The organism is Brevundimonas vesicularis, from assembly GCF_014204545.1.
In the GTDB taxonomy this organism is placed as follows: Bacteria; Pseudomonadota; Alphaproteobacteria; order Caulobacterales; family Caulobacteraceae; genus Brevundimonas; species Brevundimonas vesicularis_B.
Window position 1 is genome coordinate 110,359 of the sequence record NZ_JACHLJ010000003.1, and the last position, 55,788, is coordinate 166,146.

The 55,788-nt window shown below is 64.8% G+C and carries 56 protein-coding genes (1 of these 56 only partly in view); 19 read left to right on the forward strand and 37 right to left on the reverse strand.

Annotated elements, in window-relative coordinates; all coding sequences use genetic code 11:
- Positions 1-355, reverse strand: the 5' portion of a protein-coding gene (locus HNP47_RS12365; protein ID WP_184279836.1) for a DUF393 domain-containing protein. Its footprint begins 2 nt before the window's first position; 355 of the gene's 357 nt are visible here — the first part of the coding sequence; the start codon lies at positions 353-355; the stop codon is cut by the window's left edge — 1 of its three bases falls inside, at position 1.
- A 95-nt stretch (positions 356-450) separates the two neighbouring features.
- Here HNP47_RS12365 and HNP47_RS12370 point away from each other — a divergent pair, with 95 nt between their 5' ends.
- Both HNP47_RS12370 and HNP47_RS12375 read left to right on the forward strand, forming a co-directional pair.
- Positions 451-915 (forward strand): DUF3429 domain-containing protein, encoded by a 465-nt coding sequence (locus HNP47_RS12370; RefSeq protein WP_184279837.1) that lies wholly within the window; start codon positions 451-453, stop codon positions 913-915.
- A gap of 292 nt (positions 916-1,207) precedes the next feature.
- On the forward strand, positions 1,208-2,500 hold the full coding sequence (locus HNP47_RS12375) for a site-specific integrase (protein ID WP_035306125.1): 1,293 nt from the start codon (positions 1,208-1,210) through the stop codon (positions 2,498-2,500).
- Between the two features lie 128 nt (positions 2,501-2,628).
- Here the strand turns inward: HNP47_RS12375 and HNP47_RS12380 are convergent, their stop codons facing one another.
- The gene (locus tag HNP47_RS12380) at positions 2,629-3,447 is read right to left on the reverse strand and encodes a hypothetical protein (protein WP_052004755.1); all 819 of its coding nucleotides are present in this window, start codon (positions 3,445-3,447) and stop codon (positions 2,629-2,631) included.
- A 24-nt stretch (positions 3,448-3,471) separates the two neighbouring features.
- Entirely contained in the window at positions 3,472-4,344 is an 873-nt protein-coding gene (locus HNP47_RS12385) for a DUF2726 domain-containing protein (RefSeq protein ID WP_052004753.1), read from the reverse strand.
- 190 nt (positions 4,345-4,534) lie between these two features.
- Here HNP47_RS12385 and HNP47_RS12390 point away from each other — a divergent pair, with 190 nt between their 5' ends.
- The 7 genes from HNP47_RS12390 to HNP47_RS12420 all read left to right on the forward strand — a co-directional run bounded on the left by HNP47_RS12390 (position 4,535) and on the right by HNP47_RS12420 (position 10,438).
- Positions 4,535-4,861: a hypothetical protein gene (locus tag HNP47_RS12390; protein WP_035306123.1), complete on the forward strand. Its 327-nt coding sequence runs from the start codon at positions 4,535-4,537 to the stop codon at positions 4,859-4,861.
- A gap of 12 nt (positions 4,862-4,873) precedes the next feature.
- On the forward strand, positions 4,874-5,806 hold the full coding sequence (locus HNP47_RS12395) for a hypothetical protein (protein WP_035306121.1): 933 nt from the start codon (positions 4,874-4,876) through the stop codon (positions 5,804-5,806).
- Positions 5,807-6,006: 200 nt separating this feature from the next.
- Complete coding sequence (locus HNP47_RS12400) at positions 6,007-6,558, forward strand: hypothetical protein (protein ID WP_184279838.1); 552 nt, start codon at positions 6,007-6,009, stop codon at positions 6,556-6,558.
- Between the two features lie 76 nt (positions 6,559-6,634).
- Entirely contained in the window at positions 6,635-6,970 is a 336-nt protein-coding gene (locus HNP47_RS12405) for a helix-turn-helix domain-containing protein (protein ID WP_035306118.1), read from the forward strand.
- 241 nt (positions 6,971-7,211) lie between these two features.
- Positions 7,212-8,210: a type II toxin-antitoxin system HipA family toxin gene (locus HNP47_RS12410; protein ID WP_231492452.1), complete on the forward strand. Its 999-nt coding sequence runs from the start codon at positions 7,212-7,214 to the stop codon at positions 8,208-8,210.
- Positions 8,207-9,058 carry a hypothetical protein gene (locus tag HNP47_RS12415; RefSeq protein WP_184279839.1) on the forward strand — a complete coding sequence of 284 codons (852 nt, stop codon included), beginning with the start codon at positions 8,207-8,209 and terminating at the stop codon, positions 9,056-9,058. The genes HNP47_RS12410 and HNP47_RS12415 overlap by 4 nt, the downstream gene beginning before the upstream one ends.
- A 3-nt stretch (positions 9,059-9,061) precedes the next feature.
- Positions 9,062-10,438: a hypothetical protein gene (locus HNP47_RS12420; RefSeq protein WP_146756759.1), complete on the forward strand. Its 1,377-nt coding sequence runs from the start codon at positions 9,062-9,064 to the stop codon at positions 10,436-10,438.
- Between the two features lie 71 nt (positions 10,439-10,509).
- Here HNP47_RS12420 and HNP47_RS12425 read toward each other — a convergent pair whose 3' ends face one another.
- From HNP47_RS12425 to HNP47_RS12435, 3 genes are read right to left on the reverse strand one after another with little or no spacing between them, the layout of a single operon-like run.
- Entirely contained in the window at positions 10,510-11,553 is a 1,044-nt protein-coding gene (locus HNP47_RS12425) for a hypothetical protein (protein ID WP_035306163.1), read from the reverse strand.
- A 7-nt stretch (positions 11,554-11,560) separates the two neighbouring features.
- Entirely contained in the window at positions 11,561-12,328 is a 768-nt protein-coding gene (locus HNP47_RS12430) for a hypothetical protein (protein ID WP_035306114.1), read from the reverse strand.
- Positions 12,325-13,023 (reverse strand): hypothetical protein, encoded by a 699-nt coding sequence (locus tag HNP47_RS12435; protein ID WP_197019704.1) that lies wholly within the window; start codon positions 13,021-13,023, stop codon positions 12,325-12,327. Before HNP47_RS12435 ends, HNP47_RS12430 begins: the two co-directional genes overlap by 4 nt.
- Positions 13,024-13,036: 13 nt before the next feature.
- On the opposite strand from HNP47_RS12435, the gene HNP47_RS12440 reads away from it, so the two are divergent.
- Positions 13,037-13,678 (forward strand): sce7726 family protein, encoded by a 642-nt coding sequence (locus HNP47_RS12440; RefSeq protein WP_146756758.1) that lies wholly within the window; start codon positions 13,037-13,039, stop codon positions 13,676-13,678.
- Here the strand turns inward: HNP47_RS12440 and HNP47_RS12445 are convergent.
- The 6 genes from HNP47_RS12445 to HNP47_RS12470 all read right to left on the reverse strand — a co-directional run bounded on the left by HNP47_RS12445 (position 13,635) and on the right by HNP47_RS12470 (position 21,928).
- Positions 13,635-14,720 carry a beta family protein gene (locus HNP47_RS12445; RefSeq protein WP_035306113.1) on the reverse strand — a complete coding sequence of 362 codons (1,086 nt, stop codon included), beginning with the start codon at positions 14,718-14,720 and terminating at the stop codon, positions 13,635-13,637. The two genes, HNP47_RS12440 and HNP47_RS12445, sit on opposite strands and share 44 nt — an antisense overlap.
- 7 nt (positions 14,721-14,727) lie before the next feature.
- Positions 14,728-15,987 carry an XRE family transcriptional regulator gene (locus tag HNP47_RS12450; RefSeq protein ID WP_035306112.1) on the reverse strand — a complete coding sequence of 420 codons (1,260 nt, stop codon included), beginning with the start codon at positions 15,985-15,987 and terminating at the stop codon, positions 14,728-14,730.
- Complete coding sequence (locus HNP47_RS12455) at positions 15,987-16,451, reverse strand: DUF6932 family protein (protein WP_035306160.1); 465 nt, start codon at positions 16,449-16,451, stop codon at positions 15,987-15,989. Before HNP47_RS12455 ends, HNP47_RS12450 begins: the two co-directional genes overlap by 1 nt.
- A gap of 260 nt (positions 16,452-16,711) precedes the next feature.
- On the reverse strand, positions 16,712-17,962 hold the full coding sequence (locus HNP47_RS12460; protein WP_035306109.1) for a DUF6035 family protein: 1,251 nt from the start codon (positions 17,960-17,962) through the stop codon (positions 16,712-16,714).
- 168 nt (positions 17,963-18,130) lie between these two features.
- A complete protein-coding gene (locus HNP47_RS12465; RefSeq protein WP_197019703.1) occupies positions 18,131-18,820 on the reverse strand; it encodes an HNH endonuclease signature motif containing protein in 690 nt (229 codons plus the stop codon).
- Between the two features lie 129 nt (positions 18,821-18,949).
- The gene (locus HNP47_RS12470; RefSeq protein WP_035306104.1) at positions 18,950-21,928 is read right to left on the reverse strand and encodes a TrlF family AAA-like ATPase; all 2,979 of its coding nucleotides are present in this window, start codon (positions 21,926-21,928) and stop codon (positions 18,950-18,952) included.
- Positions 21,929-22,659: 731 nt separating this feature from the next.
- On the opposite strand from HNP47_RS12470, the gene HNP47_RS12475 reads away from it, so the two are divergent.
- Together HNP47_RS12475 and HNP47_RS12480 are read left to right on the forward strand one after the other, a co-directional pair.
- A complete protein-coding gene (locus HNP47_RS12475; RefSeq protein ID WP_035306100.1) occupies positions 22,660-23,232 on the forward strand; it encodes a hypothetical protein in 573 nt (190 codons plus the stop codon).
- 81 nt (positions 23,233-23,313) lie between these two features.
- Positions 23,314-23,559, forward strand: coding sequence for a hypothetical protein (locus HNP47_RS12480; RefSeq protein WP_035306098.1), 246 nt, complete (start codon positions 23,314-23,316; stop codon positions 23,557-23,559).
- Positions 23,560-23,576: 17 nt separating this feature from the next.
- Here the strand turns inward: HNP47_RS12480 and HNP47_RS12485 are convergent, their stop codons facing one another.
- From HNP47_RS12485 to HNP47_RS12560, 16 genes are all read right to left on the reverse strand, one after another.
- Positions 23,577-23,981: an AlpA family transcriptional regulator gene (locus HNP47_RS12485; protein WP_081836093.1), complete on the reverse strand. Its 405-nt coding sequence runs from the start codon at positions 23,979-23,981 to the stop codon at positions 23,577-23,579.
- Positions 23,969-24,175: a hypothetical protein gene (locus HNP47_RS12490; protein ID WP_035306095.1), complete on the reverse strand. Its 207-nt coding sequence runs from the start codon at positions 24,173-24,175 to the stop codon at positions 23,969-23,971. The genes HNP47_RS12485 and HNP47_RS12490 overlap by 13 nt, the downstream gene beginning before the upstream one ends.
- Complete coding sequence (locus HNP47_RS12495; RefSeq protein WP_035306093.1) at positions 24,168-24,449, reverse strand: hypothetical protein; 282 nt, start codon at positions 24,447-24,449, stop codon at positions 24,168-24,170. The genes HNP47_RS12490 and HNP47_RS12495 overlap by 8 nt, the downstream gene beginning before the upstream one ends.
- Positions 24,446-25,036: a lytic transglycosylase domain-containing protein gene (locus HNP47_RS12500; RefSeq protein ID WP_260394843.1), complete on the reverse strand. Its 591-nt coding sequence runs from the start codon at positions 25,034-25,036 to the stop codon at positions 24,446-24,448. The genes HNP47_RS12495 and HNP47_RS12500 overlap by 4 nt, the downstream gene beginning before the upstream one ends.
- A gap of 8 nt (positions 25,037-25,044) precedes the next feature.
- Positions 25,045-25,560, reverse strand: coding sequence for a S26 family signal peptidase (locus HNP47_RS12505; protein WP_081836092.1), 516 nt, complete (start codon positions 25,558-25,560; stop codon positions 25,045-25,047).
- Complete coding sequence (locus HNP47_RS12510) at positions 25,557-26,774, reverse strand: TrbI/VirB10 family protein (protein WP_035306090.1); 1,218 nt, start codon at positions 26,772-26,774, stop codon at positions 25,557-25,559. The genes HNP47_RS12505 and HNP47_RS12510 overlap by 4 nt, the downstream gene beginning before the upstream one ends.
- Entirely contained in the window at positions 26,771-27,799 is a 1,029-nt protein-coding gene (locus HNP47_RS12515) for a TrbG/VirB9 family P-type conjugative transfer protein (protein WP_035306088.1), read from the reverse strand. Before HNP47_RS12515 ends, HNP47_RS12510 begins: the two co-directional genes overlap by 4 nt.
- Entirely contained in the window at positions 27,778-28,461 is a 684-nt protein-coding gene (trbF, locus tag HNP47_RS12520; protein ID WP_035306087.1) for a conjugal transfer protein TrbF, read from the reverse strand. The genes HNP47_RS12515 and trbF overlap by 22 nt, the downstream gene beginning before the upstream one ends.
- Before the next feature lie 2 nt (positions 28,462-28,463).
- Positions 28,464-29,873 carry a P-type conjugative transfer protein TrbL gene (gene trbL / locus HNP47_RS12525; RefSeq protein WP_184279840.1) on the reverse strand — a complete coding sequence of 470 codons (1,410 nt, stop codon included), beginning with the start codon at positions 29,871-29,873 and terminating at the stop codon, positions 28,464-28,466.
- A gap of 11 nt (positions 29,874-29,884) precedes the next feature.
- A complete protein-coding gene (locus tag HNP47_RS12530; RefSeq protein ID WP_035306149.1) occupies positions 29,885-30,634 on the reverse strand; it encodes a conjugal transfer protein TrbJ in 750 nt (249 codons plus the stop codon).
- On the reverse strand, positions 30,585-33,008 hold the full coding sequence (gene trbE, locus HNP47_RS12535; protein ID WP_035306084.1) for a conjugal transfer protein TrbE: 2,424 nt from the start codon (positions 33,006-33,008) through the stop codon (positions 30,585-30,587). Before trbE ends, HNP47_RS12530 begins: the two co-directional genes overlap by 50 nt.
- 7 nt (positions 33,009-33,015) lie before the next feature.
- Positions 33,016-33,294: a VirB3 family type IV secretion system protein gene (locus tag HNP47_RS12540; protein WP_035306146.1), complete on the reverse strand. Its 279-nt coding sequence runs from the start codon at positions 33,292-33,294 to the stop codon at positions 33,016-33,018.
- Positions 33,294-33,614 (reverse strand): TrbC/VirB2 family protein, encoded by a 321-nt coding sequence (locus HNP47_RS12545; RefSeq protein ID WP_035306083.1) that lies wholly within the window; start codon positions 33,612-33,614, stop codon positions 33,294-33,296. The genes HNP47_RS12540 and HNP47_RS12545 overlap by 1 nt, the downstream gene beginning before the upstream one ends.
- Positions 33,615-34,091: 477 nt before the next feature.
- A complete protein-coding gene (gene merA / locus HNP47_RS12550; protein WP_035306082.1) occupies positions 34,092-35,522 on the reverse strand; it encodes a mercury(II) reductase in 1,431 nt (476 codons plus the stop codon).
- A gap of 186 nt (positions 35,523-35,708) precedes the next feature.
- Positions 35,709-36,017 (reverse strand): heavy-metal-associated domain-containing protein, encoded by a 309-nt coding sequence (locus HNP47_RS12555; RefSeq protein WP_035306081.1) that lies wholly within the window; start codon positions 36,015-36,017, stop codon positions 35,709-35,711.
- Positions 36,018-36,039: 22 nt separating this feature from the next.
- Positions 36,040-36,441: a mercuric transporter MerT family protein gene (locus HNP47_RS12560; protein WP_184279841.1), complete on the reverse strand. Its 402-nt coding sequence runs from the start codon at positions 36,439-36,441 to the stop codon at positions 36,040-36,042.
- A gap of 80 nt (positions 36,442-36,521) precedes the next feature.
- Here HNP47_RS12560 and HNP47_RS12565 point away from each other — a divergent pair, with 80 nt between their 5' ends.
- Complete coding sequence (locus tag HNP47_RS12565) at positions 36,522-36,971, forward strand: helix-turn-helix domain-containing protein (protein WP_035306075.1); 450 nt, start codon at positions 36,522-36,524, stop codon at positions 36,969-36,971.
- 267 nt (positions 36,972-37,238) lie between these two features.
- Entirely contained in the window at positions 37,239-37,649 is a 411-nt protein-coding gene (gene merC, locus HNP47_RS12570; protein ID WP_035306144.1) for an organomercurial transporter MerC, read from the forward strand.
- A 378-nt stretch (positions 37,650-38,027) separates the two neighbouring features.
- Here the strand turns inward: merC and trbB are convergent, their stop codons facing one another.
- Genes trbB through HNP47_RS12590 form a run of 4 tightly spaced genes read right to left on the reverse strand, consistent with a single transcriptional unit; the run spans position 38,028 to position 41,913 of the window.
- Entirely contained in the window at positions 38,028-38,984 is a 957-nt protein-coding gene (gene trbB, locus HNP47_RS12575; RefSeq protein ID WP_035306072.1) for a P-type conjugative transfer ATPase TrbB, read from the reverse strand.
- A complete protein-coding gene (locus HNP47_RS12580; RefSeq protein WP_035306069.1) occupies positions 38,984-39,421 on the reverse strand; it encodes a hypothetical protein in 438 nt (145 codons plus the stop codon). The genes trbB and HNP47_RS12580 overlap by 1 nt, the downstream gene beginning before the upstream one ends.
- On the reverse strand, positions 39,414-41,309 hold the full coding sequence (locus HNP47_RS12585) for a type IV secretory system conjugative DNA transfer family protein (protein ID WP_221415119.1): 1,896 nt from the start codon (positions 41,307-41,309) through the stop codon (positions 39,414-39,416). Before HNP47_RS12585 ends, HNP47_RS12580 begins: the two co-directional genes overlap by 8 nt.
- Complete coding sequence (locus HNP47_RS12590) at positions 41,287-41,913, reverse strand: GntR family transcriptional regulator (protein ID WP_035305731.1); 627 nt, start codon at positions 41,911-41,913, stop codon at positions 41,287-41,289. The genes HNP47_RS12585 and HNP47_RS12590 overlap by 23 nt, the downstream gene beginning before the upstream one ends.
- A 229-nt stretch (positions 41,914-42,142) precedes the next feature.
- On the opposite strand from HNP47_RS12590, the gene HNP47_RS12595 reads away from it, so the two are divergent.
- The 3 genes from HNP47_RS12595 to HNP47_RS12605 all read left to right on the forward strand — a co-directional run bounded on the left by HNP47_RS12595 (position 42,143) and on the right by HNP47_RS12605 (position 45,295).
- Positions 42,143-42,628 carry a helix-turn-helix transcriptional regulator gene (locus tag HNP47_RS12595; protein ID WP_155988051.1) on the forward strand — a complete coding sequence of 162 codons (486 nt, stop codon included), beginning with the start codon at positions 42,143-42,145 and terminating at the stop codon, positions 42,626-42,628.
- Between the two features lie 328 nt (positions 42,629-42,956).
- Complete coding sequence (locus tag HNP47_RS12600; protein WP_184279843.1) at positions 42,957-43,535, forward strand: lasso peptide biosynthesis B2 protein; 579 nt, start codon at positions 42,957-42,959, stop codon at positions 43,533-43,535.
- 467 nt (positions 43,536-44,002) lie between these two features.
- Positions 44,003-45,295 (forward strand): asparagine synthase, encoded by a 1,293-nt coding sequence (locus HNP47_RS12605; protein WP_184279844.1) that lies wholly within the window; start codon positions 44,003-44,005, stop codon positions 45,293-45,295.
- Here the strand turns inward: HNP47_RS12605 and HNP47_RS12610 are convergent.
- The 5 genes from HNP47_RS12610 to HNP47_RS12630 all read right to left on the reverse strand — a co-directional run bounded on the left by HNP47_RS12610 (position 45,255) and on the right by HNP47_RS12630 (position 53,460).
- On the reverse strand, positions 45,255-47,720 hold the full coding sequence (locus tag HNP47_RS12610; RefSeq protein WP_184279845.1) for a prolyl oligopeptidase family serine peptidase: 2,466 nt from the start codon (positions 47,718-47,720) through the stop codon (positions 45,255-45,257). The genes HNP47_RS12605 and HNP47_RS12610 overlap by 41 nt on opposite strands.
- Before the next feature lie 9 nt (positions 47,721-47,729).
- Positions 47,730-50,675 carry a TonB-dependent receptor gene (locus tag HNP47_RS12615; protein WP_184279846.1) on the reverse strand — a complete coding sequence of 982 codons (2,946 nt, stop codon included), beginning with the start codon at positions 50,673-50,675 and terminating at the stop codon, positions 47,730-47,732.
- Positions 50,676-50,755: 80 nt separating this feature from the next.
- On the reverse strand, positions 50,756-51,733 hold the full coding sequence (locus HNP47_RS12620; protein WP_035305811.1) for a FecR domain-containing protein: 978 nt from the start codon (positions 51,731-51,733) through the stop codon (positions 50,756-50,758).
- A gap of 15 nt (positions 51,734-51,748) precedes the next feature.
- Complete coding sequence (locus HNP47_RS12625; RefSeq protein WP_052004711.1) at positions 51,749-52,261, reverse strand: RNA polymerase sigma factor; 513 nt, start codon at positions 52,259-52,261, stop codon at positions 51,749-51,751.
- Positions 52,262-52,671: 410 nt separating this feature from the next.
- Positions 52,672-53,460, reverse strand: coding sequence for a DUF5677 domain-containing protein (locus HNP47_RS12630; RefSeq protein ID WP_035305742.1), 789 nt, complete (start codon positions 53,458-53,460; stop codon positions 52,672-52,674).
- A gap of 352 nt (positions 53,461-53,812) precedes the next feature.
- Here HNP47_RS12630 and HNP47_RS12635 point away from each other — a divergent pair, with 352 nt between their 5' ends.
- Positions 53,813-54,733: a HEPN domain-containing protein gene (locus HNP47_RS12635; protein ID WP_035305744.1), complete on the forward strand. Its 921-nt coding sequence runs from the start codon at positions 53,813-53,815 to the stop codon at positions 54,731-54,733.
- Between the two features lie 46 nt (positions 54,734-54,779).
- Positions 54,780-55,532 carry a hypothetical protein gene (locus HNP47_RS12640; RefSeq protein WP_035305746.1) on the forward strand — a complete coding sequence of 251 codons (753 nt, stop codon included), beginning with the start codon at positions 54,780-54,782 and terminating at the stop codon, positions 55,530-55,532.
- Positions 55,533-55,788 lie beyond the last annotated feature (256 nt).

Sequence of the window (55,788 nt, forward strand, 5' to 3'; positions counted from 1 at the left end):
ACCGGGCCCATTTGCGAGCGAGAGATTGAAGTCGAGGACGCAGGCGCAGAAACACCCGGTACGCCTTCTCCAACGCCGCAAGGACCCGGGGGATGCGTGCGGCCAGGCCCAGTGGGCGCAACAGCGGAATAGCCCGCCACATCGCCGCAAAGGCCGCCGCACCCGACAGCAGTCTTCCGTTTTCCGTCGCATGGAATCGCGCCAACAGCGCCTCGCGATCCAGCGGGCACGTCGTTTGACCGTCCGACACATCGACGAAGCGGATCGCGCCGCGTCGATCCAGCCGACGCATCAGGGCGATCTCGCGTCGGCACAGGGGACAGCCGCCATCATACCAGACGAGCAAGGGTGTCATGACGGTCGAAGGCTCTCGGCGACGGCGAACGGGCTCGCCATCCTATACGGCCGTCCTCTACAGTCTGGATCGCAACCCGCCTCGACAGGTGTCCGATGACGATTGAATCCACCGGCCGACATCGCTTGCCGCCGCTCGCCCGCATCCTGGGTTTCGCCGGCCTGCTGCCCCAGGCGGCGGCAGTCGCCGTTCTTCTTGCAGGCAATGCGGACCAGAAGACCACCGCCCTCGGCCTGGCCTATGCCTACGCCGCCCTGATCTTCAGCTTCCTGGGCGGCGTCTGGTGGGGACTAGCGGCCGCGACGGGCATGAAGGCGCCTAGATGGGTCTGGATCGCCTCTGTGGCGCCCTCGCTTCTCGCGCTGGCGACCAGCGTCGTTTGGGCGGCGGGTTCCGATCCGGCCGTGTCGCTGGTCGTGCTGGGCGTCTTCATCGCCGCCAGCGTCCTGGTCGATCTGAAGCTGAAGGCGGCGGGACTGACGCCCGAGGGCTGGCTGGCGCTGCGGGCGCCGCTGTCGATCGGTCTGGGCGTGCTGACGCTCGTCGCCGGACTGATCTGAAAACATCTCAGGCGGCGGGCAAAAAAATCGGGGCCTGCCGCAACCGACAGGCCCCTGATTTTATTCGTCTCGACTTGGAGCGGGCGAAGAGATTCGAACTCTCGACCCCAACCTTGGCAATGTTGGGGATCAGCATTTCCGGGCTTTTCAGCACGTTCCAAAAATCAGTTTTGTATGTTGTTTTAACTAGGTTTTCTTGTTTATCCGGTTACGGAGCGTTTCGCCCGGTTTCACTTGAGTTGGTAGCGGAGTGGTAGCGGTGGCTCGGAAATGAGCGTAGATTTCCATCGCCATGACGAAGCAAAAACTCACCAAGCGCGTGGTTGAGAGCGCGCCCGTTCCGGAGAGCGGCGAGGGTCGAATTTGGGACAGCGAGATCGCAGGCTTCTGCCTCCGGATCTATCCCGGGACCGAAACCCGACAGGGCCATGCCGCCAAGCCTGTCCGAAGGATGTTCGCCATCAAATATCGGGTCCGCGGGATCCAGCGCTGGCTGACGCTTGGCGAGCATGGGGATGGGCCGGACAAGCTCACGGCGGATCGGGCTCGCAAGGAGGCGGCGTCGGTGGTGGTCGATGCGCGGCGCGGCATCGATCCCGGAGAAGCCCGCAGGCGCATCGAGGGCCTCACCGTCAAAGGCCTGGTCGAGTTGTATCTGGAGAAAGGGCCGGACGACAAACCGACCAAACGGGATTCGTCATGGGCCATGGACCGGACCAACCTCGAGCGCCACGTCGCGCCCCTGCTTGGGAAGATGGCGCTTGATACGGTCACCCGCGACCACATCACCGGGATGATCCGATCGATCACGGCCGGGAAGACCGCCAAGGATGTAAAGACCAAATTTCGTGGTCGATCCATCGTGAAGGGCGGAGCAGGCATCGCTGACCGCACCTATTCCACCCTGCGGGCGACCTTCAACTGGGCGATCGATAAGGGCCATTTCGCCGGCCCGAACCCCTGCGCGAAGGTCGAACGCAAGCGCCGACCGGCGGTCGAGCGCTTCCTGTCCGAGTCCCAGGCCCAGGACCTGATCGCCGCGCTCGACGCTCTGGAAGCGGATGCGACGATCTCCGAACGGCAGGGCGCGGTCTATCGGCTTCTGCTTCTGACGGGTGCGCGGCGCAACGAGATCGCTGGTCTGCGCTGGACGGAGGTCGACTTCGACCGGCGCCGGCTCGTGCTGCCGCCGAGCCGCACCAAGGCCGGTGGGCGCACGGGGGATCGTCGGATCTCGCTCAACGACATGGCCTTCGGAATCCTGCAGCGTCTCTACAAGACGCGCGGGCGAAGCCAGTTCGTCTTCCCGGCCACCAAGGGCGACAACGGATATGCGACGTCCGAGTCCAAGATCTGGCGCGACAAGGTGCTCCCCAAAGCCAAGCTGGAAGGCGTGCGCATCCACGACCTGCGCCACAGTTTCGCAAGCTTCGCCTTGGCTGACGGGGCCAGCCTCCCGATGATCGGCAAGGCGCTGGGACACGCCAACAGCCGCGCTACAGAACGGTACGCCCATTTGAGCGATGACCCAGTTCGGGCGCTTGCGGAACGGATTGGCGAGCGCTTCAGTCCTAAGGTGACTTAGCAAGCGTCTCTCTGATGGGCAGGTATGCCATAAGGATCCAATCCGAGTTTGACAGGCCGCAAGTTACGACACTCAGGGCGCCCCAATAGGCCGACCAATAAACCTGCAATTTCGATCAATCCGACCCTTCAGCATTGGCTGGATGTCTCGGGCGGAAGAACTGGGCATATCGCGAAGTCGAACACGCTATCGCGGCCGCACGCGTCACAGGTCCATTGGAAACCCTGGCGGATCTCGTCGGGAAAAATCCGATGGATACCGTCGCAATTCTCGTGTGCGCATGGCGCTGGAAAGGCTTTCGTTGTCCATTTTCCCTCCCCGTCCTCCTCGAAGAAGACGAGATGGTCAGCGCCGCAGGCTACGCATTTTGCAGGAAACTGACCTGCTTCGTCGCGCGGCAAGCGTTTGCGCATGTCCTCGCCACATCTGAAGCACGGGCAGTGAGAGAAGGTCCCCATAATGAAGGAGGTCTTCGCTGGCGTGACGACAGGATCGAGTTCCTCAACCAAGGCTTCGCATCGCCGCCGCAACTTTTCGAAATCGGGGCCGCCCTTTTCATTTAGCTGCTTCAGGGTCGGGAAGTGCAGGTAGCTCCCAATGGCGCCGTAATTGTCCTTCAACGTCGCTTGGCGGATGGGCTGCTCGAAGAAGACAGCGGCGCGCGCGTCATCCACTCCGGGAGCCAGGTTGCGGGCGATCTTGACGGTCTGTGGAGTATCGGCCCGAGGGTCGATTTCAAGAAGCAGCCTCAGAACCTTAGGTGGCTGCCACGTCTCATAGACGCTGGGCGGGACATCTCGCCTGTAGTCGTGCAGCCGGTCGTAAGCGATCGCCTCGAGCGTCAGGCGCAGTTCCAAGGCGGCATAGCGTAGCGCCTGGTCGTCACCTTGGGCCAGCAGCGCCTTCGCCCGCGCAAGTGCCTGACGGGCCTCATGACGGAACTGCATGCTCGCCCTTTCCGGAAAACAATGTCACAGGTGCCACCGATCTGTGACGTCGCCGCAGGAATGACTCCCTCGGAGCTGGAGGCCCCCCATCAGGTCGCGGGCTTCCGCATAAACAGCCTCCATCGGTTTGCCGCCCTCGCCGCTCTGAACCCAGTGCTGGACACGGTCGGCCAACTTGACGGACAGAATTTCACTCAGGAGGTCGCCAAAGGGCGCCGGGAAGTTCTGATCGCGCATCGCGCCCTTGAGCAGGATTCCGACCGTCGGGGTGACGGCGATCAGTTCTGCGCCTCGATAAAGCTTGTCGTCCGTCAGACCAAAGAAGCCGGATCCGCACGGATGGTGGATCAGGCCGCGCTTGTGCAGCCGCTCGATGCGCACCCGCGGCAACCCGGAGATCCAGTAAGGAAACTTCGGCTCGCCCGGCTCAATGCTCATAAGGAAAAACGGGTCGAAATCCTCTTCCCAAGAAATCCGCCCTGCTTCTTGCTCCGCGTCGAACGCCACCTTCATCTCGGCCACTTCGACCAGCCAGCCAAGCAAAGTGAGATGGCTGTAGCCAGTAGTTAGATGCTCGCTGTGAATCCGAAGGATCGGCAGGTTATCTCGCTTGCAGAGCTCGTCCTTCTTGGCGTCTCGCTCCCGCTGGCGGACACTTCGGTGCGACGCTCCGTCGAACTCGATCGCGTAGACCGGGTCACAGTCATTGCGACAGATCACAAAATCGAAGTGCGCTTTTAGCGCGTAGGTCTTGAGGTCGCCGGTTGCCCCGACCTCGTCGGGATCAATCACGTCCGCGACCCGAACTTTCGGAAAAATGGACAGGCCGAATCGGTCGGCGACCGGCTTGACCGCGTTGTGGGTCATCTGCTCGTAATGATCGAAAAGGCGTTTCACGGCCGGCTCCGGGTTGACGCGTCAGCCCTAGCACGGCGAGAACATAGGGCGAACCGCACAAAGGGATTGATCCTCCTGTGCGCGACCGTTGCGCGGTAGTCGCGCGATACGGCCACCCGCGATTGCGGCCTAGCTTTGCCGTATCCATATCTCCGATGGTCGAGTTTTCGACGGGATGGGGGTGCCGCACATGGCCACTGCAAACTATTGGCTGAGCTTCATGGTCGCGACTGAACGTTCTGCAGCGAAAGGCGTCGAGTCTCTTCGCCGCCAGTCGATCTATGCGGCCGTCCAGGTCTTCGACTCGGGCTACTGGGACGAGACGACCTCGTTCATTCTGTTCGAAGCCGATGATGACATCGACGTGGTCGGCAAGGCGGTGGTCGCCGGCCTCGATTCTGATCTCGACCTCCTGATCCTCCGAAAGGTGTCAAGCGCGAGCGCCCGGTACTGGGGCAAGGTCACGCAGCCAACCTCTCTGGGCGGCTACGTCGCAAACATCGCCCGCTTGCGCTGATAAGGACGCCCCATGCCTGATCTTACACAGGGGCACGCTCCGCCCGCCTATTGGCAGCAGTTCGAAGACCTGACCGTAGGCGCGGCCCGTGTCGTGTTCGGCGACCCGACGCCGCAGAAGGTCGGGCGGCAGGGCCAGAGCCAGAACGGACTCGACGTGCTCGTTCAGGCGGAAGATGGCCGCACAATCGGCATCCAGTGCAAACAGCGCGATGAGCGCGACGCGGACAATGTGCTTCTGGCTGGCGGGGCCATCACGGTCAAGGCGTTGACGGACGCTGTCCGGCGCGCCGAGAGCCATCCGGCGAAACTGGACCTGTTTATTCTCGCGACGACGGCCAAGCCGGACCGGGCAATCCAGAACAAGGCGGCCGCCATGGCGGCTGCCCGCAAGAAGGTTGGAAAGTTCGGTGTCCTGACCTGGTCCTGGGGCGACTATGACGCGGTCCTGAATCGCGATGCACGGCTGCAGGATGAATATTATCGGACCGTCGCCCAGGGGCTCACGGCGCCCGAGCGCGATCAGAAACTGCTCGGGCTTTTCGCGGTCGCTTTTGATCGTCCTGCGTTTCGCGACCCGTTGAGCTGCGAGCATGCCGACAATTTCAAACAGGCCCTAATCGACACTCAGCGCCTTCTCGCGACCGGTGATCTTCTCGACAGGGAGGGGAGACGGGTGCAACGGGCTATTGGTGGGGTTCGCACGCTCAACGATGACGATCTTCGTCTTGGAGCTGAGGCTCTCGCCGGTGAGCTGAACGACTTCAGGACCACCTTGCTGAGAGCCGAGCGAAACGGCGATGTAAGCCAGCACAATGACTGGCTGATGATCCCGAACTTCGCGGTTCAACAGGCTTTGGAAGACAAGCGGCGTCGCGTGGTCACAACCTTGAATCGATTGCTCCTTGCCGCTGACCTTGCACCGCTCCCGCAACATTCCTGGTGAAAAAGCCGTGCGGCCCTGAAGTACGCGCAGGGCGCGCCAGCGTCCTCAAGGACAGGCATGTGCTTGGGCCCGTTGAGTTGTTCTACCCCGCCTATCTCGTGACATTCTGACGTGCGGGCGCCTGCACCGCCGGTTTCGCTGCCATCAGCCTTGGCGGCATTGTTTGGTCATCCCCTGCTGAAGACAGATGAAAGGATCGCATGGATAAGTACCGCATAGCCCTAACCGAGGCCGAAGAAGCGCTGGTCTCCAAGATCGACCTGCGCCTGTCTCATCGCAATCACGATGAAGCCCATGCCGCCTACAACGCGAATGCCGAACCCATTCTCGCCCTCCTGGCTTCGCTCAGCGAGCGAGACGGCGTGCCGCCCCAGAGGGTCCGCTACTGGAACGATGTCGAATACAATCCCGGCCGGATCAAAGCGTCGAGAAAGGGCGGGTTCGAACGCAATAACTGCCGGGGCGAAGACATCTATACGCACCCGAATTTCATCAAGCACCTTCGCTACATATTGCTCGGCGCCGACTTGCCGGAAGCGCTTATTCTCGATTTCGAGGAACAAGCCGGCAATCCCGAGTGGGTCTCGCTCAGCGACGCTATCCCGCTTGGCAAACACGCCCGCAAACTCGTGCGTCAATACGGTCTGGAGGCCCATCAGGCTTCGGAAGAGTTCTTCAAGTTGTGCCTGGACATGGGTCTGAGCCTCTCGGTCGCCTTGAGCACCATGAAAGCAGTTAAGCAAGCCCGCTAGGCGCTCTCTGCGAGGGGTAGATAAATTGTAAGCTTCGTACTACATATTAGGCCAATCCGTAGTGCGAAGGTGTCAAATGCCTACACCACATACGCCTCCCGCCGCCGTGCGGCGCGTCATGCGAAAGCTCGGCGCGGACATCCACGACGCCCGTCGGCGTCGGCGGCTGCCAATGGCCGTCGTCGCGGAGCGCGCCTTCACGTCCCGTTCGACCCTGCAGAAGATCGAGGCTGGCGACACCAATGTCAGCATCGGCATCTATGCTGGCGTCCTTCAGGCGCTCGGCCTGCTCGACGGTCTGGGCCAGATCGCCGACATCGGCAACGACCCGGTCGGACAAGCGCTGGCCAGCGCGGAACTGCCCAAGCGCGTCCATCTCAAGCGAACAGGCGGATCATCTCGCGATGACTGACTTTGAGGTACATCTCGACCTGGATGGACGCACGCGCCCTATCGGCCTGGCGAGGAGCAATCGCGTTCGAGGCACGGAGACCATCCTTTTCGAATATGATGGCGCGTGGCTCGCCGATCCAGACCGGTTCTCGCTAGAGCCTGCCCTTGCCCTGACCCGCGGTGCCTTCGCCCCTCCTGCCGGACTGGCGACTTTCGGCTCCATCGGAGACTCAGCGCCCGACACATGGGGGCGACGTCTTATGCAACGGGCCGAACGCCGCCTTGCCGAACGCGAAGGCCGCGCCGTTCGCACCCTTGCGGAAAGCGATTACCTGCTCGGCGTCGCCGACGAGACCCGCCTGGGGGCCCTCAGATTTCGTTGGGCGGGCGAAGATATGTTCCAGGCCCCGATCCGCGCCGGCGTCCCCGCCCTGATCGAACTCGGGCGGCTGCTCCAGATCACCGAACGGGTCCTCCGCGACGAGGAAACGGACGAGGACCTTCAACTCATCTTCGCCCCCGGCTCTTCCCTGGGCGGGGCCCGGCCCAAAGCGTCGGTCATCGACCAGCACGGACACCTCTCCATCGCCAAATTTCCGAAGGAGACCGACGAATACAGCATAGAGACGTGGGAAGAGATCGCGCTCCGACTGGCTGGCCAGGCGGGCATCACCACCCCTCACCATGAACTCATTGAGGTCGCCGGCAAGGCGGTGATGCTGTCGCGGCGCTTCGATCGCGCCGGCCCGATCCGCACGCCTTTCCTGTCAGCCATGGCGATGATGGGCGCCAAGGACGGCGAGCGCGGCAGCTACCCGGAGATCGTCGACGCGCTTACGCAACATGGCGCTCAGGGGAAGACCGACGCTCATGCCCTCTATCGGCGGGTCGTCCTCAACGTGCTGATTTCCAATGTCGATGATCACCTGCGCAACCATGGCTTCCTTTGGCTCGGCAAGACGGGATGGTCCCTCTCTCCCGCTTACGACCTCAACCCTGTGCCCACCGACCTCAAGGCGCGTGTGCTGACGACCAACATCGACCTCGATGAGGGCACTTGCTCGCTCGACCTGCTTGAGGCGGCTTCGGAGTTCTTCGGCCTCACGCTGCAGCAGGCCCGCGCCATCATCAAAGAGGTCGCGACCGTGACCGCGACGTGGCGTGACACCGCCAAGGCCGTCGGCGCCCGCTCCGCCGAAATTACCCGGATGGCCAGCGCCTTCGAGCACGATGATCTCAAGCGGGCGCTGGCGCTATGACCCGAACCTTCATCTACAACTTCACGCCGCCATCACTGGACCCGTTCCCGGGCGCGACCATCGCGCTGGACGTCTCCGACATCGAAGACGCCGGCATCCGCGAAGTGCTCCAGACGCCGGGCGCAGCCTATGGCGCCTGGTCGATCCTGGATGCTCTCCTCGCCCCGACCGGCGCGGGCACATCCTTCCTCTTCAGGCAGCCGCTGGGCCAGGCGCGCGAAGTGAAGGTCGCGTTGTCGGGCCTGTTCGGGCGGTTCGTCGCCCGCGCTTATCTCGAACGATATTTTGACCTCTCCGTTTTCGCCCATCTCGGCAACCAAGTGATCGATCTCGATCGCCGCAAGCAGGCCAGGATCAAGCGCCTCGCCCGAGGCGACCTCCCTGACTGGATCGCATGCAAATCCGATCTGACCTCGCTCACGATCGCGGAGGCCAAGAGCTGTCACGACCCGGGAGGCCCCGCGAAAGCACTCGCGCGCGCCTGGACACAAGCCGGGCGCATCGACGTGACGGTCAAAGGCCAAAAGGTCACCGTAAAGCGGATCGCGGTCGCCACCCGTTGGGGCGTGGCCAATTCCAATCCCGCTGATGCTCACCTGTCGGTTCGCGATCCCATCGACGAGGGCGTTCCCATTGATCCGCAAGACAAGGACGCCCCGTTCATCGGGCTGCTCCGCCTGCATGTCGCCAACCTGATCGAGCCCCTTGGCCATGCCGAACTCGCACAGGCGCTGCGCACGCTCACACGCCAGACCTTTCCGCGACCGCTCGCGGTCGCCCGACCGGACCGCGCTGGTGGCTGGATCATCCCGCTCGGCGGGGACCGACACATAATTGGAGGGGTCTGAACCGTGGACACTGGATTTGTTGATCTCGACATCCTCATCACCCGAATTCGGCATCCGCAGTCGAAGGTGTATTTTCTTGATGCGGTGAAAGCCTACAAGGCCGGCGCGCTGCGTGGCGCACTCACCTCAGCCTGGGTCGCCCTGGTCTACGACCTGATCGCCAAGTATCGCGAGCTGAGCGCTATGGGCGATGCGGCCGCCACGGCATTTCTTCAGGCGTGGGACAACGCGACCGTCACAGGCGATATCCCCAAGCTGCTTCAGCTTGAGGGAGGCATCCTCGAAGACGCAACGGCCAACACTCAGGTCGTCAATCGCATCGCCCGAACGCATCTGGAGCGCCTGCGCGAAGATAGACATCTTTGCGCGCACCCGGCCTTCTCGGCCGAGGCGGATCTCTTCGCGCCGTCGCCCGAGCTGGTGCGGCTTCACCTCGTCAATGCGGTCGATCTTGTTCTGTCGCAGGAGCCCTTGCAAGGCAAAGCGATCTTCGAGCTGTACGACATCGACGTGCAGTCGCCCGGCTTTCCAACGGAATACGCGCGCATCCTGGACTATGTCGACCAGCGCTACCTGGCGCGCGTCCGCGCTCAGAACGTCCGCAACTTCGGCACGGTGCTCGCAAAATCCATTCTCAAGGGCGTGCCCGCGCAATGGGAGCCGCTCCATCGCAAGATAATCCCCTCGCTGGTCGCGGTGCGCGAACGCGCCGCTGAGGCCTGGCCGGATATATCGCTGGCGATCGTCAGGCTCATAGACAACCTCGAGCCGGCGAACCGCCCTCGCGCCATCGCGTTCATCGCCGCTTTTCCGGATTTCTGGCCGCAGCTTCAGGAGCCGACTCGGACGGCCCTTCAAGCGACCATCGACAACGCCGACCCCGCGGCGCTCGCTGACTACCGCATTCTGGCAGGCGTGACTGTCCCACAATTCCGCGCCGCGCTACTGCCGCTGATCGCCGGCCTCAATCGGGAAAATTTGGTCGCCGCAATCGCCTCTCAGCCGCTCGCCGACCTCTGGCCTCGGGCGGTCGATCTGTATCAGGCTTCTGGCAGCTGGCGCGGATCAGAGGTGAACTTCAGCGATCTCATCACGCCGTTCGCCGGCCGCCTCAACGGCCAACAGCTTGACCAACTCCTCGATGCCATCATCGACAACGGGCAGAACTGGGATGCGTCCGAAACGGATACGCTTCTGCTCGGCGTGCTCCGCGACGCGGCGCCCGCTGATCGGCCGACCCCTGACGCGCGCAATCGATTCTACCAACACGTTCGCCGCGTGCGCCGTGCCGACAAATACGAAGACGTTCTCACCTTCCTACAGTCCGACGGCTGGGTGCTGCCACCGCTGGAACAGCCGGTCGACGACGAACTGGATTAGAACGCAGGCGCTCAGGAGGCCCACGCACGAAGCAGAATCAGACAGGCAGCTCCGGATCGCCGCGCACCTGGTCATCCAGGCGCCTGAACCCGCCCCAGCAAGAGCGGCAGCTTGCTGTTCTTGAAATCCCAATCCGAAAGTGGCGCGAACCATTCCGGGGCCGCCTCTCCATGGAGCTGGATGACCTGGTCACCGTCTATCGTCTGCGCAGCATAGTAGCGGCTAAAAATGCGGCTGGCCCAGCCTATACCTTCCCAGCCCTGATTGGACGATTCCTCTGGGTTCGCGACAAACTCGACACCCGCGAACTCGCCGCCGTCGGTGACTGCAAGCGGCCCCTCAATGGACCACTCCCCGTAGAGCAGAAGCACTTCCGCAAGCTTGCGGTCCCTAGGATCCGTCAGCTCGACGTCGCCGCTATAGAGTTTCGCCGACCCGATGATGAAGTTGGCCAGCCCCTCCGCGCTCAGCGAACGCGGCATATCGGTCGACGCCCCGAGCACCAGGCGCAGCGGGGCCTTGGTCATGATGATCACCTCGCCGAGCCTTCCGGACTCGTTGGCGATCACCGCATCCTTCATCGTGACGCGGAGACCGCCGTTCGGACGGCGGAAGCGATCCGGAGAGATGACCGTCCAGATGTTCCAGAGCGACCAGAATATCGCCAGCTTCAACGGCGCGCCAACCATGTCCGCGTAGGTCTGGAGCGAGGCCAGATACGCAGCCGTCATTTGCGTTTTCTGCTTGAAGGGCTCCTTGCTTCGGACGTTCTTGACCTCGACGAGCCACTGCTCGCCGTCGTCCAGCACCACTCGGAAATCCGGCGCGCGGCAGGTGTCGGCGGCATGGACGCGGCCAACATCCTCGGTCTTGAGCAATCGAAAGTGGCCCAGGCTAAGCACCGTTGCTTCAAACAGGCGCTCGGTTCGCGAGCCATGAATTAGCGTCGGGTCCGCCAACGCCTCCTCCAGCTTTGGCGTTGCGTCGGCGACAAAGCGTTCGACCAATGACGGGTCGTTCAGCGCGATACAGTGTTCGCGCGCAAATGCGGCTACCGACGCGAGCAGGTCGAAGGCTTTGGTCTTTGGTCGCTCTGGCGGCGGCTGGTCGCTCACAACCCCGTCATCCCGCCGGCGGCTCGACATCCGGCGGGTTCATATAGGCTTGGAAGCCGACCAGATCAGCGTCGCTCGGATTTTCCGCCTCGGGGATGAACCGAATGGTTTCGGCAATGTCGCGGCGCGTGACGTTTCTGATGATCGCGCCGCCATTGCTCAGCTCATACTCCATCGAGCCGCACCAGCGGTTGGGGCGGGCAAGGCCCGGCGCGAACGCAATGGGCTTCTTGTTCCCCTTCTTGCTCACCTCGTGCTTGGCGAGCGCGACGCGGATGAATTCGAGCGTAGTGAAGCCCATCTCCGTCCGCCGCAGGTCGAGGCGCATCTGCTCAACCAGTTCGGGCCGCTCCTGGGCATCACGCAGTTGCTGCGCGCGCAGCTCGCGATCGTAGTGGCGGTATCCTAGGTCTCGTTCGAGATGGGCGGCCTTGAGGCCGATTCCTGAATTCTCGGCGAGCTTGATGACGTCTTCACAGCGCTGGCGCCATGTCCGCAACAGCTCGTAGGCCGCGTAGATCCACATGGGCGAGAGCGCGCCCAGCAACGCGATCTTCCCTCGCGGCGGCTCGTCATCGAACTGGTGGCGCATGACCTCGTGCTCCAGCGCGTTGAGCGAATTATCGACGAGGCAAAGCTGGCTCGCCTGCATGGCTAGGTAAGGGTTGGCGGCAAAGCCGGCCAAGCTCATCAGCGCTTCGTGGAGCTCACTCGTGCCGATCTCAGCGACATCGCGATAACGCGGCTGATCGTCAAATTCGTCGGCGTCCGTCACGTTGTTTCCCCGCCCGTTGTCGCGAACCGATAGGGCGGATCGATCACCGCCATCGGAAGAGTGTCAGCCAAGCCCCAGAAACGCGTTGTCGCCCGGATATAGCAAACGAGGTCGCTCGCGCGGATTCTGAGATGTTCGCTCGCAATCGGCAGCCCTGCCAGGAGATCGTGATAGTCGTTGGCGGCCTCGTCCCATAGCGCCGGCGCGATCGTCTTCAGTTCTTCGCACGACGAACCTTCGCCATGACGCACGACGTTGGCGACCACGAACATCTCGGTCAGATCAGCACCCAACCCGCCGTGCCCGACGTCTATCCCGGCGCGCTCGGCGCAGATCGCCAGGAGCTCCCGGAAACCCCGCGCCTTGGGCATGTCCGTCGCGTCATCGCGATGGACCGCTCGCGCCCATATACTCAGTTGACGCTCGAAGGTCGCAGCGAGGATCAGCGTGAACGCCTTCGCCGCCTCATTGGCGGTGTAGTTGTCGACCTGGGCCGCAGCGCGAACGAGAAATTGATCCATCGTCGCCGCCTCGCCGCTTTCGAGCGACGAATGAACCGGCAGCGCCTCCATCGCGGGCTGGACCACCCGCTCAAACAGTCGCGCAAGGTTGGCCTGGAAGATGCGCGGCAACTGATCCTTGACTAGCATTTTTCGCCCCTTGTCGCCCTGAGTTCGTTCGGTCGCGTCGATCAACGACTTTGCTGGCATGGCCAAACCGCTTGCCCTGAGCAATTCCCGAGAGCTATGCCGGGGTATGGCAACCCTGTTCAAAGATGGAGACGTACGGCGTGCAGTCTATGCACGTATGCTCGGCTCCGCGATGCGCAGCGCTGATACGCTCGTGATCGATGAACTCGGTCTCGATCACGGATCCTGCCGGATCGATATCGCCGTGATCAACGGCCACATCCGCGGGCTAGAGATCAAGGCCGAAGCGGATACCCTGGCCCGCCTTCCGTTCCAAGTCAGCGCTTATGGCGAAGTCGTCGATAAGGCCTCTCTCATCGTGGCCGAACGTCACCTCGACGCGGCTCGGCTCCTCGTGCCCGACTGGTGGGGGGTCGTGCTAGCGCGACGGTGCGCCAACGGTGAAGTCGCGCTTAGGCGAATCCGTGACGAAAAGGTCAACCGCTCTATCGATCCGGTGACACTCGCGCGCTTGCTGTGGCGCCCGGAGATCGTTCAAATGCTACGCGATCTCGGGCACCCGGAGCGCACGCTCAGAGCACCTCGCGATGCTCTGTATCCTATTCTCGCCTCCGCCTTGCCGCGACGCGTGCTAGGCGCGCGGGTCAGGGAAACGCTCAAGGCGCGGGCAGTTTGGCGAGATCGTCCAAGACCACAGTGATATGGTGGTTGGTCGCCACCCACTTCCAGACCGTGGGGTTGCCGCGCTTGGCGGCGCCAGCGTGACAATCCTCGATATAGGCGCTGCCTTCCGAGAACGTTGCGCCGTGGTACTGACCCGAGCTTAGGATCAGACCGCATAGGCCGGGGTAGGCCTGGTTAGTCTCGCCCTTCTTGCGTTTGGAGCGCGCGACCAGCCAGCCGCCGTCCGACACCGCATAGCGTACGTTCGGGGATCCCCGCATAAATCGCATATCCCCTTGGGCGAATTTAACCGCCGCGACCGCATAGTCGCCAAAGGACGGACGTCGTTCCTGGGGCGACTGGGCCGTCACCAAGGCTGCGTAAAGCCGCCACTCTTCGCGCGACACGGTCTGGATCGGGAGTTTGAGCTCGGTCATCGTCTCGGGGAAGGACGCCGCCATAACGACAACGCTACGCGCGGACAGCATTCTCGCGCCGTTCAGGGCGGCGCGTATGACGCCCACAAGCGGGCCTTGGGGCGAATAGGCTGGCGCCCCCAGATCCAGTACGATGTCGAGTTGGGCAATGTCGATCGCCAAGGCTTTGAGCAAGGCATCAACATGATCGTCAAAGTCTGGATCGAGCGCCTCCTCGAGCGTGCACCGCAGGACCGCGCCGTTCATGTCGATAGCATCGATGTCGTGGACCGCCTTCCGGTAGGCAGCGTCGCTCTCGAGGTTGATGACCGGCGTCAACGAGGCCCCAAGCTTGCGGGCCTCATCGAACAGGAACGTCATCGTGTGCCGGCCGTCCGCCATGCGGGTCGCAGGGGCCAACTGGCGGCCGTCGATGAGCGCGGGACGATCGCTCCACTTCTTTTCCAGCTTGGCCGCGAAACCACCGAGGTGGTCGTCGATCTCCTTCTTCGGCCGCCATTGCTCGAAATCGAAGTCCGGCGGCAGGACCTCGATTAGAGGAACGACCGCCGGCTTCAGTCCGGCCGCGAGTTTGAACAGGGCCTGATACTCGCCCATCCGCCAGCGCAGGAGGGGGACATACTGGGTCGGGGCGATCGCCATTTGAACCTCAAAGACCAAATTGGCGGCGCACTTCCCCGGCGCCGACGAGAGAACGGAGAACAGTGTAGTCGCCAGCCTCGCGACGAACCCGGCCGGCGATGACCGCTGGGCCGACGCCGAAGCGTTTGGCGTCAGTCAGCACTGCTTTCTCCGTGCGCGAGAACCGTGACACCGCGAGATCCCATTGAGCCACAGGCAGCAGCGCGTTCCGTGCAAAGCCGTCTGCCTCCTCTTCGTGGCGCTCGTCCGACGGGCTCTCCGTGTCGTCGAAGATGGCGGCAAAGGCTTCCGGGCCGATGTGGAGCTTGAGGTGTCCGATCTCGTGCAAAAGCGTGAACCAGAAATTGTCCAGCCGGTCATGGCGGAGCGTCAGGCCGATCAGCCCGTAGCCGTCGAACGAGCCCATGGCTGCGCCGTCCAGCAGGGTTCCGGGTAGATGCCGTTCGACAACGAAGGCGATGCCGATCTGGCGCAGGTGGTCGACGGCCTTCAGTGGGCCGTCGGCATCCAGGGTCAGGGCGACGAGGGCAGCGATCCAGGCATCATCGATCAAGGCGGGATCGAAGGTTGCCGTCGGCGGGTTTCGGGCGGCCAGCTGTCGCACACGCGCTTCCCATGCCGCGATCGCCGGTTCGTGCACAGCGCCGTTCGACCGCACAGACTTCCGGTGCAAGCCGGCAGGGACGAATCGGGCCGAGCCACTCCGCAGGAAGGCCGGCACGAGGTGGTCGGCGGACTTGCGCGCCTGCGTCAGCGTTCCGGAGAAGTCTTCGAACCAACCGCGCTTGTACATCTCGGCCAGAGGGAAAGCCTGCCAGGCGGTGGGATCGACCGACTCCAGGCTCCCGTTCCCGGCGAGCGACGCACGGTTCTCGATGCGCACGTCGAGCGCATCGGAGACCTCGATCAAACGCTCAAGGCTCGCGGATCGATAGCGTTCGGCTTCGTATCGCTGGACCTGTTGTTCCTTCAGCCCCAGAAAATCCGCGAGATCCTTCTGGCTCATGCCTCTCGCGATCCGTGCGCGGATGAGCGTCTCGGGGAGATCGGCAAGGCGTGCGGCCGAGAACGTCGTCTGCGCTCCTGACTTCAGGGCCTCGTAAAGGGCGACATCGGCTTCGAGTTCCGCCACTTGGCTTTGGAGCGCACCGCGCGCGATGACGGCGAACGCGGGATCGACGTTGGTGGCCGCCGGCGCGCCCGCCGAGGCTTTCAGCTGGTCCAGCGCCGCGCACGTGGACCGGTACTGTCTTTCGTTCGTGATCATTACAACGCCCCTTTCGAGGTCGCGAGCGTCAGCCGCAAAATGCCTTTGGGCTGGCCCGAATGTTTCTCGATCTGGAAGAAATCGAGGAAGGTGCCCGTCGCGCCGTTCGGGGCGAAGGCCGGAAACATCTCGCCGAGATATTTGGCTTTTTGAGCCTCGCGCTTGCCGGCGAAGTTCTGGAGAACGGGGTCAAGCAAGGAAAAGTCCATCCCCGCATGATCCCAGCAGCCGTCGAAATCACCGGGGTGGTCTTTCGCTGTGGTGAAGCTGCCATCGAGGTAGACGGCACGGCATCCGGCGAGCCGGAGCGCCTCCACCGCCCGTTGAAAACCACCGAACAACCACTGTCGGTGTGGCGTGGTGGCGAACCGGGCGGCAACCTCCTCCAGCGTCGTCTCGTGGACGCCCGAAGGCAGAACCGCCCAAGGCGCGCCAAAGCCCGGATCAATAAGGGAAGGGATCATGAACACAACAATATCGTTGTGTGCATGTATTGTCCAGTCGGGTGAACGGTGTGCGCGGAGGTGTGTGCGGAACAGCCTTGGCGACGCCTGCTTGGCGTCCGGCCGGCGGGATCATTCGTAAGAATAAGCCAGATGGTCGGTGCTCGACTTCGCCCAGGCCGGAAGGGCGCCAAGAGTCTCCAGCTGTAGCCGCAGCGCCCCATCGAAAACTTCTGGCAGCAAGACGTGAATCGCCGGCCAGATCGCATGCGCCTCTAGCACTAGATTGCCCTCGCCCAACTCGAGTGCCCTTCGGAGGTGCACGCCGACGGTGCCCTCGAGCAGGGGGCCTGCCGAGGTTCGGGCGAGCACCGTTTGAAGAACCGGCGCGAAGGGCATGAGGGGGTGTCCCGACAACTTGCTGTTGAGCATCGCCTGGATGTTCGGCTGTCGGGAAGCGTAGTTCTTGAACGCCCCGCGGCGTAGCGAAGTGTCGAGAACATCACCGCGATGAAGTGCGCAAATTGCCAACGATCGAGGTTTTGATGCTGCCAAAGCGCCAGACCGGGCACGCGCGCACACAGATCGCTGTTGGCCGCAATGAACGCCGGCGTCGTGAGCTCCGAGTAGGAGAAATCAGTGCGGGCCTGCAGCGCCACCTTCCAAGGCGCGCGCACGGCCTCCCCTCGCGCCAGCAAACTCGGCGTGACCCGATCCTCATAGTAGGGCCAGCCGGTTTCAGGAAAAGTGAGATCATTGACAGCGACCTGTCTCTCGTCGCCGAAGCTGCCGTCCGACTTCCGCAGGAAGCAGGTTAGCATCAGGCGTCGAGCGGCTAGAGACGTCTCTATGGCCGCCTGATCGAGCACGAAGGCGTTGTCCCGATGGCGGAGGATTACGTCACGGAACGACTGCGGCAGATCGCCCGACTGGAGTTCGTGCCCCAACAGAACCCAGATCAAACCGACCCCTTCGCGCCTGTAATGCAGTGACCGGTCGGAAATCTCCGTCTGGAAGGTGTTGGACAACTGGATCTCGAAGGCGACCGTGCGGCCGTTAGTATACGTCACGAGTACGTCCGGGTATCGGCCATGGCCGCCGGCGGTAGGTGCAAGATAGGTGTCTACTGCCACCCGCGTGCAGCTTGGATCCTGTTTGGCAAGTTGGGCGATCTGCTCGCAGATCAGCCGGTGCGCCGGGCTTTCCTGGTGACCGTGGTACTGGCCCGCCTTCAGGCTATCGGGGTCCTGGGTATCGCCGGTAAACCAAGGACAGGCGGCAACGGCGCCCTTGAAGTGGGCGAAATAGGGAAGCCGTTTTTGACGGAAGGCGCGCGCCTTGATGAAGACGGCGCCGCCGCAACGAAGACAGGCGGCAATGGATCGGTGATCCCGTCCTCGCCGAGCGTCGGTAATGCGTTGCCTCAGCAGGCCCCACTCAGCCTCGGACATCGCCATCAGCCGCTCGGCCGTGATCGGACCGACCTTGTCGATCACCGCCACCTCGATGATGCGCTGAGGTTTCTGGGCCATTTCCGTCCCGCCAACTCCGAATCAGGAAGGATTGCACACAGTCGGTGCGCCAGTATCGGTCGTGACTTGGTGAGTCGGCTGGTAAAGCTAAAGTCCGCCTTCGGCAGAGGTGCGGTCACATCGGCGCCAATGCGTCTCGCCGTGCCGCATCGTCGCTCAGCTCGCCCTTTAGGTATAGTCCTCGAAGCTGGAGAAGGCCTTCATCCCTTTAGCCGCGTTTGACTTGGCGATGCGCGTTCGGCTGATCCTCTGCTGAAGATAGACGCACAGGGCGTCGAAGTCCTCGATCGCCAGCATCCTCCAGGGGCCTCTGAAGTTCGCTTCAATATTCTTGGAAATAGCCTCGTAACTGAACTTCGTGTCGCGCGTTTTATCGGCGCTCGCGAATTCATTGTATCGGCTGATCAGGTGCTGAGTATACCGGCTCGCCTTGAGATCGGCCCCGATCGTGCCCGCCGCGGGCTGAATCTTTACCGTGTTACGGGTGGTCTTCACATTGACGGTTTTGGCTATGATCGCGCCGGGGCTGTCGATGACGACGTTGCCACTATTGTTGGTCACCTCGATGCGCCGAAGGTCGCCGAGGAGGATCTTCGCATAGAAAGCATCGGTAGCCTGTTCGGGCCGTCCCATATCACCTTCTCGGATCCGCTTGATCTCCTCGAGCGCCTCTACGGAATAGACATCGGGTTCGGCATCCACCATTTTATGGTGTCGACGGCATAGCAGAACCAGGTTTTCGAAGCCCTGCCGTTCGTCCTCGCTCTGGGTGACGTCGAAGCGGGGGCCGCCCTCATTTCGCGCCCGGATATGGCAGATTTCGCCGGTGATCGTCCCCACGGCTTCGACGATGGGCAAGTCGCACCTTGGAAAGGCGCAGAGATTCCCCGACGTCGCGAAGAGCCTTTTGATCGTCGTTTCCGACGGCCTCATCTCGCGCGACGCGCGCCAGCAAACGGCTCGACCGAACTTAGCCTATTCAGCACCTCATCGCTCCAGCCTGACTCTCAATCTGCGGGCTCGTTCCTGGAAGGCGCCTTCCCCACCTTCCAAGATGTCGCAAACCGCTTTTCTGATGTCAGCGTTCTCCAGGCCACCGGACTGATAGGTGATCGGCGGCAAGGCACCGTGCGGATGCGGCCCTGACTCAGCGATGATGATCTGATCGGCGTCAGTGTTGATCACAAGGTTGGCGTTATGCGTCACCATGATCACCTGGCGGTTCGATTTGGCTTCGATGAACAGACCCACCAACTCTTCGAAGACGGATTTCGGGTCGAGGTTCTCCTCCGGCTGGTCGATGATCAGCGGGCGGCCATCGCCATCGTCCAACGCCAGATAGAGCAGCAACAGGACGATGCCGCGGGTTCCGGGAGACAGCTTGCGGATATCCACGCCATCATATTCGATGCCGTAGTGGATCTCGATATGACCAGTGCTGAACAGCCATTGAGCGAAGCGTTTCGACCAGGCCCGAAACTCCAGCTGCTCGGTGTGGGCGACCGGCGAGTGGTCGAGCAGTTCCTTCTGATAAAGCCGACGAAACTCCGCCATCGCCGACACCACCTCAGCTGACGACCCTGTCTCCCAAGCCCGCTTGAGGACCTCGTTGGCCTTCTGAAGCAAGGTGCCCTTGCCTCGGAACGCCCCGCCCTTGCGGAGATCGATCAAACCCTCCTCGGCCTGCCCCGCCCACTGGGCCACGTCGGCGACCCGCGCGACAGAGAAGGACAGCTTCTTCAACGTCCCGGAGGCCGCCGCCAGACGCGCCATCAAGGGCCCGTACAATTCCTCCAGAACGGTTTGTTCGGCGATGAGGGCGTCGAAAGCCCGGCCATAGGCCTCTTCGCGTTCGGCCTGCAGATCCCGGGCACGATCCTTGGCGCCTTGGCTGTCTTGAAGTTTGGCCGCGAGGGTCTGCATCGCCGCAGTCTCGGTCGCGATCCGGCCCGACAGCGCCGTGTATTGCCGCTGCGTTTCCTTGTCGGAGCTGACCAGTTTTTCCAGCCGCCCCATCTCGGCTTCCAGGACCGCCTGCGACAGCGTCGTCAGGTCTGTCTCATCAGCAAAGAACGCCGTGTTCGCATCACCGGCTGGCGGTGCAGCGCCCTTCAGCCCCGCGATCTTGCCATCAACCCATTTGACGTAGTCGTTCAGGTCGTCATCGACCTTCCCGGTATAATCCAGAATGAAAGCGGCCCACTGGTCGTTCGACATTCCACTGTGCGTATGTCTGGCCTGGGTTTGCCGCAGTGTCTCCGGCGCCTGGTTGCGCCGAAGGTCCCTCACCTCATCCTGAAGGGCCAGGAAGGTCTGCCGCTGGTTTGTGAACCGCCGCAACTTGGTCCTGACCTCGTTGGCCGCGCCAGCCAGCTCGGTGTGACGCTGAGCCCTCTTTTCGCTGCCCGCCGAAACAAGCTTGGCGCGGTCGGCGGTATAGGCGTCGACCAGTTGCCGCTTCTGCGCGACCATGGCCTCATAGCTGGCGACCAGCTTTTCCTTCTCGAGTTCAGTGCCGATCCGCTCCGAGATCTGGGAGACGGCCTCGGCCTCACGATCGCGCGCCAGACGATGGCGTGAAGCGCGATGTTCCAGCAGTTCGGCGAAGTCCAACGCACCGTCACGATCATGATCGGGATGGGCCTCGAAGATCACTCTCTCGATCTCGCGGAGGAGTCCGTCGGTCAGGCCGCTGGATGAGCACAGTTCCTCGACGAACTGCTGGGACAGGTATCGCGCCCGAGGATAGCTCAGCGGGCCGTTGGCATCGGCCCCATCCAACGACCGCGTGCCTGGAGCGCCCGCCGCCCAACTGACCTTCACCTTGGCCTGGCCGATAAGAGGCCGGGCGCGCACCAGGAACGAGGGGTTCGCCCATTCATCGGCGGCCCAGGCCTCGTCCGATATGGAATCGCAGCCCGCCGCGATCATGTCCGCCAGGGCCGTCTTGCCCGATCCCCGCGCGCCAATAATGGCCACCAGGCCGGAGTTCAGAGGGATGGTCGACGTCTGGAGCCAAGGCGCGTCGAGTATTTCAATCTCGGAAATAACCTGGGACGGCGTTGCGGACTTCGGCGGCTCGGCGCCGACATGGGCCCGGCCCCGGGGGTCGATGCAGGCCTGTCGCAGCGTGTCGAATTCCAGCCCGCCCTTGACCCATGAGAATCGGTCGCCGAACGGCGTGGCGACGTCTTCGAGCCTGTGCGCGTCACTGCCATGAAGGCAGGGCTTCAAACCGCCATATCGGGCGCGGATCGCCTGGGCGTCGAGATCCTTTTGACCGAGCCAGAACTCCCGCTGCGCCTGGCTGCTGGCGAATATGATGTCGGCAAATCCCTCGATCTCGCGACGAATGGTCTGGTCGGCGGCCTCCCTCACGCCCGATGTGCCATCGGTGGCGCCGCCGGCGACGGCGATCAGGACGTTCTTCTTGGCCCATCCGCTCTCGCCGAACACCTCGCGCAGTTGCCGGAAATTGACCTTGAACTGGTTCGCCCCGTAGGAGAGCGCGGCGCCGTCGTCGGTTATGTTCGGGTCGGCCTTCTTGCCCAGGCGTATCAGGTCGGCGCGGGTGCAGTCGTAGCGATCCTGCTGCACGGTGAAGTGCAGCCGGGATAGAAGGCGCTGCAGTTCGGCGATATGGTCCGGGTCCTCGGGGCTGACGAACAGATGCAGATTTACGAATCCGCCCTTCGCGGTCGCCACATCCAGTCTCAGCTCGACATTGGGAAATATCAGCGTCGCCTTCGGCAATCGCCCGTCGGCCTTGTGCTGCAACACCCGCTCATAGGTGTCGGTGACATAATAGTCGGTGACGGCGATCGCCTCGATGAGCGGCGTGGCCCTTTCAAGCGCGGATAGATAATCCTCCCACGCCGTGGGGCCGGTGAACTGATTGTTCATCACGGTCCCGGGCGCATGGATGTGAGGCTCCCAACGGCGCCACTCAGAACCTCGACTAATCATGCTTCCCCCGTCCCGCTTTTTTACGCCACCCTATCGTGTAACGATCATCAATTCGCGTGCAATGACCTTGCATCCCTACTCGGGCGACTTCTGTTCCTGAACTTGTGCGAGCCGAAAAGATCGCTCAGCAGCGACAGCTGTTTCGCCGTCTGTCACAACCCTGTCGAGGCTCATGCCCAACACGTACCGCCCCCTCCTCAGCCTCCCGGCTCTCGCGCTATGCGCCCTGTTCCTGGCTGCTATGGCGACACCCGCATCGGCCGATCCTTGCGAGGGGCGGCTCCCCTCCCAGCCGGGTCAGCCGTTCACGGGATCGGTGCGCTATGTCGGCGACGGGGACAGTTTGTGCGTCGGCAGCTCCAGAGATCCCAATAGCTGGATCGAAGTGCGGCTGGCGGATTTCGACGCGCCCGAACTCCACTCGCCTGACGGACGGCTATCCCAGTCGCTTCTGCGACAGGTCGCGTTCGGACAGAATGTGGTCTGCGACGCACGCCGCGGCAGGAGCGGCCGCGTCATCGTACACGACCGCGTCATCGCCGTCTGCCGTGTCGGTGGCCGCTCTATCGGAGATCTGCTCCGCGCGAGACGCGCCCCCGAGGGCGGTAACTAACCAGCCGGTCGTCGGAGGCCAAGGCGCGCCGCCCTTCCCCATGAACCCCAAAGGCTCGACAAGACCGTCGCGGTAATCGCTAAAGGCGTCGACGGCAGATCGTTGGAGCAGAAGCGTTATGAGCGGCATTCCGGAGCGTATGAAGTACAAGGCGCAGGTTTACGATCTTGCTCTGAGCGCCTTTTTCAAACTCAGGGAGTTCGACTCAGCCGCCCTGGATCAGCCCCGCGCCGAGACCGGCTGGGACATCGCCGAGGCCTTCGTCGCGGCCGCCATGAGCGGAGTGACCTATAAGAGCAGCAGCCGGGATCGGCGGTTCGAGGCGGCCAGCCTTTTGCGGACGCTCGCCGATCAGGTTGAAGAGGACGGCCTGGCCAGCCTGGAGTGGAGCCATCAGGGCAAGCTCGACGCGCGACAAGCCTGGCGGCCCGACATCCGCTCAGCCGAAGGACTTGCCGAGCTCGACCTGCGTACCGACGCGGTGATCGAGGGGCTGATGCGGCCGCTCCGGGCGCTGACCGTCCCGGAACGGCGCGCGATCGTCTGCATGTCCTTTGTGCGCATGGCGCTGGCGCACATCGGGGACCTCAACGAGCAGCAGCCTGCGGACGCTCATCGGGTTCGCGAATACACGCTCAAAATGCTTTCGCCGCTGCTCGCAAGGTTGCAGAGTTCGGACACGCCGGACTGACCCAAGCGCCTGCGGTGGGCACTCAGGCCTGGCACCTTCCCGCCGCCCCCTCTATGGCGCGTTGAGCTATGAAAGACCGCCATGGCCAAATACGATCCGCTCCGGGATTATCTTCGCAAGCAGAAGACCGATGAACTCGAGCTCTCCTTCGCCGAGATGGAGCGCAAGATCGGCTATATGCTACCCAAGAGCGCGGGCCTGCCGCAGTGGTGGGCGAACACAACCGACCCGGCCACGACCCACGTTCAGCGCAAGGCCTGGGGCGACGCCGGCTTCGACGCCTTCCTGATCGCCGGCGCCGACCGCGTCCGTTTCAAGCGGGTCTAATCGACCCGGTCCGCCCGCTAGCCTCCGAAGTCGAACGCAGCCTGGTTTTCCGGAACACCAGATTTCCGTTTCCGACGGCTCCTGACGGGCTGATCCGAACCGGTCGCAGCCTCAGGCGCCGGTCTTCTAGGCGGCTCTTCCAGGGTTCTCCTGACTGGCGGTCTAACCGGCTCCGGCCTCTCCACTATGGCCCGGGGCTCCGGCAGACGCCTCGGTGTCCTCGCCCGTCGCCACGCCAGCAGCTCGCTCTGCCACCATCCGACTCGGTTTTGCGAGACCTGGACGCAGGCCGGGAAATCTCCGGTCTTCTGCATGCGCCAGACCGTCGTCCGGCTCAGACCGCAGATCACCTTCACCTGCGACCAGGGGAGAATCCGGTCTTCCAACGCGTCGAACGGAGGCGGCTCGCTCACACTGTCCATGACACCGCCTCGTCCGCCCGGCGCTCCAGAACCTCGGCCAGCAACCGGGCGTCCCGCGCCGCATCGACCGGATCTCGAACCTCCCAGGTGCGAAGAACGTCCTTCAGGGCGAAGCTGACCGCCGGGTCGACCAGCAGGTCCGCGACGCTGGGCGCCCACTCCGTTCTAAACCCTTCCAATCCCGCCTCAGCCATGACGCCGACCCCTGGCCGCGGGCGGGGCAGACGCGCGAAGGTCGCTGACCTGATCCAACGCCCAAGCGCGAAGCACGCCACGCGGATAGTAGGGCCTGTGCCGAACGTGGAGACAGGGAGGGCCGTTGCCTCCGGTGGACCACAGCCGAGCGAGGGTCTCGGGTTTCATGCGGATGCCGAACTGGATCAGGAAGGCGGACGCTTCCTTGCGGGTCAGCAGATCCTCATCGGCCGCGTCAGTCACCGCCGCCACCGGTTCTGTGGCGGGTATCATCGATCAGTCTCCGGCACCCGGCACTGCCGGGAATTGCGGGCGCCCCTCCCGGCCGAGAGCGCGAGGTAGCAGTCAACGGCTGCGGCGACATAGGCTTGCGTCTCCGCAATGTTCGGTATGCGCCCAAGTCTGGCGACACGATCCGGCCCAGAATTATACGCCGCGAACGCAAGCCGGACGTCCCCGAAGCGGAGCAGCTGCCGGGCCAGATAATCCGCTCCGCCGTTGAGGTTCTCGATCGGATCGAACCGGTCTCTTACCGCGAGATCCGCCGCCGTTCCCGGCATCAACTGCGTCAGGCCGCCGGCCCCGACCGGAGACACGGCATCGACCCGGTATGCGGATTCCACGATCACCAGGGCATGAAGCATCTTGGGGTCGATGCCGTGGCGCTCCGCGGCGACGGCGATCGCGTCCATGAACGGCTGTGAAAGGGGCGGAAGTCGGGGCGTGAGGTCATCGACGCCGGCCCCGTCCGACACAGGCTGCGCGGCGGGACGGCCGAACAGATCGCCGCCGGCGTTGCGCCAGTCGACCGCTTGAGCGGATGCATTGCCCGCTGCGAGCGCCAGGGCCAGAGCGGCCAAAAAGGGTCTCACCATGTCAGGGTCTCCCGAAACACCCCCTCCAGGTCTCGGGTCCGGACGGGGCCAAAATAGCGACTGTCGAAACTTCCCGCCGTGTCGCCGAGCAGGAAGAGCTCGTCCGGCGCGAGCCGACGGCAGCCGGTCCAGCCGGGCAGAGCCGCGCCGCGCCGATCACGATCCAGAACGTGAGCCACGCGGCCAGGCATTCGAACCGCAGTTCCCTGCCGGCAGACGGGATCGCCGCCGACGGCCGCGACCCGTTTGATCAAAAGGACCTCGTCCGGCATGCCGAGCGCGCCCAGGTAGCGCCGGGCGATGGGGGGTTGGGGCAGAGCGACCATCGCGCCCCTCTCCGGCGCGCCGCCTGGATGTCGCAGATACAGGCCACGCGGTACGCTGGGGCTCTCGTTGACCAAAGCGAGGGCTGGCGTCTGGTCGGCGATCAGGGCGCCCAGGGTGAGGAAGAAGACGGTGACGCCGAGCACGGCCCAGCGGTTTCCAGTATCGAGCGGGGTCCAGGTCATGGCCGGTACGGCTCCAGGATCAGGTCGCGGGTGATCATCACGCGGACCGCAGCGCCGGCGCGCAGACGGATCGACGGCCGGACGTCCAGCTCCCGGTCCACGAGCCGCCCCCCGACCTGGGAGCCCTCGATGGCGGCGGCGTCCCCGGCGTCGCCGAGCAGGCCGCCCGAACCCTCGCCATCTCCGTCACGGGCGATTTGGCCGAGGGTGGTGATCGCGCCGGCGAACAGGGTTCCGACCAGCAAGGGGAATAGCCGCCGATCGACATGGCCGCTCACGCCCACGGCGCCTTGCGCATCAACGCCGGGCTCACCGGTCAGCACCAAGCTCTTGCCGTTGGGCAGGATCAGCCGATCCCAGGTCAGGAAGGCCCTCCGGTCGCCATAGGCGCTTTCGCCCTCATGACGGCCGATAAGCCGGGTCCCTTGGGGCAGGACGAGATGGCGGCCGCTGACGGTGTCATAGACATTCTGCGACACCGTCGCGACGACCGGCCCGGCGCGCGCGGTGTCCACCCCGGTCAACAGGACCGCAGGAATGATCGCGCCGGCCTTCAGCTCATAGGGTGACAGCGGCGCCGTGAGGGTGTGGCCATTATAGGTGGCGCCGACGTCCGCAGCGTCCGCACGAGCGCCGGCCGTCGCTGGAGCCGTCCCGGCACGCGCGGCAGGACCGGCCCCGGTCGATTGCCCCTCGAAGAACAAGCCCGATCGCGCCGCCTGTTCGCCCGGACTTGGCCCGGTCGCCCGGGTCGTCCGCGATGGCGCATAACCGGCGCTATACCGGCCCGGCGCGGGCGGCGGTGGCGGAACACCAGGCTCAGCCGTCTCGGGCTCGGTCCCAACGCGGGGCTCGGGCAGCCGGTCATAGGTCGCCGGCTGATCGGTGACCGCTTCGGAGGGCCGAACGGAGCCCCGGGCCTGGTCCTCCCGGCCTTCGACGGCGCGGAGCCGGGCGCTGTCGCGCAGTTCCGGTTGGACGACGAAGGCCCAGGCCAGGGAGCCGGAGACGAGGATCACGCCGCCGATCACGATCGTCTGGACGACCGACTTACGCAGCCGGGTGACCGGCGGCCGCGGCGCCCGCATCGACAGGCCGGGCGGCGGCGCCTTCGCCGCGCTGGCCAGGTCGGGTCTGACCTCAGGGCCGACGCCTGACGCTGCCGAGGAAGCGACGTCGTCGGGATTGTGGGGGCTATCCTGGAACGAGGTCATCGGGCGGCTCCCTGGAGGCGGCGGATACGAACGATCTGGGGGCGACGATCGCCGAGCCTGAGCTCGGCGCGATCAAAGACGCGATCGACGATGAACAGACCCCCGGCCTGGCGGTAGTTGACCATCTGGCTCTCGCCGTCGGCGGCGATCACGAACAGGGCCGGCGCCTCGTCGATCTGAAGATCGGGATTGAAGGTGATGAAGGTGCGCTGCCCGTCGTTGAAGACCGAAGCCGGCGTCCACCGTGCACGGCGCCCTTGCGGCTCTATCCGGTAACGGGCGTCGATCGGTCCCTCCGGCATCGCCACCGGGTCCGACACGCGGATCTCTGCCGCCTCGGCGATCGGCGCCCTGGTCGGGGGATCCATCGCCTCGGTGTCCCACGCGATCGCGGCATTGAACCCTGAGGCGTCACCGCTCTTCAGGTCGATGAAATAGACCCGCCGGTTGGTGGTCAGGACAAGGTTGGTCTCAAGTCTTCGTTGCAGTGGCTTGAGGAGGACGTGGGTTCGCTGACCTGCGCCCTCCCCGGACGTGGTCTCCCCGATCTGCCAGCGGACGGTGTCGCCGGCCGCCTTGGAGACCAGGGTCTCGCCGGCCGCCAGGGTCAGGGTGGTGACCCGCAGAGGCGCGGTCCAGACCTCGAACACCCGACCCGGAGACCAGGCGAAAACCTGGACCCCGCCGACGAAGGCGTCTGAACGGGACGGGGCCCGGGCGTCCAGATTGGCGGCGACGATGGCGCGGCGGCCGGTCATCCCCGTCGCCGGCGCCACGGCCGTCGGCTGCGCCTCATAGGGCGTGCCGACGGGAACGGCGGGCGCCGGGGTCGCATCGGCGACCAGCGCCTCATCGACCGGCACCGTCGATTGCGGCAGGGCTTCGGCTTCGGCGATGACGGCAGCCTCGGCCGTGACGACGGGCAGGGGCGCAACCGTCGGCGGCATGGTCGTTCGGCCGAATACGGCGCAGCCGGACAGGGTGAGGCCCAGGCCGGCCAGGATCAGGAGGCGTCGGGGGTCCATGATACGTCCTCGATTTTCAGTCCAAGGGGGTTCTTCATCAGCTCGGCCTCGGTGCGGGGCGGCTGGGTCGTTGTGGTGATCAGGGCGCGCCAGCGCTCGACGCCGGCCTGCTGGCCGTTGACGAAGCGAGTCTCGCGCCATTGAAGATCGTAGGTCCGCTCGGTGCGCCGCACGACGTTGAGCACCTCGACGTTGACAGCTTCGTGCCCGACCTCGGCGAACGGGTCGTGGGTCTGGGCCCAGGCGTTGAGGAAGCTTGCCGCCTTGGGCGTCATCAGGTCGTAAGCCCGAAGCCAATTCTGACGGATGACGATGGGGTCGATGGATTTGGAGCGGACATCGCGCACCCAGCCGGCCAGCGCGTGGCCGATCTGGGCCTCGGTCGGCTCGTAGCGGCCGCCGATCGCCGTGATCCTCTGGGTCTGTCCCAGATCGGAGACCTCGACGACGAAGGGTTTGACCACGGCCCGGTCGGCCTGCACCCACCAGCCCGCCCCGAGGAAGCCGGCGAGGACGAGGTTGGCCACGGCGATACGGCGCCAGTTGCGGGCATGCGCCAGGGACAGGCCCATGCGGTCGTCCCAGACCTGGCCGGCGCGCTGATAGGGGGTAGTCTCGGGCGCCGAGGCCAGGGCGCGTTTGGGACGAAAGAAGGGGTGCATGGTCAGGACTCCTCGGTTCTCAAGTTGGGAGACAGGACGCCGCTGGTCTCACCGGCGGGCATCAACCCCCGCCCGGCGTTGGCGACGAAGAAGGCCTGCAGGGCCTGGGCGCGGGCAGGCGGTCTCGATCCGCCTGACGCGGTCGATCCGGCGGCGGCCCGGTGAAAATCGGAATTGGCGGCCTGAGCCTCCGCCGCGACCTTCCCGGCCGGCCGACCGGAACGCGCCCCGCCGCCATCGTTGGCCGCGCCGCCGGACCCTGTGGCTTCGCCCGAAGCCGAACCCGATGCCTGGCGAGGCTGCCAAGCCACGGCGGGCTCAGACACGCCGCCAAGGGAAGACGAGGGTGCGGCGGACATCGCCCCGCCCGACGGCCGACGCGGACCGGACGGCGAGGGATTGTCATTGGAGGGTTTGGGAGGCGTCGAGGGCGGAGGCGACATTGGCGGGGTCGGGGGTCGGCCGCCTCCAGCGCCGGCCGCAGCCCGGGCCGGGCCAGACATCTTCGCCGCGCCGCCTGCGACGGCCGTGCCCGCACCCGCGATCCCGGCTCCGGCCAAAGCGGCGCTGCCGCCGACGGCGATCCCGGCCGTGATGGCGGAGCCGGCGCCCAGGGCCGGCCCGCCCGTGACCAGGGCCGAGGCCAGATTAGGGATGAACATCGCCAGCATGGCCAGAAGGATCGAGGCGACGAGGATGCTCAACGCCTCGTAGATGTCGGGATTGGCCGAGGGCTGGAGCTGGTCGAAGACGGTCCGGGCCCCGGAGATCACGATGGCCAGGGCGAGCACCTTGAGGCCCGACGACACGACGTATCCGAGAGGCCGCTCCGCGAGAAAGGCGGACTTGTTCCAGATGCCGAAGGGCAGGAGGATGAACCCGCCCAGAGTGACGATCTTGAACTCGAGCAGGGCCACGATGATCTGCAGCGCCAGCACGGCAAAGGCCAGCATGATGCCGATCATGGCCAAGCCCAGGATCAGGGCGTCGGCCATGTTGCCGACCACGTCGAGCGGATTGTCGACGGGCGCAGGCGTCTCGCCGAGCGCCTTCACGATCTCCCAGCCCTGGGCCAGGATGGCCCCGGGATTGAGAAAGTCGGCCCGGCTGAGCGAACCGCCGCCGGCCGTCAGACCAAGCTCAATGAAGCCGGCGTAGATCGTCTCCGACAGCTGTTGCCAGTCATTGATCAGCCAGGCGAAGGCTCCGATCAGCAGCACCTTTCCAAAGCCGGAGGCCAGGACTTCGCGATTGGACGACATCGCCCACTGGATACCGGTCAGGGCGACGACCAGGACGATCAGGAGCCCGAAGACGCCGTTGACCGCGCCCTGCAGGGCGTCGAACCCAGCCGAAATGGTGTTTGAGAACACCACCATCAGCTCATTGGGGGTTTCCACTCCGACCGACATCGTTCCGCTCCTCAGTCCCGCGCGTGCGACAGGGGATCGAAGGCCGGTGCGGCGGGCGTTCCGGCCGAGCCCGCCCAGCGGCGGCGACGGGCCTCGTCCCCCGAGGCCTGGGTTGCGGCGTCGCGCGCCGTCGCCTCGGCCAGAAGCCGGGACTGGGCCAGCATGATGGTGCGCAGCGCCGCCAGATCCTCGGCCAGGACAGCCAGCATCTGGTTGGAGGACTGGATCGCGGCGGTCTGGCCTGCGGCGGCCTCGCTGGCCGAGAGGGCGCCGGTCAGCCGCTGATTGCGTCCCTGTCCCAAACGTTCGAGTTCGGCGGCCGTGCGCGCAACATCCTCGGCCGTGCGCCGGGCGTTCGCGGTGCGGGCCTGACCCTGCTCCAGAAGGCGCAGCATGTCCGAACCGGACAGGTCATCGGGATAGAGGCTCTGGAACTGTTGCTCCAGGCCGCCGACCGAGCTGGCGATTCCGCGCGCCGTGCGGGCCAGTTCGGCCATGTCGCGCAACGCCTGGCTGTTGCCGGTCAGGTGGCTGTAAGGCGAGGCCGCAAGGCTCTTGGCCTCATTGGCCAGGCTCTCCAGCTGACGCGCCGCCTGAAGCGCGTTTTCGATGTGGTTGCGGGGGTCGAAGACGACCTGTTGTGCAGGCGCCGGGGTCGCGGTCGCCAGCAGGCTGACCGCGATGAGGCCGGCGGCCAGGATCTGGGCCGGCCTATTCGGCCGCGAGCGGTCGGGCGAAGGCGTCGAAAACAGCATCAACATTGTGCACTCCCTTGGCTGTGAGAAATTCCCGCGCGAATCCGGCCCCTCCGGAGGCGGCGAGAATGTCGTCGATGAGGGTCTGGTCTTCCGGTGCGCTGGCCCCGCACAAGGCTAGGGCCACGCCGGTCAGGCGCAGGTCGAACAGGCGTCGGCCGCGCGGCTGGCGCCAGTAATATGCCCGCTTGGGCGTGGCGAAGGCGATCAGCTCGAGCTGGCGGCGGTTCAGGCCGAAGGCCTGGTAGAGCCGTGCCGACGAGGGTTCGAGCGCGCGGGGGTTGGGCAGGAAGACCTGGGTCGGGCAGCTCTCGATCAGGCTGGAGGCGATCGGCGAGGCGGCCACGTCGTCCAGGCTCTGAGTCGCGAACACGACGGCGACCCGCTTCTTGCGCAGGGTCTTCAGCCACTCCCTGATCTTGGCGGCAAAGGCGGTCTCGCCGAGGAAGAGCCAGGCCTCGTCGAGCACCAGCAGCGTGGGCCGACCGTCGAAGCTGCGTTCGAGATGATGGAAGAGCGCCGCTAGAACCGGAGCCACGGCCGAGGGCGTGGTCATCAGGCTTTCGAGCTCGAAGGTGTCGAAGCGGCTCGGAACGAGCGCCTCGCCCTCTCCGTCGAGCAGGGCGCCGTGCGGACCTTTGAGTGTCAGGGGCTCCAGCGCCGCAGCGACGGCCTTGTCCTGAACCAGGGCGCAGAAGACGGTCAGAGTGCGCTGCGGCACGGGGGCGTCGGCCAGGGCCGCGAGCGCCGCCCAGATCTCTTCACGAATCCTTGGAACAGGCTCCAGCCCCGCGAGCCGGACGGTCTCTGCGATCCATTCCGACGCCCAGGCCCGTTCGATCTCCTGGTCGATGCGCGCCAGAGGCTGCAGCGAGAACCGCGCGCCGGGCTCCAGTGCACGCCAGCAACCGCCGGCAGCGAGTGTCGCGGCCCGCGCCGATCGGCCCTTGTCGAAGAACACCACCCGCGCTTCGGGGTAGCGGAACCACTGCAGGGCCAGGAAGGACAGAAGCGCGCTCTTGCCCGAGCCCGTGGGTCCGACGACCATGGCGTGGCCGACATCGCCAACGTGGAGCACCAGCCGGAAAGGTGTGGATCCCGTCGTCCGGGCCGTCGCCAGCGGTGGGCCGTCCAGATTGAGGTCCACGGACGGGCCGGCCCAGACCGCCGATACCGGCAGCAGATCGGCCAGGTTCAGCGTCGAGACGAGCGGCCGGCGGACGTCAGCATAGGGCTCGCCGGGCAGTGAGCCAAGCCAGGCCTCAACGGCGTTCAAATCCTCAATCCGGGCCAGCAAACCTTGGGCGTTCAAGGCCGCCTCGACGGCTCGCGCCTTGGCGGCAGCGCCCTCTTCCGTCGCATCCAGCACCGTTACCGTGAGGGTGAGATAGCCGAAAGCGCAGGCCTCGGCCCCCAGGGCAGCGAGCGCCCCATCGCACTCCTCGGTCTTGGAGGCCGCGTCGGTATCGAGGAGCGGCACCTCCTCCTTGGTGATGGCTTCACGCAGGAGAACACCGACACCCTTGCGTTTGGCGAACCAGCGCTTCCTCAGCTTGACGATCTCGCGCTCGGCCTCCGGCTTGTCGAGACCGATCCAGCGGGCCGTCCAACGGTAGGGAAAAGGAAGGGCGCCCAGCGCGTCGAGCAACCCGGGCCGGGTGACCGATGGCAAACCCCGCACGGACACGACCTTGAGCCAGCGATCGCCGAGGCGTGGGGCGATCCCGCCCGAGAGGTCGGCGTCCGCCAGCCAGGCGTCCAGATACATCGGCGAATCCGGCGCGGCGACCGGGAAGGTCCTGGGCGACACGCAGTCGTGCAACCAGGTCAGCAGGTCGGTGTCGTCTAGCGGGTCGATCTCGGGAAGGGCGTCCGACAGGAGGTCGAGCGTGGTCGCCGCCTCGCGGGTGAAGACCGCCACGGCCTGGCGCCAGTCCGCGCCGCCCTTGGCCAGGCCGTCGAACAGCCAGCGCTCCATTCTCCGCGTCTCGTCGGCCGGCGGCAGCCAGGTCAGGGCCAGACGAAAATCCGTCTCGAAGGCCGGGTCGCCGGCCTCGAAGCGGCTCCGACGTTCCTCGTCGAGAAGCCAGGCGACATCCAGGTCGAACGCGCTCTCCGGATAGGGGGCGGCCTCGCGGCGGCGCGCCTCCATATGCAGGCACCAGCCCGTCCCGAGCCGCTTGAGCGCATTGTTCAGACGCGCCCGGACGGCCATCAGCTCGTCTTCGGTCGAGGATTCCAGGTCCGGTCCCCGGAACCGAAAAGCCGTCGTGAACGAGCCGTCCTTGTTGAGGACCACGCCCGGCGCGACCAAGGCGGCCCAGGGCAGGTGGTCGGCCAAGGCCGCCGGGCGTCTGCGATGTTCTTCGAGAAAGCGCATCGGCCCCTCACGCGTCCAGATGGCCAGGCAGGGCGAGGTGTCGCCGGAGCACGTCGAAGAACCGGCGGTCCGCCCTGGCCGCCCACAGGCCGATCGCATGGGCGACGGCCCACCACAGGAGGCCGAGCCACCAGATCCGCAGTGCGAGGCCGAGCACCACGGCGATCGTGCCCATGGCGATGGCGTAGTCTCTCGGCATCCCGGCCATGAGGACGGGCTCGGTCAGGGCCTGGGCGACCGGAAGGTCCCAGCCCTCCGGTCGGCCGTCTTGGAGGGAGCCGGCCATCATCCGATCTCCGCCCCGCCGGCGAAGCCGAAGAAGTCGAGGAAGAAGGTCGAGGCCGCGAAGGCGATGCAAAGGCCGAACATGATGCCCAGACCGCGCCGCATCGAGGAACCGTTCTCGCTCATCGCGATCCCGGCGCCGAAGACGACCACCGCAACGACCGCTGCGGCCTGGACCACGGGCCCGGTGATGGACTGGACCACCTGCTGGAGCGGCCCTTCCCAGGGCATCCCTGAACCTCCGGCCAGGGCCGGCCGGGCCATCATCAGGCCGCACGTCATCATCGCGCCGAACAGGCGGCGCCCAAGTCTTCCACGCATGTCTTGCTTCCTGTGTTCAGCGCGTCTCAGCGCGATGCATCACATTGCAAGCAAATCTATCCACAGGTTGTCAACTGTGTGGATCGATTATTTTACGCGACTTGCAAACGACTGTCAGACAACTCGAAAAGACTCAAAATATGACTTGTGATGACTTGTGGTCCAAAAGTCGCCCCGACCTCGATGGCGACTTCCCACGACTTGCGTTTCGTGCCCGACAGCGCTCGTTGCCAAACGACGCCGCCTCAATTTCAGGTGAAGGATTGGCCTCAAGCCAAGACGCTGATTGCGTAGCCGTCGTCACCCAACGGCTCGACGCCGACCACAGCCTGGACCTTCCGCCCGGTCAGGGCGCGCCAGATGTGGGCATCTAATCGATCAATGGATGATCGTGCGGCGCGGTGTTCAGAGGAAAATTTGGACGACTGGCTTCCCCAACCCGACAGATGGCGAAATCGAAAGCGTCCGGTCGTGCCCTCAACCGGCGCAGCAAGAGAGTTTGCTGACGTCCTTGTTGAATGTCAGTGCGGCCAGCTTCAGGCCCTCGACGGTCGTAAGATAGGGGAAGATCGTGTCGGCCAACTGCTCCACCGTCATTCCGCATTTGATCGCCACCGCTGCGGTCTGGATGCTGTCGGCCCCTTCCGGCGCTAGAATATGCGCGCCGAGGAGTTGCCGCGTGCTGCGATCCGCCACCAGCTTGATGAGTCCACGCGTGTCCCTGGCTGCGAGCGCGCGAGGGACATGGTCCAAGGTGATCATCGAGGTCTGGACATCGTGACCAGCCGCGAGGGCCGCAGCTTCCGTCAGTCCCACCGTCGCCACCTGCGGATCGGTGAAGACGACCGCCGGCATTGCGCGATTGTCGTAGACTTGAGTATCGCCGTTCAGGGCGTTCCTAGCGGCCAGTCGCGCGCCGTAGGCGGCCATATAGACGAATTGGTCGCTCCCGGTGACATCGCCCGCGGCGTAGACGCCCGCGCGCGTCGTGCGCATCCGGTCGTCGATAACGATGCCTCCCGTTGGGGACATCTGAACGCCCATCTCGGATAGCCCCATCCCCTCGGAGTTAGGAACCCGGCCCGTCGCGTTCAGAACACGCTCCGCGGTGATCGCCCCGGGGCTGCCGGACTGCGTGAAGGTGAGCGTCACCTCCTCGCCGGACGAGTTGATGGCCCCGTATACGGCCCCCGCCACGACCTTGACACCCTCTTCGGTGAGATAGCGTTGCAGCGCCTCGCTGATTTCGGGTTCGCCCTCAGGCAATAGCCGGGAGCGGCAGGCGATGGTGACGCGGACGCCCGCCCGGCTGAACATCTGGGCCAGTTCCGCGCCGATATAGCCGCCGCCGATAACCAGCATCGATCGGGGCAGGGACTCCAGTTCGAGCGCGGTCGTACTGGTCAGGTAGGGCACGGACTCGATGCCGGAGATCGCTGGAACCCCTGGACGGGAACCTGTCGCGATGATCACCTTATCCGCAGTCAGCCGGACGCCTCCGACTTCCACGCCGCCCTCGATGAGTCTCGCCGCGCCAGCGTGGTAGGTGATGGCGTCATAGCCCTGCAGCACGTTCTCGTACTTGGCCTGGCGAAGGTCGTCGACCAGTCTGTCCTTCTGGCGAACCGTCTCGGACCACTCAGCGATGGCGGCCGATGCCCGGACGCCGTCGAAGCGGCTCGCGGCCCGGGCCTGGTGTAGGGGTTCGACCGCCCGGATCATGGCCTTGGACGGTACGCATCCGACGTTGACGCAAGTTCCGCCTATCGTTCCGTCTCCGACGAGCGCGACCCGAGCGCCCTGTTCCGCCGCCGTGATGGCGGCCGAAAATCCGGCCGATCCCGCCCCCACCACGACGAGATCGTAGGTCTTGGCGATATCTCGTGAGGGCGTGCAACAATCACTCATTCGGTCCGGATCCTTCTAAATAGACTCTGCCGCTAACAAGGCGGCTTCAAACCCGACAGGCCCGGCCTTCGTCGGATAGCGGCGCGAGCTGGATGTCATCACGATCGTCTGCTGACGCGGAGACTGACCGCGGGAAACCTGATCGAATGTTAGCCTCGAGGCGTCACGACCGGATGCCGGCAGCCTCTATCGGCCCGCCTGAACACGCGCGGGATAGCCGGCCCTGGTCGATGCGAGCGCAAGGGCGGCAGGCGTCACCCGGGCGTCATCATAGGTCACCATCGCCACGGCCTGTCCAGTCCCGCCCGGGGTCACGGTGACGGTCACCGCCGCAACGCCGGGCACGCGCGAGATGGTCCGACGGACGATGGGAGCGCACGTCCCGCAGGACACATTGCTAACGTCGAGCCTCACCGTGCGTTCGGCGGCCTTGGCGGCATCGGCGGTTGTGAGAGCCGCCGCGAAAACGAGGGCGGTGCGGATTGAAAGGCTCATGATCGTAGTCTCCAAGAAAAAATCAGGCGCCGATCAGCAGCGGCGCGACATAGGGAAATGCCAGAGCGAGGACGACAAGCAGGGTCGCCGTCCAGAGCGCGATCTTGACGAGGCGGGTCGAGGGAGGCCGGGCGCAGTTCACCTCTTCGGCGCAGAGGGCCCGCGGCTGACGGTAGACCCGGTAGAAGCCGAGGCTCACGAAGACCACGGCGGCGGCCACGAAATAAAGGTGGTAGGGGGCCAACGCCGTGACGTTGCCGATCCATGCTCCGCTGATTCCGAGCGCGAACAAGGTCAGGGGCAATACACAGCAGGAAGTCGCGCCGATCGCGGCGACAAGTCCTCCGACGGCAAGCCACCTGCGAGCGTTGGGTTTGTCGTTGCGCGCCAAATGTCCGCCGAGTTCTTGCTTGCCGTCTGCCATTGACACTCTCACGTCTTCACGGGTCGATACACACTAGGTAGGGTCTGTAGTCACTACAGATACAAGGGGTAAAACGCTTTATGGACAAATCGGCCCTGCGGGATACGGCCCCACAGCTTCCTATTGGCGAGTTATCCCGGCGGACCGGGGTCAACATCGAAACCGTGCGCTATTACGAGAAGATCGGCCTGATGCCCGCGCCTGCTCGCAGCAGGGGTGGACACCGCCTCTATGGCCGCGGCCATCTGCTCCGGCTCAATTTCGTGCGCCGGGCCCGGGAGCTTGGGTTCACGCTGAATGAAATAAGGGATTTGCTCGAACTGGCCGAGCAGCGCGATCTTCCGTGCGCGGAGGCACGCGTGGTCGCCGCCGCCCATCTGGGCGACGTCCGCTCCAAGCTGGTTGCCCTGAGGAAGATGGAAGAGGTGCTCGTCGAGATGGTCTCGCGCTGCGCCGATGGCACCACGCCGGATTGCCCGATCCTGGAAGCCCTGTTTGATTCCGAGGCCGGGAGCCGGCCGGCGCGGTGAACGGCCCCTGCCCGCCCGCAGCTTTCAGGATCGGACTTTGTATCCCGCCTCATCCAGGGTTCTGGCCGTTGATCTCTGGCGCTGTTCCGTGACGGTGAGCCTCGCCTCACCACGTCACGCAGTCGACTCGACGGATTCTGCAAAGACGAGAACGCTCTTGTATCTGTAGGGACTACAGACCCTACTCTGTTGTCCGAGACGGTCGACACCAGCGCGCTCAACCCTTGCTGGGGTCAGATCGCCGTATCCAGCTCACCGAGGAAAATCATGCCGGACCAAAAACCCATCACCCGCGCAGCTGACAAGGCGGGCGTAGTCGGCGCGATTGTCGCGGCTATGGGCTGTGCGGCGTGTTTTCCCGCACTCGGCAGCTTGGCTGCAGCCTTGGGTCTAGGCTTCTTGAGTCAGTATGAAGGGGTCTTCATCCGCTACCTGCTCCCTCTGTTCGCGGTCATCGCGTTGGCCGCCAATGTGGCCGGCGGCATGCGCCATCGGCGATGGTCGAGAATGACCCTAGGCATGGTCGGACCTCTGCTGGTATTGGCCGCCGCCTTGCTGATGGCGAGCTTTGGCTGGCCCACGGCTTGGCTCCTTTACCCAGGGCTGACGTTGATGATCGCTGTGTCGATCTGGGATCTGGTGTCCACGCCGAAAAGGAGGCTCACCGGCGCGGCTTGAGTTCCCTCTCCCCGGTAAAGACGAGCGGATGAGCACCAAGGCCTCTCGTCGTAGGATCACACCCTGCGGCCAACTCATCGTTCGTCAGAACAGGATCGGTGGTAAGGAGATTCAGAGCGCTGAGTCATGTCCTTGAATCTGCAGGGCCCACAGACTCTATCTCCGTTCCGAAGCGATGCGGCCGGTCTGGTTACGCGAGCTAGACCCGAAGAAGTGGCGTGAGGACCCAACCTTGGCTGCTGCCTGTCGCCCTTGTTCTAGCGCCGGCCGAATCGGTGCCCATGTCGCTTGGCGCTGCTGGACTATTTGTCGGCCGACCACGCTGTCGCCCTCGCCGACGGCAAGGTGATCGGCCCCGCCGAATACGTTCGACCAAAATCAGGCCAGGACGCTGATCGCGTAGCCGTCGTCGCCTGCGGGCTCGACCCCGAGCACAGCTTCGACCTGCCGTCCGGCGGCGGTCCGCCGGATGTGGACAATTCGATCGACCGCCTGAGCGATCGCCCGGCTCGGCTTACGCGACGAAACTTCGGCAATCAGGTCTTCGATTCTACGCAGAACATCGTCGGCCGAGTTGGCGTGAAGGGTCGACAGTCCGCCGGGATGGCCCGTGTTCCAGCTCTTCAAGGTCTCCAGCGCTGCCGCCCCGTCGCGCATTTCACCGACGACGATCCGATCGGGTCGCATCCGCAGCGCGTCACGAACCAGATCGACCACACCGATCGGGATCGGCTGTCGGCGGGTCAACACCGACACAGTGTCCCAGGCTGAACACTGAAGCTCTGGCGTATCTTCAACGAGAAAGACTCGATCCCGGGCGAAGGCCGGCTCCGCAAGAACGGCGTTGGCGAGGGTGGTCTTGCCGGATCCGGTGCCTCCCGAGATGAGGATGTTGAGTCGCTGCTCCGCAGCGCCACGCAGCACGACCGCCTGCTGATCGGTCATGGCGCCGTCGCGGACATAGTCTTCGAGACTCCAGATTACAGAAGGTCGTTTGCGGATCGAAAACGCAGGCGCGCTCGTGACCGGCGGCAGCATGCCCTGAAACCGTTCACCTGTCCCAGGCAGGACTCCAGCGAGCCGGGGATCGTCGCGCGTTACGGTCTCGCCGACATAGTCTGCGATCAGACGAATGACGCGCTCCCGCGACTCCGCCGACAGCGTCGCGCCTGTATCCCGACGCCCTTCGCCGCTGCGGTCGAGGATCAGACGGCCATCGGGATTAACGAGGATCTCGACGACCGCCGGCTCGACCAGGGCCGCCAGAATGGTGTCGCCCAATGCATGGCGCAGCGCCTCGAGCTTGCGCTCGGCGATGATCGGATGGACCGCCATCAGTTGGCCTGGCCGAACGCCCGGCCTTCGTCGGGCACGGGACGTTCAGTCCGTCCGGCGACAATGCGGGCGGCCGTGGCGTCCAGGAGTCGTTCGATACGACGATCGACGGCCGCCTGGACCGTGGGGTCCTCGTCGACGATCGCGTCGGGGAGCCGGACGAAGAAGGCGCGGGCCACCTCGATCAGCAATTCCTGGACGATCTGCATGTCGCGAGCCGTGGATCGCATATGGTCGCGAAGCGACCGTTCGAGCTGCAGCAGACGATCCTCGGGATCAGCCTGGGGACTCTTCTGCAGGCCACGGGCGATGGCCCGGCCCGCCGCCTGACTGAGCGGCATCTTGCCGCTGCGCGCCTCCCGATTGAGACCGGATACGATCTTAGGATCGGTCAGATAAACCTGAACGCGGGCGCTCGCCGCTTCTTTCCTAGCCATCGCCTAGACCTCGCAAATGATCGAACGCCGCATCCTGCGCGGCCATCTCCTGCGCCACCCGCCCGTAGATATCGGCCACACGCGCTGCGACCTTCTTGTCGTCCATCGCTGCGGCCACTTCCTTGAACAGCGGCAGAGACGCCTCTGCATCCTCGCCCAGACTGCGGCGACCGGCCCATGGGTGCGGAGTTCCGGGCGGCGCATCTAGCCGTTCTTCTTGGTCAGGCGCGTGGTCGCGCGCCCGGGTCCGAAACGGTTCGCGGACGTCATAGAGAAGCTTGGTCGTCCGCAGCGGTCGGGCGCCGGCGGCGAACACCAGCTGGATGTCGTCCGGAAGGGCGCGGATCTCGCCCGGCTCCAGCAGCGGCCGCTCGATCTGCGACCGGGACACCGAGCTGCGGCCAGCCGCCAGCCCCGCCGGCGAACTGCGGCTGGTCCGGGTCTCCAGCACGGACCCCGTCAGCTTCGACACCTTGTCCTGGGTCAGAGGATCGAGCGCGCTGAAGGCCGTGTAGATATGGAGGTTGTCGAGAATGGTGTTGTTGGCGCCGTAGGTCTCGACGATATCGTTAAGAGACTGGGCGACGAACATCACCTTGACCCCGTAGCCGCTGAGCAGGCGCAGGGACTTCTCGAAAAAACTGACCCGGCCGAGCAACGGGAACTCATCCATCAGCATGAGAAGGTTATGGCGCTTGGGCCGCCCATCGGCGGCTTCGGTCTCCCGAACCGTCAGGGACTGGGCTGCAGCGTAGAAGAAAAGACGCACCAAGGGCCTCAGCGCTGCGCTGTCAGCCGGCGCGACCTGAACATAGAGAGACAGGGGCGCCTCAGCGCACATCAGGTCCCCCATGGAGAAATCCGACCGGGACAGGGAGCGCTCGATGTCCTCGCCCGCCAGCCATTTGAGGTAGGAGCGCGCCGTCCCCTGGACCGAGGTCCGGAAGCGATCATGCATCGCCGCATAGCCCTTGACCGCCGTGGCGATGAACGGATGTGTCTTCGGTTCGCCGCTTGGACCCGGACGGTGCAAAGTTTTGGTCATGACGTCGGCGGCGCTGTCGAGGTCGGCCAACATTTCGCGGACCTTGACCAGGGTCTTTTCGTCATCCTCGGCGGTGTAGAGGACGTGCAGGATCACGGCCTCGAGGATTTCCGACGCAGCCTTGTCCCAGATCGCCTCATCATCGCGGACGCCGCCGGGATCGGAGAGAATGGAGACCAGTCGCTGAACGTGGGCGAGCTCTCCCGGTCCCGGCAGAATTTCCGCGAGCGGATTCCAGCAGGCCGAGGCTGGATCGCGCGGATCGAAGTACAGTGCGTGGCTGAACCGGGCGCGCCAGCCGCTGCTGAGCCGCCAGAGCTCCCGCTTGGGATCATGAACCAGCACGCTGGAGTTCCACGACAACAGCGTCGGCATGACGTGGCCGCGCCCCTTGCCCGACCGGGTGCCGCCGGTCACGAGACTGGGACGGAGGTCGGTCGTTGCGAGAACGCGTCGTCCAAGGACGCCGAGGATGCATCCGCCGAGGGCAGTCAGCCCGGCGCCTTTGGCGTCCTTGAGCTCTCCCCAGCCCCGGATGCGTCGATGGGTCTTGTCTCCCGCCAGCGTCCCCAACCCCAGCCCCCCGACGCCGCCGACCAGGATCAACGGCGCGCACCGCGACATCACGGCCTGCGCCTCGGCGCCGAAGGCATACCGCCAGTGCAAAATGGCCCAGGGCGGATAGAGGGCGAGGTCGGGGCCGATGCGCCATGCCGGTCCCAGAGCGTCGGCCCAATGGTAGGTCCAGGCGAACATCTCCGTCGCGCCCTGGGCGCCCACGGCGAGGCCGAACCCCAATCCTGTCAGCTTGGCCCACACCTCAGGAGTCCGGAGGCCGGACATCCCGGCCAGCTTCAGCTTCAAGGATCAACGAAGGAGCGGCGTCCATTCGACGGTGGTGATAGGCGGTCAAGGCGTCGACCAAATCTGTTCCCGACGACCGTTTAAACAGACCCACCAGCGCCGCCGCCTCATGGTCGAAATCCTCGAACACCCGGCGTTCCGCCTCGGCCAGCTGCAACAGCGGACTGTTCACCCGGTCATAGGCGTCCACCAAGGCCGCATTGCCTGTGGTTCTAACCGCCCTGAACATGTGATCGGAAAGGGTGCGGCATGTTCTCTGCAGTCCACCGCCGCGCAGTACGGGTCTCGCCGCGGGATCCCCGCCCTTCAGGCTGGTCGTGAGGCACAGCAGGCGGAAGGCGAACCTGTCGCGGACAAGAGCGGCGTCAAGTCGGGGAGCCAGAAAGCCTCCCAGGGGCGCTCGCTCGATCAGGCCGAACCCACACAGCCAGCCCAGGGCCTCGCGAACCGGCGTAGCGGATAGATTCAGCCGGCGCGCCTCCTCGATGATCACCACCGGGGCTCCCGGCGTGAAGGCGCCCTGTTCGGCCCGTGCGCGAAGGCTTTCCAGGGCCAGGGTGAAAGGGTCATGCTTGCGGATCAAGGTGAGCTCCGATGGCAAACGCCCACTATGGCGCCTGCCCACGCCTCGCCAATGAGTTGCAGCCACGGGCGATCCGTCTCGGTCGCAAATCGTCCGAATCTCGGTCAGGAGGCGCTGCAAAACATGCCGATATGTGGCCGATTTTCCTGTTTGCTTTCGCAGCCGCACACGTGATCGTTGATCAGAAGCCGGACTGATTCTACGTCGGAAGACGGAAGGGTATGCGCGGATGAGTGGAGACGACCCGGAACTTCCAGACGATGGCGCGCTGCTCTCGGCGACCCTAAAGTCGTTGCGCCGCTACCGCCGGATGACGAAGGCGGAGACGGCTGCGGCCATGCGGATCGCCATCCGGACCTATGCCCGCTTTGAGGCCGGAGAAACCCGGCTCAACCTCGACTACATCCACCGCTTCGCCGCCGCGACGCAAAGCGACGCCCAAGCGATCCTGATGGCGGTGGCGATTGGATCGCCTGAGCACGCCAGACGGTGCGCAGAGAACCAGATGGGCTCCATCTACACCATCGGGCTCGAACAGTTCGACCACCTTCTCGGCGATGACATCCGCAACCTCGACAGCCGGAGCATCATCGCCGCCATCGTGCGAATGTTCGAGGAGCTCGCCAAGGCGCTGCGCGAAGGAGATCCGGCCCGGGATTGGATCGAGAAAGGCTCGGCCAATCTGCGCGCCAAGCGACCCAAGCCAGGACGCTGAGCTCAAATATACTCCAGATATAGCTTTGCAGCTGACCGATCTGCGCGCTCACTGGTTGCGCCACAGCCGTGGCGATCAACCAAGGAGAGACTGAGATGAAGACGACCAAACTGCGCCTCGTCAGCTTCGGCAGCGCCAAGGCTCTGACGCGGGACAACATCCAGGGCGAAGACACCGAGATGGGCGTGTTCCCCCGCCCGCTGGCCCTCGGCTGAACGAAAACGTGGGCGGCGGCTCACCGCCGCCCACACCGGTCGTACAGAAAATGCCCACACATCTCTGGCCGCGCGACGGCATTCATTTCGCCCGGGTGGGTGACGATCTCATCATGCTCGACGTCGCCGCCGACACGTACAGCTGTTTGCTGGGCGCTGGCTCCGTCGTCAGGCTTGAGGACGCGGGCCGCATCGCGATCGACGACGACGACCTCGCGATAGAACTCGAGACCCACGGTATCGTCCAGACCGACCGCCCTCTGCGCGAGCCTCGAACACCTGTTCTGGCCTCGCATGAAGCGCCGCGGTCTGCCGGCTCAACCGACGCGGCGCCCGTCTCCCTTGCCCTGGCCCATCTCCTCGTTTCGACCGTGGTCTTCCATCGCAAGACCTTGGCGCAACTGACCGCGGCCGTGGAGGTCGGCCCAAGGTCGGACGCCCGGAAGTCCGATCTGACGACGGTGCTCGCGGACTATCGCGCGGCCCTCCCCTGGACGCCGTTCGAGGGCGAATGTCTCCAGCGCGGTTTTCTTCTGAAGCGCCTTCTTCGTTCTCACGGGATCGCATCCGACTGGATCTTCGGGGTCAGAACCTGGCCGTTCGCGGCGCACTGCTGGATCCAGGTCGAGGACCTCCTCGTAGGCGACAGTCTGGAGCGGGTCCGTAGCTATACGCCGATCATGGTCGCCTGATGGGTCGCTACGTTCTCATCAGCGCGTCCTCCCAAACCGCCGCCAAGGCTCTGTCGGCCGATCTTCGCCGCCGCTGCGAAAACGCCGGATGGGCCGTCGTGGAACTGAGCACAGCGGCGTGGCTCGGCCTCGCTGGCCCGCATCGGCCCAACCGGCTGGCGGTGGGATCTTGGACCCTCGTTGGGGATGTTCTTCATCGGCGAAGGCCCGAGTTCCCTCCAACTGAACGGAATGATCCGTGGGACTACGAGCGCAAACTGATAGCGCGGTTCTGGGGACGCTTTGTGGGCGTACAACTCGCGGCTGACGGACAGGCCCGATCCCTCCTTCGTGACCCGTCAGGCGCCCTGGAGTGTGTCGCCTGGGAACAGGATGGACTTCTGGTCGTGGCGTCGAGCGTGCCTGACTGGCTCCCTGCAGGTCTGGCGATCCGGTGGTGTCCAAACCACGACAGGCTCGGTTTGGCCATGCGCGACCCCATGAGTTCTGCGGACTGGCTGTTGATGGACGGCCCCGTCACGGTTGCGCCGGGAACCGTCCAGCCCCTGCCGCTCTCCTCTTCTGCGGCCACGGTCTGGACGCCCTCGGACTTCGCACGGCGGAGCCTGTCGCGCCGCTGGACGCTCGACGAGGCTATCGAGACCTTGACGACGGCCGTTGACGACGCCGTCGCGGGCCTTGCCGGCCTCGACGGATCACTGGCGGCGGAGGTGTCAGGAGGACTGGATTCCAGCAGCGTCGCCGCGAGTCTGGTGCGCAGAGCCGAGGTCCCTGTCGCGCTTTGGCTGAACGCCTACGGGGCGACACAGGAGGCCGATGAGCGGGTCTACGTGCACGCGCTGGCCCAGACACTGGGGATATCGCCGACGTTCGCGCCGCACGCTACAGGCAGTCTGACCGAGCCGCTCCTCGAGCAGATTTCGGGGGACTTTCGTCCAGGATTAAATGCGCTCGACGTTCATCATGACCTGGAGTGGGCGCGACGCGTCGCCGAGGCCGGCGCCTCGGCCCTGATGACGGGCAAGGGCGGAGACTCCATCTTCCTTCAGAACGCCAGCCCCGATGTTTTTACCGACCTCTGGAAAGCGAGAGGATGGCGCGCGCTTCTATCAAAGGATGCCGCTCGGCTCGCCGCTCGAAACGAGGTCTCGGTCTGGACGATGATCCAGCGCGCCCGGCGGGATACCCGACAACAGGGGTTCAGTCTGTTGCGTGACGACACCCTGCTCCCAAGCCGGGAAGAAGCTCCAACGCTGTCCCATCCCTGGCTCGCCGGCAGCGAGGCATTCGGTCCTGCCAAGATCCGACAGATCGCCGGCGTGATTGACAGCGTGTCGCGTCACGGTCCGTCCCTCCTGACGGAAACAATCGACGTCCGGCACCCGTTCTGCGCCCAGCCCGTCATCGAGGCCTGTCTGGCGATCCCGACCGCCTTGCTGACGATCGGCGGGCGCGACCGCGGTCTGGTCCGCCGGGCGTTCGCGGACCGACTCCCCGCGCTGATCGCCGAGCGCCGGTCCAAGGGTGACATGACCCGCATCTATGGCCGGATGGTGCTTTCCAGCCTCGACGTCCTCCGTCCCTGGCTTCTCGACGGAAGGCTCGCGGCGTCCGGTCTGATTGATCGCGCCCGAACGGAGGCGGCCCTCACTGAAGAAGCGCTGATGTGGAAGGGCCAGTTCGGCGCGATCATCCGCGCGGCCGCCTTCGAAGGCTGGCTCAGGGTGTGGACCCGGAGGTTCGGGGCTTCGTCCCGGTAACGTCTTCCGCAGCGAGCGTCGTCTCGAGCCAGTCGAAGATCTGCCCGTAGAGGTCACGGATGTTAGCCGGGCTCCAGTTGAAATGCTCCTCGCCCCAGTAGGTGACGAGGCGGGCCCGACCGCCCAGCCGGCTTAAGGCGCTGAACATCCGTTCCGACTGCGATGTCGTGACGAAATCCATATCGGCGGTCATCAGCAGGACGGGACTGTGGATTTGGTCCGCCGCGAGCCAGGGACTTACTTTCGCATAGCGTTGGCTGGCCTCGAACGGCGACTCGCCGAGCCCACCCTGGCCGGTTTCGACCCACCCCTGCTGATTGAGCATCATGAATCCTTCTTCGGGTGCGGCCCGGTTGGCCGGGGTGAACTCTCCCCAAGCCCCGAACATGTCCGTGGTCGCCGCCCAGGCGATGTAGGATCGGTATCGGCTCGATCGCGTGGCGACCGCGAGCGCCGCATACCCTCCGAAACTGTGCCCGAAAATCGCGGCCCGGTCGGCTGGGAGTTCCGGATGGGCCGCGACTGCGGCCTCGAACGCCAGATCGACGCTGCGGGTGAAGTAGTCCGCTGGATCATCGCCGTACTCGCTTCCTGGGATCGAGGCGCTGAGGACGGCATAGCCGTCTCCGACGAGTATGGCCGGTCTGACGCCATAGATCAGACCGAGGGGACCGGACCAGGCGCCGCGACTGGCCGACCCGGGATAGAGGGACACGATGATCCCCCTGATCTTCTGGCCGGATCCCAAAGGCGGCCGGAACAGCCAGCTTCGCGTCGGGCGGCCGGACGCATCGAGATGGTCGATCGGTGTCGGCGTGGGCAGGGCGACTTCCCTGAGACCGACGTTAACGCGGTCGAGCGTGCGCGCCTCACCCGGCGTGAGAAGCAAGAGCGCTTCCGACACTCCGGTGCGCTCTAGCACGAGCGCGGCGGAGTGCGAGCTCGCCAGCAGATCGAGGGGTTCGCCGCCTCCGACCCCGAGCGTCTGGATCCTGGCGTCGGTGAGGATTTCGACGCCGCCGGTTGTCGTCAGGGCCGTCATCCAAGTCTGGCGCGGCGCAGCGTTGACCCGCAGCCTGAAAGGGGCCTCGACGTCATAAGGCGTGACGGCCTTCAGCCCCCCGTTGGCCGGCGTCTCTCTCCGGGCGCCAGACCGGGTGACGCGCCAGGCGGCGCCATCGGCGATGACTCGCAAGGCGTCGCCGCCGAGGGTTGAGATCTGATCCGGTGGGGCCGCCATCGTCGATGTCAGCGACCGGGCGTCGCCGTGTCGCGGAAGCGCATACCAGTCCCGACGACCGCTCCCCGGCTGACTGGCGAACAGGATGGGGATGGACCCCAGCCAGTCGGCGCGGACGCCCGTCACGAGGTCGATCGCCCGGCCGGGGGTCGGATCCAGCCCGTGGCGATCCACGGTAGTCACCGCGCCGTTCCGGTTGACTGTTCGGAGATCGCCGGTGCCCCATGACTTTCCGCTCGCCCGGCCCCAGACCAGCACGGAGTCGCCCTGCGGCGACCACCGCAACAGGTGCGGGGCTACTTCGAAGTCTGCGTCCGGAGTAATCCGCACGACCCGTTGCGGGTCGATGAGCACAAGTCGCTGGACCCAGGGAACCTCCGACTGGGACATCTCATCAGTGGGCAGCGGCCGAGGAGCGACCCCCTCGATCACGGCGACCCGGCCGCCGTCGGGGGAGAGGGCGAAATCCACGATGACGCCTTCAAACAAAGGTCGCCCCTTGCCCGTCGTGGCGTCGACCAGAACTAGGGTCTGCAGGCTGCCGGCGCCCTCGGCCATGGGCAGGCGGTTCGCCGTGTCGACGACCGTACGTGACGGGGCCTGACCCGACGCCGTTCGCGCCCAGGCCTGCGCGGTCCGGGTCTGACTGGCGTTGTAGTAGCGCAGGAGCCAAGGCAGGTCGCCGTCGCGACGGGCCATGACGACGACCTCGTTATCGCCGCGCCATTCGGCGACCGCCCCCATCTGCGGCATCTCCGGCGTCAGCCCCGTCCATAGTACGGACCGATCGGCCATCGTGACGATGCCGACCTCAAGCCGGGCGCCGGTGAAGCGGTAGATCAGGACGCGAGCGCCCGACGGCGACCAGGACCCGCGTAGAAGACCGGGTCGTCCGCCTGGGAGAAGCCGCTCGGACGCGGCGTTCGGGCGCCGCAGATCCACGAGCCAAAGGTCGGTGACCGTCCAGGACGCACGCTGGCCCAGATCGAACCGCGTCGCGCTGTCGTAGGGACCCCGTTTCTCATAGATGGCCCAGCGCCCGTCGGGCGAGATCGCCGCGCGGCCAAAGGCCTCCAGTCCGACGACATCCTCGACCGTGACGCCCCGATCCTGCGGGAACACGGGCGTGACGAAGCAGATGAGCGCGAGCAACGCCCCGGCCAGGGCGGACAGGGTCCGGACCATGGGACCGGCCTACCAGCGCTTGACGAGCTGAAGTGCCACGACCCTTCCCAGAAGACTGCCCTGACCCGGATCGAAGCCGAACCCGCTCGCGGCGTCGTAGAACGGCGGGTCCTCATCGAGAAGGTTCTGGACCGTCAGGCTGATCCTCAGGCCCGCCAGAGCTCCCGTCTCTGGGTTCCAGCTCGCCTGGGCGTCGGCGGTGTCCCAGGCGTCGATGCGAACGCCGGCCCGGTCCTCATAGGCGTCGACATGGTTCCAGTGGAGGCTGGCGGCGAACGCGCCGTCGGTCCAGGTCGCGCCGAGCCTCGAGCGGAACTTGACGGGAAAGCCGATCAATCCCGACACCTCCCGGACCGGGGCGGTGGGGGTGCTCCGGGTCTCGTATTCGAGAATGTAGGAGGCCGAGCCGTCAATCGAGAGATTCGCCAGGCCCAGCACGGTCGGAACCCGCCCTGAGAGGTCGAACCCCCTGACGCGGACCGCCCCGGTGTTCACCCAACGCGCGTCGACGATGGCCGCGTAGTTGGTGGCGGGATACAGGCCGCCGGCTGTGAACGCTGGCCGGCTCAGATAGCTCTGGACGAGGGCGAGGTCCGCCGCGTTGTCGGTCGGACGGACGAGGGTGACGAAATTCACGAGGTTCGGATCGGTCAGCACCCCGGACAGGTTCTCCGCTACGGGCCGGGCGATCCGGTCGGTGAAGCGGGTGTCGAAATAGTTGGCGCTGAGCGTCAGTCGGTTGCGACGGCGAAAGTCCGCCCCGATCGTGAAGGTCTCGGCCGTCTCGGGTTTGAGGTCCGGATTGCCGCCGCCCAGCTGCAGGGCCAAGGCTCGGCTTCCGTCGGCGCGCGCGAAGAAGGTGGCCGAGATCGCTGGATTGTCGTGGATCTGCGGCAGGGAGGCCGCGCGAAAGGACGTCCCCCAGGAACTGCGCAGGGCCAGACCGTCGACGGGAGACCAGGTGATCCCGACCTTGGGATTGGTGGTCGTCCCGAAGTCGCTGTAGTCCTCGAACCGTCCCGCCAGCGACAGTTCGAGGCTGCGTACACCAGGCCTCGCATTGTCGGCGCCGACGATCGGGATGCGGGCCTCGGCGAAGACGGCCTCGATATTGCGCGCCCTCTCCGGCGTGGAGGTGGAGACCGGCGCCGGCGTGGAGGAGAAGGTCGTGCTGCTGGCCTGGAACGTCTCGCGCCGCGCCTGGGCGCCGACGGCGAGCTGAACGTCGCCGCCCGGCAAGGCGAAGATCGGCCCCTGCACCAGAAGATTGGCGGACGACGCCCGGCTGCGGTCGCTTGTTTCCGAAAACCCGCTCGAAATGAAGTCCAGCACGGTCGCGGAATTCGCCGTGCCTGTGCCGTAGGGATTGAAATACCCATCGCGGGCGGCGCTGTAGGCGGTGGCTGCATCGTCCGGAGTGACGCCGAGCGCCTCGTTCAGGAACCGAGTGTTGACCCGTTCCGGAACCCGAACGGACCCTTTCTCGCCGGCGAACGAGACGTACCCCTCAAGTGACCATCGCGCGCCGAGATCGTAGCTCGCCCCGGCCGTGACACCGAAGCTTTCCGACCCCAGAGACTGACGCGGATTCCCCAGGTCCCGGACGAACGAGTATCCGACCATCTGGGACGCCGCGCCCGTCGGAGAGATGAAGAACGGGTTGGAGGCCGTGACCGTCATAAGGCCGATGCTTGCGGGCCCGGCGTATTCGATGTTCCGCTTGTTGTACCGCGCATCGGCCGTCAGCTCGAGCCGGTCGCCGATCTGTTGGCGCACCGCGCCATAGGCCGCCTGACGTTCGACCCCAGGCAGAAGATCGGCGCCCAATGAGGGCGCTTGCAGGTTCGCGGAGCCGGCGACGAAGTCCGCCGCGCTTTGCGCTGAGCCTGACGCATTCGGTCGGATGGCGAACTGGGAGATATAGGAGGCGGTGGCGGGGTTGAAGACGACCAGGTTACCCGGAGCCGAGAAGGTGAGGCGGCGATCCGTTCCCCCAAAGGGCCGCAGATCGCCGTCGGCGGTATAGGGCCGGTCCTGCGAGTTCAGCGCATTGATCGTCTGAACCTCATAAGCAAGGTAAGCCGATCCGGAAGACCAGGAGCGACCGCCGACGACGGAGCCGACGAGATCTTCCGCCCCGCCTTCGGCTGCGGACGCCCGCAGGCGGGTCTCTAATCCGTCGAACGACCGGCGCATGATGACGTTCACGACGCCGGCGACTGCGTCCGCGCCATAGAGGGCCGAGGCGCCGTCGAGCAGGACATCGACGCGCTCGACCGCCGCGGAGGGCATGGCGGAGATGTCGGAGAAGTCGCCCCGGAAGCCGGTTCCTGCCATCCGCCTGCCGTTCACTAGCACGAGCGTGGATGCCGGCCCCAGACCGCGCAGGTTCACCCCCGTGGCGGCCACCCTGTTCGAGCCTTGAGTGTCGGAGTTCGCGAGTTGCACGCCGGGCGTCGCCGAACCTGCGTAGTTTTGAGGTAGAGCCGTCACCGCCTCCGCCACTGTTGCGAACCCGCGAGCGTCCAAGGCGTCGCGGTCAAGCATCACCACCGGCGAAGACATCGGCCCGGACGACTTGAGCAAGGAGCCGGTGACGATGATGTCCTCGACCTGGGTGGTGACCTCCGCGCGCGGGCCGGCCGTGTCGGCGCGCCTCAGGAAGATGACGCCGGGGCGGACCTCGGACGGGCTCAGACCAGTCCCGGACAGAAGCCTTGCGAGCGCGTCCTGCGCCGTAAATCGCCCGCTCAGTCCCTCCGTCCGAAGGCCCACGACCAAATCACCGGAGAAGAAGATTTGCCTATCGGACTGGGTCGCGAACAAATTCAGCGCGTCGCGCAGCGGACCCGCCGGAATGTTGAACTCACGCGCATCCTGAGCGCAGGCCGTCGCGCTGATGGATACGGCGCAGGCGACGATCGCGCTGCAGGACAATAGACTCAAGCGACTCATATTCAGGGCTCCCCTCGACGCCACGCGACGTCGAAGAGGAGGTGATCGAGGCCCCGGGCGACCCCGGAGCCTCGACGGATTTATTTTCCGCGTTCCGACAATCGGATCGAGCCGTCCGGCCCGGCCGACGGCTCCAGACCGAAAACGCCCGACGCCGCTGCGACAAAGGCGTCACGATCCCCCGTCTTGAACACGCCGTTGACCGGCACTGTCGCAAGATCCTTCGCCTCCAGAACAACCTTTGCAGTGAGGTACCGGTTCACCTCGGCAACCGCTTCGTTCATCGGCGTGTCTCGGAACACGATCCGTCCCTCGGTCCAACTGGTGGCCGTGGGCAAATCAACCGAGCGACTGGCTGTGCCGGCCGGGGTCACTCGCGCCTCCTGGCCCGCCGCAAGTCGTAACGGCCTTTCCGGCCCGGACAAACGGGTCACATCCACCGCGCCGCTGACCAGAGTGACGCTGACGCCGGAGCCTTGCCGCTGGACGTCGAACACCGTCCCTATGGCCGTCACGCGCGCGTCGCCCGCCGCGACGACAAATGGTCGCTGACCGTCATGGGCCACGGAAAACATCGCCTGTCCGCGTTCAAGATCGACGAGACGCTGGCCGTCGCTGAACCTGACCCTCATCCGGGAATCTGTGTCGAGGCGAACCGACGACCCGTCCGCCAACTGTACGACCCATTGCTCGCCCACGCCGGTCGTGAAGGTGGATCGCCCCTGCCACCACGTCCATCCGCCGATCACGAGTGCCGCAGCTGCGCCGAGGGCGGCCAAGCCCAGCAGTCTTCTGGTCGATCGATCCTCTGACGTCTTGCGGAGTCGACGCGACATGGCGTCGTTGAGCGCCTCGGTAATCTCCGGCCGACCGGCGAGCTTCCGGCTTTCCGTCCAGATCAGCTCGACCCGACGATACGCGTCCGCGTTGGCCGGAGATTTCCGCCAGTCGAAAAACTCCCGGATCGTCTCTGTCGTGACGCTGCGCGCGCCGAGGCGTTCGTGCCACTCGGCCGCTTCCTGGTCCGGAGTTTCAACCCGTGCTTTCGGGTTGCCCATGATACGCCCCATTCCCTAGCGCCGAAGCTCTGCGGCGCATTGAGCCAAGGCCTTGGTCATGCGCCATTCGACGGTCTTCGGACTGATGTCCAGTTGCTCGGCGATCTGGTTGTTCGTCAAACCGCCAAATCTAGATAACACAAAGACATCCCGGAGAGGTTGTGGCAAGGCGAGCACGATTTCCTGAATCTGCACCGCCGCGTTCTGGGTGGGCTCCAGGGCCATTGTTCCCAACGGAGCGGCGCTGTCGAGTATCTGCCGCCGCCGCCGATGCTGACGATCCCCGCTGAGACCGATGTTAAAGGCGACCTTCAACAGGAATGCCCGGGGGTGACGGATGTCCAGATCCGCCTCGATCGCTGCCACTCGTAGCCAGATTTCCTGGACCAGATCCTCAGTGTCCGCGCCGAACCGGCGACGAAGTCGCGCGACAAGCCAAGGTGAGTAGCGGCGATAGAAGGCTTCCAGTCGGGCGTGCCGGCGGGACCGGCCGCTGTTCTCGTCTCCCACGGTCTTGGCTTCCGACACGCAACCGCCTCCATCCAGATGAAGGGGCGCTGAGAGTCGCACATGGAAATACCTGCGCCCGTGAGGGGTCGTCGGACGACGTTATCGACGCGTCCAGACAGGACGGCGGACAGCTCGAAACCGTCGTCGTCATGATCAGCTAGAATGTCGCAGGGGATTCCACGCCCCTATCGGCCAAGGCCGACATCGGAATCGTGGCTGATTTGATTTAGGTCCGCAAGACCCGGAAAGGTGGAAAGGGGCGGGCGTTGGAACCTTGCGACACAAGGCCCGGAAATTTCAGAGAGTGTCCGACCGCTACAGGCTTTCGCCGGTCCCTGCGGACAATGGACATGCGCCTATAGACCGGCGCCCGCTCGGCACCCTATCGCGGCAGCGGGCCATTGGGAACTGGCGCGGAGACATCCGGATTAGCCAAAGACTTCGGACGCCGCATCTGCGTCCCTCATGGCTGGGATGACAGCCGACAGCGTAGGGTGACCGCTGTAATCGAGATCGCCCAGATGAAGGAGCGACAGACGTCTCAGTGCAGCGGCGGCGGTCGCGATACCGACGGAGGCGATCTGCTTTTGCGCGTCATTGGGAAAGAAATAGTCCACCCGATGATCGTCCATGCGGAAGAAGCTCATCGGGGCCGCGTGGAGGTGGGCTGAGAAGTACCCGTAGAGCGCAGTGAAAACATCAGGATTCCAGCCCGCAAGGGCTGCAGACTTGCGCATACCGCCGATGAAGATCGTTTCGCCTGACACGAGGCGCTTCTGTTGTTCACCATCGAAGCCCGCGAAAGCCGGATGTGACCGAATTTCCATAATCAGGTCTTCGCGACCCGCCTTCAGGTCAGCGGTGCCCGCGGATGCGGGCCAGGCGCGAAGCAGCTTGATTCTGGAGACCGTGTCGTGAAGTCGCAGCACGGCATAGCGGAAGGCCCAGTCCTCCTCGTTCACCCGTTCGACCAGGTAGGCATACATCGACAGGCATTCGACGATCATGCGCGCGAGGCCCAGCACCGCAGAATGATCGAACATGTTGGATCGACACACGAAGCCGATCGACCGACCATGGGCGCAGGCCTTGGCGTGCACCATAGACGCCAGTTCGCAAGCGCGGTCCGTCGCCGATCCAGTCAAGACCATGGAGACATCGTTCGAGAACCCGCTGACGAGGATGAGCTCTTCCAGAGCTTCATCCACCGGGGTCACGGGCGCGGATACTCCATCGCAGGCTCCGAGGGCATGGCGCCGTCGGCGCAATTTCCTGTTGAGGTTCACCGACGGGCGCCCGGGTCTGCTCGCAACGTCGTCGCAACTCCCGCAAGCAGGGAATGGGGCGCGGGCATTGGAATCCTCCGACAAAGAGGCGCGCTGATTGAAGGGCGGCCGCATCCTAACGCCTGCCGAAGCACGCGTTCCCCGGACCGAAGACCGACCTCTATTCACGTCTACCCGCTGAGCTTCATTCTGGCAGATTCCCCATCCCGCGAAAACGCCCAAGACAACACGCAAGCCGTGCTTTTCCTTGCCGACTGCCCGCCAATCAGAGAGACTCGGACCGATGAAGAAACCTCTGAAGTCATTGACGCCTGCGAAACGCCGGGAGCTGGACCACGCCGTGGCCATCCTGCGGGAAGAGTTTGCCGTCGCGACCTCCACGCGCAAGGCGCAGCGCCTGCGCGACGGACGCATCCTCAAGATCATCCTGTTCGGCAGCTACGCGCGCGGCGACTGGGTTCACGACCCGGTCGGGCGGTATTTTTCGGATTTCGACCTACTCGTCGTCGTCGACCATGAGGACCTGACGGATTTCGAATTCTGGGAGGACTCAGAAAAACGGCTTCTGGCTGACATCACCTCCGGCCAAATGTTGCGCACCCCGGTCAGCGTTATCGTCCACAGTCTTGATGACGTGAACTACAAGCTGGAGCACGGTCGATCATTTTTCATCGACATCGTCCGCGACGGCGTGACCCTGCTGAACACGCCCGGGGTGGACTTTGTCGAGTCTATGGTGCTCTCGCCGGAAACGGCATTGCAGGAGGCAGAAGACACCTACGAAGAAGCCACCGAGAGCGCCGACGAGTTCATCGACCTAGCAGATGTTTCACGCTCTCGGAGCTACACACGAAAAGCGGCTTTCCTCCTGCACCAGGCTGTCGAAACCCTCTACGCCGGACTGTTGCTCGTCCTCACCGGCTATTCACCGAAGTCCCACAAACTGACCAATCTGCGCCGGCTGACGGAGCCCCTCGTGCCTGGTCTGGCGCAGGCTTGGCCTCACGAGACCAAGCTCCAGCGGCGCAGTTTCGAGCTCCTTCGCGCCGCCTATGTGAAGGGTCGATATTCGAAGCATTTCAAGATCACCGACGAAGAGCTGGCATATCTCGTTGAACGGATCGGGATTCTGCGAGGCCTGATCGATGCGGCGTGCCAGAAACGGTTAGCCGACCTGCGTGATCAGGCCGGTCGAACCGACTGATCAATCGGCTAAGGTAGCCGACCCCCACCGAACAGCAGGATCGCGATTGCCCCAGATTCCCCGGATTCTCGTCCCGCTCGACCCTCATGATCCAAACACCTGGATCGAGGCGCTCAGCTATGGGCTCGATCTGTGCGACCCCGGAGAGACGGATGCCCATCGGATTATCCTTGCGGTCCCGAGCCGCGCCCAGATGAAGTCCATGACTATCGCGGGCCACCTCGGTGCAATGTTCACCAAGGCGCTCGCCGAGGGCCAGAGCGTAACCCTCCCCCGCGGTGTGACTCTATTGGCGGAAGCTGTCGCCCAGCTCCGGACGGGCGCTGAGAAAGTCGTCGTTATCGCCTACTACGCGGACGACCAGGCTCTCGATAAAGTGGATGGTCTAGCCAATGTTGAGGGCGTGGTGGTCGTGCCGAGCTGGGCAGACTCCGTTTCCCGCTGGACGAAGCGATGGACGCCACAGGTGCACGGTCAGGCTGCGGTCGCGCCAGTCATCCTCATCGCAGACCCCAAGGTCGAGAAAGCCCTCAAGACACTGAGCCGATCAGTCAATCTCGGACCCGAAGTCTTACACGCATCCGACGACGCCTTAGCCGAGCAAACCTTCCGCATCCTGCGCAATAAGGGGCACAAGGCCGCGCCTGCCGATATTCGCTCTTGGGCCATAAAGAACGGATGGAAGGACAAGGCTGCCACCCGGCTGGAGACCTTGGCCGCACGCATCCTCCTCTCGAAGGCGAAGCCCTCCCTCGCCAAGATTCCTGAGGCGGAAACGCGCTACGCCAACTGGGTCTAGGCCGATACCTTCGTCGGGGTACCGCCTTGCGCAATGCGGTCATGAGCATGCCTGCTGGCATAGACAGTCGACGCTGAGGGCTGAGCATTTGCTCAGGAGGCATAGGCCCAAGTTAGGGCTGGCCCTGCAAGGACCCAACGGATCTCTGCCCGCATCCCGGCAACTGCACGTTTCGTCAGATCACGGCGGGTCTAGAACCTGGGCTTACGCCGATCTGAAGCAGCCACACCCGCGATCGACTTTCAATGAATGACAA

Coding starts and splice junctions, on each gene's coding strand:
- HNP47_RS12370 (WP_184279837.1), top strand. CDS start 451: ATGACGATTGAATCCACCGGCCGACATCGCTTGCCGCCGCTCGCCCGC.
- HNP47_RS12375 (WP_035306125.1), top strand. CDS start 1,208: ATGACGAAGCAAAAACTCACCAAGCGCGTGGTTGAGAGCGCGCCCGTT.
- HNP47_RS12380 (WP_052004755.1), bottom strand. CDS start 3,447: ATGCAGTTCCGTCATGAGGCCCGTCAGGCACTTGCGCGGGCGAAGGCG.
- HNP47_RS12390 (WP_035306123.1), top strand. CDS start 4,535: ATGGCCACTGCAAACTATTGGCTGAGCTTCATGGTCGCGACTGAACGT.
- HNP47_RS12395 (WP_035306121.1), top strand. CDS start 4,874: ATGCCTGATCTTACACAGGGGCACGCTCCGCCCGCCTATTGGCAGCAG.
- HNP47_RS12400 (WP_184279838.1), top strand. CDS start 6,007: ATGGATAAGTACCGCATAGCCCTAACCGAGGCCGAAGAAGCGCTGGTC.
- HNP47_RS12405 (WP_035306118.1), top strand. CDS start 6,635: ATGCCTACACCACATACGCCTCCCGCCGCCGTGCGGCGCGTCATGCGA.
- HNP47_RS12410 (WP_231492452.1), top strand. CDS start 7,212: ATGCAACGGGCCGAACGCCGCCTTGCCGAACGCGAAGGCCGCGCCGTT.
- HNP47_RS12415 (WP_184279839.1), top strand. CDS start 8,207: ATGACCCGAACCTTCATCTACAACTTCACGCCGCCATCACTGGACCCG.
- HNP47_RS12440 (WP_146756758.1), top strand. CDS start 13,037: ATGGCCAAACCGCTTGCCCTGAGCAATTCCCGAGAGCTATGCCGGGGT.
- HNP47_RS12445 (WP_035306113.1), bottom strand. CDS start 14,720: ATGGCGATCGCCCCGACCCAGTATGTCCCCCTCCTGCGCTGGCGGATG.
- HNP47_RS12450 (WP_035306112.1), bottom strand. CDS start 15,987: ATGATCACGAACGAAAGACAGTACCGGTCCACGTGCGCGGCGCTGGAC.
- HNP47_RS12455 (WP_035306160.1), bottom strand. CDS start 16,451: ATGATCCCTTCCCTTATTGATCCGGGCTTTGGCGCGCCTTGGGCGGTT.
- HNP47_RS12460 (WP_035306109.1), bottom strand. CDS start 17,962: ATGGCCCAGAAACCTCAGCGCATCATCGAGGTGGCGGTGATCGACAAG.
- HNP47_RS12470 (WP_035306104.1), bottom strand. CDS start 21,928: ATGATTAGTCGAGGTTCTGAGTGGCGCCGTTGGGAGCCTCACATCCAT.
- HNP47_RS12475 (WP_035306100.1), top strand. CDS start 22,660: ATGAGCGGCATTCCGGAGCGTATGAAGTACAAGGCGCAGGTTTACGAT.
- HNP47_RS12480 (WP_035306098.1), top strand. CDS start 23,314: ATGGCCAAATACGATCCGCTCCGGGATTATCTTCGCAAGCAGAAGACC.
- HNP47_RS12485 (WP_081836093.1), bottom strand. CDS start 23,981: ATGGACAGTGTGAGCGAGCCGCCTCCGTTCGACGCGTTGGAAGACCGG.
- HNP47_RS12490 (WP_035306095.1), bottom strand. CDS start 24,175: ATGGCTGAGGCGGGATTGGAAGGGTTTAGAACGGAGTGGGCGCCCAGC.
- HNP47_RS12495 (WP_035306093.1), bottom strand. CDS start 24,449: ATGATACCCGCCACAGAACCGGTGGCGGCGGTGACTGACGCGGCCGAT.
- HNP47_RS12505 (WP_081836092.1), bottom strand. CDS start 25,560: ATGACCTGGACCCCGCTCGATACTGGAAACCGCTGGGCCGTGCTCGGC.
- HNP47_RS12510 (WP_035306090.1), bottom strand. CDS start 26,774: ATGACCTCGTTCCAGGATAGCCCCCACAATCCCGACGACGTCGCTTCC.
- HNP47_RS12515 (WP_035306088.1), bottom strand. CDS start 27,799: ATGGACCCCCGACGCCTCCTGATCCTGGCCGGCCTGGGCCTCACCCTG.
- trbF (WP_035306087.1), bottom strand. CDS start 28,461: ATGCACCCCTTCTTTCGTCCCAAACGCGCCCTGGCCTCGGCGCCCGAG.
- trbL (WP_184279840.1), bottom strand. CDS start 29,873: ATGTCGGTCGGAGTGGAAACCCCCAATGAGCTGATGGTGGTGTTCTCA.
- HNP47_RS12530 (WP_035306149.1), bottom strand. CDS start 30,634: ATGTTGATGCTGTTTTCGACGCCTTCGCCCGACCGCTCGCGGCCGAAT.
- trbE (WP_035306084.1), bottom strand. CDS start 33,008: ATGCGCTTTCTCGAAGAACATCGCAGACGCCCGGCGGCCTTGGCCGAC.
- HNP47_RS12540 (WP_035306146.1), bottom strand. CDS start 33,294: ATGGCCGGCTCCCTCCAAGACGGCCGACCGGAGGGCTGGGACCTTCCG.
- HNP47_RS12545 (WP_035306083.1), bottom strand. CDS start 33,614: ATGCGTGGAAGACTTGGGCGCCGCCTGTTCGGCGCGATGATGACGTGC.
- merA (WP_035306082.1), bottom strand. CDS start 35,522: ATGAGTGATTGTTGCACGCCCTCACGAGATATCGCCAAGACCTACGAT.
- HNP47_RS12555 (WP_035306081.1), bottom strand. CDS start 36,017: ATGAGCCTTTCAATCCGCACCGCCCTCGTTTTCGCGGCGGCTCTCACA.
- HNP47_RS12560 (WP_184279841.1), bottom strand. CDS start 36,441: ATGGCAGACGGCAAGCAAGAACTCGGCGGACATTTGGCGCGCAACGAC.
- HNP47_RS12565 (WP_035306075.1), top strand. CDS start 36,522: ATGGACAAATCGGCCCTGCGGGATACGGCCCCACAGCTTCCTATTGGC.
- merC (WP_035306144.1), top strand. CDS start 37,239: ATGCCGGACCAAAAACCCATCACCCGCGCAGCTGACAAGGCGGGCGTA.
- trbB (WP_035306072.1), bottom strand. CDS start 38,984: ATGGCGGTCCATCCGATCATCGCCGAGCGCAAGCTCGAGGCGCTGCGC.
- HNP47_RS12580 (WP_035306069.1), bottom strand. CDS start 39,421: ATGGCTAGGAAAGAAGCGGCGAGCGCCCGCGTTCAGGTTTATCTGACC.
- HNP47_RS12585 (WP_221415119.1), bottom strand. CDS start 41,309: ATGTCCGGCCTCCGGACTCCTGAGGTGTGGGCCAAGCTGACAGGATTG.
- HNP47_RS12595 (WP_155988051.1), top strand. CDS start 42,143: ATGAGTGGAGACGACCCGGAACTTCCAGACGATGGCGCGCTGCTCTCG.
- HNP47_RS12600 (WP_184279843.1), top strand. CDS start 42,957: ATGCTCGACGTCGCCGCCGACACGTACAGCTGTTTGCTGGGCGCTGGC.
- HNP47_RS12605 (WP_184279844.1), top strand. CDS start 44,003: ATGCGCGACCCCATGAGTTCTGCGGACTGGCTGTTGATGGACGGCCCC.
- HNP47_RS12610 (WP_184279845.1), bottom strand. CDS start 47,720: ATGGTCCGGACCCTGTCCGCCCTGGCCGGGGCGTTGCTCGCGCTCATC.
- HNP47_RS12615 (WP_184279846.1), bottom strand. CDS start 50,675: ATGAGTCGCTTGAGTCTATTGTCCTGCAGCGCGATCGTCGCCTGCGCC.
- HNP47_RS12620 (WP_035305811.1), bottom strand. CDS start 51,733: ATGGGCAACCCGAAAGCACGGGTTGAAACTCCGGACCAGGAAGCGGCC.
- HNP47_RS12635 (WP_035305744.1), top strand. CDS start 53,813: ATGAAGAAACCTCTGAAGTCATTGACGCCTGCGAAACGCCGGGAGCTG.